Annotated in this window: 56 protein-coding genes and 1 pseudogene (2 of these 57 only partly in view); 16 read left to right on the top strand and 41 right to left on the bottom strand. The window is 49.8% G+C overall.

The window, feature by feature from the left end; all coding sequences use genetic code 11:
• The 3 genes from P2W70_RS04150 to P2W70_RS04140 form a co-directional block, all read right to left on the bottom strand.
• On the bottom strand, positions 1–503 hold the 5' end (the start) of the coding sequence (locus P2W70_RS04150) for a CehA/McbA family metallohydrolase domain-containing protein (RefSeq protein WP_276480159.1). It extends 1,573 nt beyond the left edge of the window; only the first 503 of its 2,076 coding nucleotides appear in the window; its start codon is at positions 501–503; its stop codon lies off the left edge, out of view.
• A gap of 276 nt (positions 504–779) precedes the next feature.
• A complete protein-coding gene (locus P2W70_RS04145; RefSeq protein WP_276480158.1) occupies positions 780–1,826 on the bottom strand; it encodes a nucleoid-associated protein in 1,047 nt (348 codons plus the stop codon).
• 58 nt (positions 1,827–1,884) lie between these two features.
• Positions 1,885–2,409 (bottom strand): DinB family protein, encoded by a 525-nt coding sequence (locus P2W70_RS04140; RefSeq protein WP_276480157.1) that lies wholly within the window; start codon positions 2,407–2,409, stop codon positions 1,885–1,887.
• A gap of 246 nt (positions 2,410–2,655) precedes the next feature.
• On the opposite strand from P2W70_RS04140, the gene P2W70_RS04135 reads away from it, so the two are divergent.
• Positions 2,656–5,088: an outer membrane beta-barrel protein gene (locus tag P2W70_RS04135; RefSeq protein ID WP_276480156.1), complete on the top strand. Its 2,433-nt coding sequence runs from the start codon at positions 2,656–2,658 to the stop codon at positions 5,086–5,088.
• Positions 5,089–5,147: 59 nt separating this feature from the next.
• Here P2W70_RS04135 and P2W70_RS04130 read toward each other — a convergent pair whose 3' ends face one another.
• On the bottom strand, positions 5,148–6,140 hold the full coding sequence (locus P2W70_RS04130) for an App1 family protein (RefSeq protein WP_276480155.1): 993 nt from the start codon (positions 6,138–6,140) through the stop codon (positions 5,148–5,150).
• Positions 6,141–6,188: 48 nt separating this feature from the next.
• Between P2W70_RS04130 and P2W70_RS04125 the strand changes: the two genes are divergently transcribed.
• Entirely contained in the window at positions 6,189–7,088 is a 900-nt protein-coding gene (locus P2W70_RS04125; RefSeq protein ID WP_338119799.1) for a diacylglycerol/lipid kinase family protein, read from the top strand.
• 8 nt (positions 7,089–7,096) lie between these two features.
• On the opposite strand, the gene P2W70_RS04120 is transcribed toward P2W70_RS04125, so the two are convergent.
• From P2W70_RS04120 to P2W70_RS04110, 3 genes are all read right to left on the bottom strand, one after another.
• Positions 7,097–7,651, bottom strand: coding sequence for a DUF1415 domain-containing protein (locus P2W70_RS04120; RefSeq protein ID WP_276480154.1), 555 nt, complete (start codon positions 7,649–7,651; stop codon positions 7,097–7,099).
• A 43-nt stretch (positions 7,652–7,694) separates the two neighbouring features.
• Complete coding sequence (locus P2W70_RS04115; RefSeq protein ID WP_276480153.1) at positions 7,695–7,817, bottom strand: hypothetical protein; 123 nt, start codon at positions 7,815–7,817, stop codon at positions 7,695–7,697.
• 120 nt (positions 7,818–7,937) lie between these two features.
• Complete coding sequence (locus tag P2W70_RS04110) at positions 7,938–8,828, bottom strand: DUF1349 domain-containing protein (protein WP_276480152.1); 891 nt, start codon at positions 8,826–8,828, stop codon at positions 7,938–7,940.
• A gap of 256 nt (positions 8,829–9,084) precedes the next feature.
• Here P2W70_RS04110 and P2W70_RS04105 point away from each other — a divergent pair, with 256 nt between their 5' ends.
• The gene (locus tag P2W70_RS04105) at positions 9,085–9,363 is read left to right on the top strand and encodes a DUF4884 domain-containing protein (RefSeq protein ID WP_276480151.1); all 279 of its coding nucleotides are present in this window, start codon (positions 9,085–9,087) and stop codon (positions 9,361–9,363) included.
• On the opposite strand, the gene P2W70_RS04100 is transcribed toward P2W70_RS04105, so the two are convergent.
• Positions 9,328–10,920 carry a PepSY-associated TM helix domain-containing protein gene (locus tag P2W70_RS04100; protein WP_276480150.1) on the bottom strand — a complete coding sequence of 531 codons (1,593 nt, stop codon included), beginning with the start codon at positions 10,918–10,920 and terminating at the stop codon, positions 9,328–9,330. The genes P2W70_RS04105 and P2W70_RS04100 overlap by 36 nt on opposite strands.
• Before the next feature lie 336 nt (positions 10,921–11,256).
• On the opposite strand from P2W70_RS04100, the gene P2W70_RS04095 reads away from it, so the two are divergent.
• The 5 genes from P2W70_RS04095 to P2W70_RS04075 all read left to right on the top strand — a co-directional run bounded on the left by P2W70_RS04095 (position 11,257) and on the right by P2W70_RS04075 (position 15,932).
• Positions 11,257–12,387, top strand: a complete 1,131-nt coding sequence (locus P2W70_RS04095) for a DmpA family aminopeptidase (RefSeq protein ID WP_276480149.1) — start codon at positions 11,257–11,259, stop codon at positions 12,385–12,387.
• A gap of 3 nt (positions 12,388–12,390) precedes the next feature.
• Complete coding sequence (locus P2W70_RS04090; protein WP_276480148.1) at positions 12,391–13,218, top strand: aminotransferase class IV; 828 nt, start codon at positions 12,391–12,393, stop codon at positions 13,216–13,218.
• A gap of 128 nt (positions 13,219–13,346) precedes the next feature.
• On the top strand, positions 13,347–13,949 hold the full coding sequence (locus tag P2W70_RS04085; protein WP_276480147.1) for a TetR/AcrR family transcriptional regulator: 603 nt from the start codon (positions 13,347–13,349) through the stop codon (positions 13,947–13,949).
• Positions 13,950–14,020: 71 nt separating this feature from the next.
• Positions 14,021–14,767, top strand: coding sequence for an SDR family oxidoreductase (locus P2W70_RS04080; RefSeq protein WP_276480146.1), 747 nt, complete (start codon positions 14,021–14,023; stop codon positions 14,765–14,767).
• Between the two features lie 85 nt (positions 14,768–14,852).
• Complete coding sequence (locus tag P2W70_RS04075; RefSeq protein WP_276480145.1) at positions 14,853–15,932, top strand: Gfo/Idh/MocA family protein; 1,080 nt, start codon at positions 14,853–14,855, stop codon at positions 15,930–15,932.
• 7 nt (positions 15,933–15,939) lie between these two features.
• Here P2W70_RS04075 and P2W70_RS04070 read toward each other — a convergent pair whose 3' ends face one another.
• Positions 15,940–16,929, bottom strand: a complete 990-nt coding sequence (locus P2W70_RS04070; RefSeq protein ID WP_276480144.1) for a hypothetical protein — start codon at positions 16,927–16,929, stop codon at positions 15,940–15,942.
• Between the two features lie 95 nt (positions 16,930–17,024).
• Here P2W70_RS04070 and P2W70_RS04065 point away from each other — a divergent pair, with 95 nt between their 5' ends.
• Positions 17,025–18,014 carry an ABC transporter ATP-binding protein gene (locus P2W70_RS04065; RefSeq protein ID WP_276480143.1) on the top strand — a complete coding sequence of 330 codons (990 nt, stop codon included), beginning with the start codon at positions 17,025–17,027 and terminating at the stop codon, positions 18,012–18,014.
• Positions 18,015–18,051: 37 nt separating this feature from the next.
• Here the strand turns inward: P2W70_RS04065 and P2W70_RS04060 are convergent, their stop codons facing one another.
• From P2W70_RS04060 to P2W70_RS04050, 3 genes are all read right to left on the bottom strand, one after another.
• Positions 18,052–18,876: an alpha/beta hydrolase gene (locus P2W70_RS04060; protein WP_276480142.1), complete on the bottom strand. Its 825-nt coding sequence runs from the start codon at positions 18,874–18,876 to the stop codon at positions 18,052–18,054.
• 6 nt (positions 18,877–18,882) lie between these two features.
• Positions 18,883–19,794 (bottom strand): PLP-dependent cysteine synthase family protein, encoded by a 912-nt coding sequence (locus P2W70_RS04055; RefSeq protein ID WP_276480141.1) that lies wholly within the window; start codon positions 19,792–19,794, stop codon positions 18,883–18,885.
• 76 nt (positions 19,795–19,870) lie between these two features.
• Positions 19,871–23,029: a TonB-dependent receptor gene (locus P2W70_RS04050; protein WP_276480140.1), complete on the bottom strand. Its 3,159-nt coding sequence runs from the start codon at positions 23,027–23,029 to the stop codon at positions 19,871–19,873.
• A 210-nt stretch (positions 23,030–23,239) separates the two neighbouring features.
• Here P2W70_RS04050 and P2W70_RS04045 point away from each other — a divergent pair, with 210 nt between their 5' ends.
• Positions 23,240–23,851: a peptidylprolyl isomerase gene (locus P2W70_RS04045; RefSeq protein WP_276480139.1), complete on the top strand. Its 612-nt coding sequence runs from the start codon at positions 23,240–23,242 to the stop codon at positions 23,849–23,851.
• Between the two features lie 69 nt (positions 23,852–23,920).
• Here P2W70_RS04045 and P2W70_RS04040 read toward each other — a convergent pair whose 3' ends face one another.
• Entirely contained in the window at positions 23,921–24,187 is a 267-nt protein-coding gene (locus P2W70_RS04040; protein ID WP_276480138.1) for a hypothetical protein, read from the bottom strand.
• 79 nt (positions 24,188–24,266) lie between these two features.
• Between P2W70_RS04040 and P2W70_RS04035 the strand changes: the two are divergent.
• Together P2W70_RS04035 and P2W70_RS04030 are read left to right on the top strand one after the other, a co-directional pair.
• A pseudogene (locus tag P2W70_RS04035) lies at positions 24,267–25,094 on the top strand (alpha/beta hydrolase).
• 72 nt (positions 25,095–25,166) lie between these two features.
• Positions 25,167–25,466: a hypothetical protein gene (locus P2W70_RS04030; protein WP_276480137.1), complete on the top strand. Its 300-nt coding sequence runs from the start codon at positions 25,167–25,169 to the stop codon at positions 25,464–25,466.
• Between the two features lie 108 nt (positions 25,467–25,574).
• Here P2W70_RS04030 and mnmE read toward each other — a convergent pair whose 3' ends face one another.
• From mnmE to P2W70_RS04000, 6 genes are all read right to left on the bottom strand, one after another.
• Positions 25,575–26,954: a tRNA uridine-5-carboxymethylaminomethyl(34) synthesis GTPase MnmE gene (gene mnmE, locus P2W70_RS04025; RefSeq protein ID WP_276480136.1), complete on the bottom strand. Its 1,380-nt coding sequence runs from the start codon at positions 26,952–26,954 to the stop codon at positions 25,575–25,577.
• 121 nt (positions 26,955–27,075) lie between these two features.
• Entirely contained in the window at positions 27,076–27,912 is an 837-nt protein-coding gene (locus P2W70_RS04020; protein ID WP_276480135.1) for an energy transducer TonB, read from the bottom strand.
• 505 nt (positions 27,913–28,417) lie between these two features.
• The gene (locus P2W70_RS04015; RefSeq protein WP_276480134.1) at positions 28,418–29,254 is read right to left on the bottom strand and encodes an energy transducer TonB; all 837 of its coding nucleotides are present in this window, start codon (positions 29,252–29,254) and stop codon (positions 28,418–28,420) included.
• A gap of 66 nt (positions 29,255–29,320) precedes the next feature.
• Positions 29,321–29,848, bottom strand: a complete 528-nt coding sequence (locus P2W70_RS04010; protein WP_276480133.1) for an ExbD/TolR family protein — start codon at positions 29,846–29,848, stop codon at positions 29,321–29,323.
• 43 nt (positions 29,849–29,891) lie between these two features.
• The gene (locus tag P2W70_RS04005; protein ID WP_276480132.1) at positions 29,892–30,566 is read right to left on the bottom strand and encodes an ExbD/TolR family protein; all 675 of its coding nucleotides are present in this window, start codon (positions 30,564–30,566) and stop codon (positions 29,892–29,894) included.
• 145 nt (positions 30,567–30,711) lie between these two features.
• Positions 30,712–31,572, bottom strand: a complete 861-nt coding sequence (locus tag P2W70_RS04000; protein WP_276480131.1) for a MotA/TolQ/ExbB proton channel family protein — start codon at positions 31,570–31,572, stop codon at positions 30,712–30,714.
• A 470-nt stretch (positions 31,573–32,042) separates the two neighbouring features.
• On the opposite strand from P2W70_RS04000, the gene P2W70_RS03995 reads away from it, so the two are divergent.
• On the top strand, positions 32,043–34,592 hold the full coding sequence (locus P2W70_RS03995) for a zinc-dependent metalloprotease (protein WP_276480130.1): 2,550 nt from the start codon (positions 32,043–32,045) through the stop codon (positions 34,590–34,592).
• 97 nt (positions 34,593–34,689) lie between these two features.
• Here P2W70_RS03995 and P2W70_RS03990 read toward each other — a convergent pair whose 3' ends face one another.
• From P2W70_RS03990 to P2W70_RS03885, 22 genes are all read right to left on the bottom strand, one after another.
• Entirely contained in the window at positions 34,690–34,977 is a 288-nt protein-coding gene (locus P2W70_RS03990; protein WP_276480129.1) for a hypothetical protein, read from the bottom strand.
• Positions 34,937–35,281, bottom strand: a complete 345-nt coding sequence (locus P2W70_RS03985) for a hypothetical protein (protein ID WP_276480128.1) — start codon at positions 35,279–35,281, stop codon at positions 34,937–34,939. Before P2W70_RS03985 ends, P2W70_RS03990 begins: the two co-directional genes overlap by 41 nt.
• A gap of 88 nt (positions 35,282–35,369) precedes the next feature.
• Entirely contained in the window at positions 35,370–36,647 is a 1,278-nt protein-coding gene (locus P2W70_RS03980; protein ID WP_276480127.1) for an ABC transporter permease, read from the bottom strand.
• A 90-nt stretch (positions 36,648–36,737) separates the two neighbouring features.
• A complete protein-coding gene (locus tag P2W70_RS03975) occupies positions 36,738–38,120 on the bottom strand; it encodes an NADH-quinone oxidoreductase subunit N (RefSeq protein WP_276480126.1) in 1,383 nt (460 codons plus the stop codon).
• 21 nt (positions 38,121–38,141) lie between these two features.
• Positions 38,142–39,611, bottom strand: a complete 1,470-nt coding sequence (locus tag P2W70_RS03970; protein ID WP_276480125.1) for a complex I subunit 4 family protein — start codon at positions 39,609–39,611, stop codon at positions 38,142–38,144.
• Positions 39,612–39,707: 96 nt separating this feature from the next.
• Positions 39,708–41,645: an NADH-quinone oxidoreductase subunit L gene (gene nuoL, locus P2W70_RS03965; protein WP_276480124.1), complete on the bottom strand. Its 1,938-nt coding sequence runs from the start codon at positions 41,643–41,645 to the stop codon at positions 39,708–39,710.
• Between the two features lie 76 nt (positions 41,646–41,721).
• Positions 41,722–42,051, bottom strand: a complete 330-nt coding sequence (nuoK, locus tag P2W70_RS03960) for an NADH-quinone oxidoreductase subunit NuoK (protein WP_276480123.1) — start codon at positions 42,049–42,051, stop codon at positions 41,722–41,724.
• 25 nt (positions 42,052–42,076) lie between these two features.
• Positions 42,077–42,580, bottom strand: a complete 504-nt coding sequence (locus tag P2W70_RS03955; protein WP_276480122.1) for an NADH-quinone oxidoreductase subunit J family protein — start codon at positions 42,578–42,580, stop codon at positions 42,077–42,079.
• A 17-nt stretch (positions 42,581–42,597) separates the two neighbouring features.
• On the bottom strand, positions 42,598–43,155 hold the full coding sequence (nuoI, locus tag P2W70_RS03950) for an NADH-quinone oxidoreductase subunit NuoI (RefSeq protein WP_276480121.1): 558 nt from the start codon (positions 43,153–43,155) through the stop codon (positions 42,598–42,600).
• Positions 43,156–43,237: 82 nt separating this feature from the next.
• Positions 43,238–44,299, bottom strand: coding sequence for an NADH-quinone oxidoreductase subunit NuoH (nuoH, locus tag P2W70_RS03945; RefSeq protein WP_276480120.1), 1,062 nt, complete (start codon positions 44,297–44,299; stop codon positions 43,238–43,240).
• Positions 44,300–44,382: 83 nt separating this feature from the next.
• Entirely contained in the window at positions 44,383–45,462 is a 1,080-nt protein-coding gene (locus P2W70_RS03940) for an NADH-quinone oxidoreductase subunit G (protein ID WP_276480119.1), read from the bottom strand.
• 43 nt (positions 45,463–45,505) lie between these two features.
• Positions 45,506–46,864 carry an NADH-quinone oxidoreductase subunit NuoF gene (gene nuoF, locus P2W70_RS03935; RefSeq protein ID WP_276480118.1) on the bottom strand — a complete coding sequence of 453 codons (1,359 nt, stop codon included), beginning with the start codon at positions 46,862–46,864 and terminating at the stop codon, positions 45,506–45,508.
• A gap of 13 nt (positions 46,865–46,877) precedes the next feature.
• Positions 46,878–47,342: a copper resistance protein NlpE gene (locus P2W70_RS03930; protein WP_276480117.1), complete on the bottom strand. Its 465-nt coding sequence runs from the start codon at positions 47,340–47,342 to the stop codon at positions 46,878–46,880.
• Between the two features lie 28 nt (positions 47,343–47,370).
• Positions 47,371–47,868 carry an NADH-quinone oxidoreductase subunit NuoE family protein gene (locus tag P2W70_RS03925; protein ID WP_276480116.1) on the bottom strand — a complete coding sequence of 166 codons (498 nt, stop codon included), beginning with the start codon at positions 47,866–47,868 and terminating at the stop codon, positions 47,371–47,373.
• A 23-nt stretch (positions 47,869–47,891) separates the two neighbouring features.
• Positions 47,892–49,127 (bottom strand): NADH-quinone oxidoreductase subunit D, encoded by a 1,236-nt coding sequence (locus tag P2W70_RS03920; RefSeq protein ID WP_276480115.1) that lies wholly within the window; start codon positions 49,125–49,127, stop codon positions 47,892–47,894.
• Positions 49,128–49,178: 51 nt separating this feature from the next.
• On the bottom strand, positions 49,179–49,697 hold the full coding sequence (locus P2W70_RS03915; protein WP_276480114.1) for an NADH-quinone oxidoreductase subunit C: 519 nt from the start codon (positions 49,695–49,697) through the stop codon (positions 49,179–49,181).
• Positions 49,698–49,710: 13 nt separating this feature from the next.
• The gene (locus P2W70_RS03910) at positions 49,711–50,289 is read right to left on the bottom strand and encodes an NADH-quinone oxidoreductase subunit B (protein ID WP_276480113.1); all 579 of its coding nucleotides are present in this window, start codon (positions 50,287–50,289) and stop codon (positions 49,711–49,713) included.
• Between the two features lie 155 nt (positions 50,290–50,444).
• Positions 50,445–50,849, bottom strand: a complete 405-nt coding sequence (locus P2W70_RS03905) for an NADH-quinone oxidoreductase subunit A (protein WP_276480112.1) — start codon at positions 50,847–50,849, stop codon at positions 50,445–50,447.
• 147 nt (positions 50,850–50,996) lie between these two features.
• Positions 50,997–52,706 (bottom strand): tetratricopeptide repeat protein, encoded by a 1,710-nt coding sequence (locus tag P2W70_RS03900; protein ID WP_276480111.1) that lies wholly within the window; start codon positions 52,704–52,706, stop codon positions 50,997–50,999.
• Positions 52,707–52,761: 55 nt separating this feature from the next.
• The gene (locus tag P2W70_RS03895; RefSeq protein ID WP_276480110.1) at positions 52,762–53,703 is read right to left on the bottom strand and encodes a PstS family phosphate ABC transporter substrate-binding protein; all 942 of its coding nucleotides are present in this window, start codon (positions 53,701–53,703) and stop codon (positions 52,762–52,764) included.
• Between the two features lie 180 nt (positions 53,704–53,883).
• On the bottom strand, positions 53,884–54,135 hold the full coding sequence (locus P2W70_RS03890; protein WP_276480109.1) for a hypothetical protein: 252 nt from the start codon (positions 54,133–54,135) through the stop codon (positions 53,884–53,886).
• A gap of 118 nt (positions 54,136–54,253) precedes the next feature.
• A complete protein-coding gene (locus P2W70_RS03885) occupies positions 54,254–54,487 on the bottom strand; it encodes an energy transducer TonB (RefSeq protein ID WP_276480108.1) in 234 nt (77 codons plus the stop codon).
• 485 nt (positions 54,488–54,972) lie between these two features.
• On the opposite strand from P2W70_RS03885, the gene P2W70_RS03880 reads away from it, so the two are divergent.
• From P2W70_RS03880 to P2W70_RS03870, 3 genes are all read left to right on the top strand, one after another.
• Positions 54,973–55,440: a low molecular weight protein-tyrosine-phosphatase gene (locus P2W70_RS03880; protein WP_276480107.1), complete on the top strand. Its 468-nt coding sequence runs from the start codon at positions 54,973–54,975 to the stop codon at positions 55,438–55,440.
• A 30-nt stretch (positions 55,441–55,470) separates the two neighbouring features.
• Entirely contained in the window at positions 55,471–56,859 is a 1,389-nt protein-coding gene (hisS, locus tag P2W70_RS03875; protein WP_276480106.1) for a histidine--tRNA ligase, read from the top strand.
• Positions 56,860–57,214: 355 nt separating this feature from the next.
• Positions 57,215–57,671, top strand: partial view of a DUF4836 family protein gene (locus tag P2W70_RS03870; protein ID WP_276480105.1) — the start only. The gene runs 1,175 nt beyond the window's last position; 457 of the gene's 1,632 nt are visible here — the first part of the coding sequence; it begins with the start codon at positions 57,215–57,217; its stop codon lies off the right edge, out of view.

Raw genomic sequence — 57,671 nt, 5'->3', positions numbered from 1 at the left:
GCCGATATATTGAACAGGGGACTTCCTTTGTATAAAGTAATCTCGAGGTACCCGGTGAAGGAGGCTGCCGATACCTGATCGATCAGGATGCTCGTACGCCCTGCGTGGCTGCTGGCGCGCACCGATTGCTTGGTGAATTGTACGGGGTAAGCCTGGTAAGGCTTATTGGGTACCCGGTCGAAGAAGATGTTCCAGCCATTCTGCGATACCAGGTCGCGCTTACCCACCGTGAGCACGAAGGCCGGATCGAGTCCCGCTGCCGCTTCGCGATACACGCCCTGACTGGTTAACTGTATGCTTTGGAACAAGGGCTGCCCTGTGGTAAGATCCAGCACCAACCGGGCCTTTTCATTACCGCCGGCGGGCCAGGTTACCTGCAACTGATTGTTGCGGGTAGTAATCACCGTGGAACTGTTTTTCTCCATGCCGGAGAGGTCGACGGGCAATTGAGCGTGCAGAATGCTATGGATAAGGCACAAAGCCAGTATGCTGATTCTTTTCATATGGTTGATTGCAAGTGCGGAATGAAGATAATTCATTCGCCCTTGCTGGCACAACGAAAAAGCTTGCTTGTGGAGTACAACCCTTGCCCGATGCGGGGCAACCGGTAAAAATGATACGATTCAGCGAAAGTATGAGCAGATATTGCCTGTCCGGCTGATGGATCTTGGGCAACATCAAGAGGTGATCAGGCGCCACGGTGCATCACGCACAAAAAGGGTACGTGCGATCGAAGCACGGTCAGTTAGACAGTCAGGCGCAACAGCGGCAGCTTAAGCTTAGGCTTCTTCGTCGTAATAGATCTTGTAGTATTTCTTGCCGGTCATGTCGTCGATACCTCTTTCGATGAGGTCACGGCGGCCGTGGATATAGATGTGGAAGTTCTTGTCGAGCTTCAATACTGTCTTAAACACTTTCTGTTGTTTCTTCACCGCAGAGAGGTGGATATCAAATTCGTCTTCTATTTCGAAATTCTTAGCGCTCTCAAAATTCTTCTTGAAGTCCATGAAGGAGTCGACTACTTCCTGGTGGTGGATCACTTCTTCGGCAAATTCCTGTAAATTGAACTGCTCCTTACTTTTGAAATAATCCATGGAGCGGTTGAGCAGGTCGATCTGGTCGCTTTTGCTCACATCGAATTTCTCGGCGTATTCGTTCGTGACAAAGCTTTTACAGAGACTGAGGTATTTATCGGTGTGGTGATAGCTGTCGGCGTAGGGTGTTACCTGCAGGAAGTCGGTGACCCAGTATTGGGTATCGTTCTGCTTGTTGGTACTGTCTACCACACAAACCTTGTAGCCATCTACCGTTGCGGTATTGAAGATCAGGCAGCCTTTATCGAGTTTGTTGATGTTAACGCCTTCTTCGTGGATCACTTCCCAGCTTTTGCCGTGTTGCATCACTTTGAGGAAGGTTTCCTTGGTCTCCGATTTAAAGATGCCAATGGCGCGTGTATGCTCCTGTTCAAACATCACCCGGTCGAAGAGCACGACGTACAGTTCCCCTTCTTTTACTTTGGCGTGGGTAGACTTGCTGTATAAGAACTGGGCGAGTAGTGCAGCCTGTGGCACGAAGGTGGTGGTGTCGTCGAATATTGTCCGTACATAGTTGTATACTTCATTCAATTCCACGTCACTCAGGTGCGTGAAATGAAAGAGCTCATTTTCATTGAATGCGCCCAGGAAGTATTTTGTGAGCAGCTTTTGTACGATCTCGTCGTTGAGGGTCAGGGGGTTCTCTGATAATTTCAGTTCCTCGCCACGTGAGGGATTACCCACTTTATGCACCATCACCTTCTGAAGCACTACATCGTCAAGTCCTGTCATAAACCGTTTTTTTCAGGCGGCGAAGATAAGGGGAAGGAGGGTTTTACCCACGGTTGAGTTATACACCATTTCCTGCCCGCAGTACCTGTACCGTCACCAGCAATTGTCCGGTATGGCGCATGGTGTGCTCGGCGGCGTGAAAAAGCAGGCCTAAAACGGTAGACGGCACCTGCTTGCGACCCACGCCGCGGGGTTCGGTGAGGGTGGCGGGATCGGTATGGCTGATGCGGGCCACCGCTCGTTCAATGGCTTTATCGAATTGCGCCAATAGCTGTAGCAGCGAAATACCTTCCGCGCGCTTGCCTTCTGCTGCGAGGTATTCCAGCTGCTGTGGTGACAATAACTGGCTATCTGCATAGGTAAATAACCGGTCGAGTACCCCTGCCATATGTTGCAGATGAAAAGCTGGCGACGCCACCCCGGCGGGCTGCTCCCACAGGAGCGTCTCGGGAAACCCTTGCATCAATTGGTGAATCTCTTCCCGGGCCTGCAATAAGGCATGGGCGGCAGGTTGTAACAGTGCCGGCACTCCTTCGAGGGGGCCACGCAGCCAGACTTCCGGTAATGGATGGGAGCTTGTCATGAAAGCAAGGTACGAAATACGTGGCCCCGTGGTGCCGGCAGTATGCACCCATTTGCATATGGCGCAGCGACACAAAAAAACGCCGCCGGGCCATTTATCAATCCCCTAAAGACCACGGGTCGGTGTAAAAAATATACAGTGCAGACCGTGTTCTCGACCGTTTGTCCCAAAAGGTGTTTCTACGCTCGGCAATACGGCAAAAAGGACCGACATTTAGGGTTAGCCACCATTAAAACCGACTGTTTCGTGAAGTTGAAGAATTGCTTATCGACCCTACTTATATTGCTTTTTTCTCATATCCTGTACGCCCAGTCTTCGAGCATCCGTTTGTCGGGCAAACTAACAGACAGTACCGGGACCGCCCTTCCTGCTGCGACAGTCATTTTGCAGAAAGCCGCCGATTCCTCCACCTACAAGATGACCAGTACCGACCAGACTGGTCAGTATGCCTTCGAAGACCTTATTGCCGGCAACTACCTGTTGTCTTTTACAGCTACAGGCTATACAGCTTTACGCATCGTGCTCCCTACCATATCATCCTCCCACAGTGTGGGCACTACCCGGCTCAGCCAGTCGGCCGATGTGCTGACGGGTGTCACGGTGACTGCGCGCAAGCCACTGGTAGAGTTGAGGCCCGATAAAACCGTCGTGAATGTAGACGCCGCGGTGACCAATGTCGGTGCCACTGCGCTTGAAGTACTGGAAAAATCGCCGGGGGTAACCGTCGATCGCAATGGCAGTATCAGTCTCAAGGGTAAAGCCAATGTGCTGATCCTGATGGATGGCAAACAAACTTACCTGGGCGCCGCCGAGCTGGCCAGCTTTCTGAACGGCCTGAGTGCTTCTCAACTGGATCAGATCGAGATCATGACCAACCCATCCGCCAAATACGATGCGGCTGGCAGTACGGGCATCATCAACATCAAAACCAAAAAGAACAAGGTAAAAGGGTTCAATGGTTCCCTCACCCTGGCTTATGGACAGGGCACTTATTATAAGAACAATAATAGTCTGCTGCTCAATTACCGCAATGGCAATTACAACCTGCACTTCAGCTACAGCACCAATATCAACAAGGCTTTCACCGATATTTATGCTTACCGGTGGTATTACCAGGCCGACAACAAGACCGTTACCAATCGATTTGAACAACCCACCTCCTTGCGTAGCCCGGTGGTTGCCCACAACCTGAGAACGGGTATCGACTATTACCTGGGCAAGAAAACAACGGTGGGACTTACTGTATCCGGCCTGCGTTCCAACCGGACCACGGAGGGATACAGCTATGGCGAATGGTTTAACCAGAACAACCAAACCGATTCGCTGATCACGACTACCAGCGACAATAAAAGTGTGTGGACCAATCTTGGCGCCAATATTTATGGCCGCCATGTATTTACCGATGGCAGGGAGCTCTCGGCCGACTTCGATTACCTCAGCTACGATATCGACAACAACCAGTATTACCAGAACGTATTGACCGGTAATAATCCTTATACCGATGGTTTGCGGGGCGAGCTGCCCTCCAAGCTGCACATTTTCTCGGGCAAGGTGGACTACAACCACCAATTGGGCAAGCATACCAAGCTGGAAACAGGCTGGAAAACTTCTTACGTAAAGACCGACAACCTGGCCCGCTATGAATTGCTGCACAGTGGCAACTGGAAACCTGATTACGACAAAACGAACCATTTCCTATATGATGAAACCATCCATGCTTTGTATGCGAATGCACAACAGGAAGTAGGCAAATGGAATTTGCAGGCGGGTCTCCGGTACGAACACACAGCGTATGATGCGAACCAGCTCGGCAATGTCATGCGCAAGGATTCTTCTTTCTCCCGGCAGTATGGCAGCTTCTTCCCTACTGGTTTTGCGAGCTACCAGGCTGATAGTGCCAATACCTTTTCAGTAAGTGCCGGCAGGCGGATCGATCGCCCGGCCTTCTCGAAACTGAACCCCTTCGTGTTTGTCATCAACAAGTATACTTATCAAACCGGTAATCCTTATTACCAACCGCAGTTTACGTGGAACTTCGAGTTCAGCCATATGTTCAAGCAGGCATTGATCACCACGCTCTCGTACAGTGTGACCAATGACTACTTCTCGCAGATCTTTTTCTCCGATACCAATGGATTGATCATCTATACCGAAGGCAACCTCGGCAAAGCAGAGAACTATGGGTTATCAGTGAGCTCGCAGGTAGCGTTGGCTCCCTGGTGGTCTCTATCGGCACAGGCCAACCTCAACCACAAGAAAATAAACGGTGTGGTGGTGAAGTCCTTGTCGGCCAGCATCACCCAGCTATACCTGAACATCAATAACCAGTTTCGTTTTGGCAAAGGCTGGAATGGCGAAATTTCCGGTTATTATATGACCAGGGCGCAGAATGACCTGCAGGAAGTGCTGGACCCCACGGGGCAATTATCAGCTGGTGTATCCAAACAAATACTTAAGAACAAGGGCACCCTTAAATTCAGTGTACGCGATATCCTCTATACCCAGGTAATGGCGGGGTGGACCGATTTTCAACAATCGAGAGAATATTTCAAACTGACGCGCGACAGTCGCGTGGCAACACTATCCTTCACCTGGCGCTTCGGTAAGCCGATCAAAGGCAATAGCCGTAAAACGGGCAGCTCTTCCGACGAGATCAAGGAACGGGTGGGTGGTAACTAGTGCGGCGGCCCATGCTGTTATCAGGCAGGCTCAGTTTGGGCATGTAATGACACAGTGTTCTACTGCGCAGGTTCGGGCTGCTCACTAATCAGCCCAATCGATCGGGCATGTTCGGCGGCCTCCCCACTACCAGTAAACAGAAAGGTATGGATACCGGCCTCCTTCGCCATAGCAAGTGTTTGCCGGGCATACTTCTCCTGGCCCGGTCGCACGTTGCGAATATAAATAGCAAATATCTTTTCGGGGTTCTTGGCTGCAATGGCCGTATAGATATCGGGATCGTGTTGTGAGTTATCACCGATCAATACAAATTGTTGTTTGGGAAAAGCATCCAGGATACGGGCTATCCGCAAGAGCTTACCGGTATGTTTGGTTTTACCGGTTTGGAATAACTGGAACCATTTCTTAACCTGGTTCAGCAGAAAGATCCCTTCCGGTATTTTGTTATAGGCGAAGAACTCTGTCAGGTAGTCGTACAAATTCCATTCACTGCTCGATACATAAAAAAATGGATTGGGGGTAGCGTCATTAGTTTGGGCGTACGCCAGTTGCTGGTACCAATCAGCCACTTTCTCAAACTGCTTGCGGGTACGGGGATTTCGCGTCAGCAACTCGCGCAACCTTCTGAATTTTGTCGCCGAATAGGACACCATGACCGTATCATCGATATCAGATATGAATACATATTGTGTAGAATGGGGTACATATACTTTTCCTTCACCGTATCCTTCTTCCTGCCCTTGCTCATTGATGTAAGCTACTTGCACAGGATGCCAGCCCGCCGACAATTCGCGAACCGACTCCCACTCGAATTTAAAGAAACCGTCATCTTCCGAGATCGTTTCCAATACCTGGTCATCCCATTTCAGGCGCAGCTTTACGCGGGGGATCGGTTGCACAAAAAACAGCTTCAACAAGTGGATGATATTGACCAGCATCCGTTTGGTAAATTGTTTTTGTACGGGTGGCTGCCGCCGGAATACATGGCCGTACAACACCAGGTTATGCGTGTGACCGTAGCCATGATATACTTTAACGTTTACATGTCCCATGCGCTGATATTTGTCAAGACCATTCCTGGCTTGTGGTAACATATTTGCATGATGGTTGGTATGGAATCAAATGGCATCGTAAAACTCCTATTTATTGTGAACCATCGTTCTGGCACCGGGTCGCTCGACTGGCGCCTGACTATTGAACAATATTACCGCGAATCTGTACATGCAGCGGAAGTTTATGAGTTGCCCGAACAATGCGATATCAACGAAATAAAACAAAAAATCCATGCCAGTGGCGCGCAACGGGTGATTGCCGTTGGGGGCGATGGCACCCTGAAACTGGTCGCCTCCCTGCTGGCGGGCACGGGTATTCCGATGGGCGTGATACCAGCCGGCTCGGCCAACGGCATGGCCAAAGAGCTGGGCATACCTACGGATGCCGAAGCAGCCTTGCAGGTAGCTACGGAAGGATTGGTCACCCGCATCGACGCCATACGGGTCAATGGGGAGTTGTGCATTCATCTGTCGGATATCGGGTTTAATGCCTTTATCATTAAGACCTTTGAATCGATGAACCGGCGTGGTATGTGGGGCTATATCAAGGCCGCCTGGCATGTACTGTGGCGCAACCGGAAGATGCAGGTAAAGATCGAGACCGACAACCATTTTGTGACCCGGGAAGCCGCGATGATCGTATTGGCCAATGCGAGCCGGTATGGTACCGGTGCCGTGATCAATCCCGAGGGAAAACTGAATGATGGCTTTTTCGAGATCGTGGTGTTGAAAAAGATCGCATTGGGAGAGATCTTCAAAATGATGGTATCGCACAGACCTTATGACCCTACGAAAACGGAGGTCTTTAAAACCAGGTCGGTAACGGTGCAATCGAAGCACAAAACCCATTTCCAGGTGGATGGTGAATACCTGGGCAAGGTGCATTCATTAGAGGCGGCCATCGAACCGCATGCCTTGTCCATCATTGTACCGGTAGAAAATAATTAACGGGCGTATCAATCTACATCGAGACAACTATCCCGCAGCATTTTCATATACGTATATCCCTTATCGCGGGCAAAGTGAATATTATCGGCGGGAATGCTATCGGGATCGGGATACTTTTTCAAGGCAGCTTCTATACTGGCCTCGCGCAGCAGGTGTAACATGGGATACACGGACCGATTGGTGAAATTGGCGGCATCATCTGCCGGGGCACCGGCAAACCTGTACTGGGGGTGAAAGCTGGCGACCTGGTACACGCCTTCATATCCTTTCTTTTTCAGTAATTGTTCGGCCATGGCCACGAGATCGAGGTATTCCTCAAAATCTGCGAAGGCTATTGGAAAGATCAGGAGGGTCGTTTCCGTGTCGGGCTCCATATCGAGCCGTTTGCAAGCTTCCAGCAGGATGGACAAGGAATCGTCGGTACGGGTAGCCGTCACTACTTCGTAGCGTACACTGTTGCGCTTCACTTCGCGGGCAGCAAACGGACAAAAGTTACAGCCTATGACCACATCCTTTACCCATTTACGGGTTTGTTCAATAATCTGTTCGGTAGACAGTTCCATCGGCGCAAAGGTATCGCAAAATACCTTCCAGCGGGAGGGTGGTTTAACAACCGCCCCAACCTAAGATCCAGTAAATGAGCGCAAATACGATGATGGTACCCAGGCAACCGCCGCCCCATTTGTAGGCGGCATAACCGGCGATGAGTGTTCGCAACCAATCTCTCATGTTGTGTTGTTTGGGGCAACTGGTTAAAAAACCATGCCACCTGCTATTGGCCCATCCCGCCTCCTCGCCTCCCGCTGGGCGCAGCTTTGTCTTCCTGCATCGGACATGCCCGCAGCCTGGTCAATCGCCTACCATCGCGAGGATCGTTTCATTGGAAATAGCATAGTCTGTCAGGAGATTGGCCGGTGTGTAGAAAAGCACCTGACCAAAGGCAGGTTGATAGCCCGGCACCTGGGTAAGGTCAATGCGGGGGCGCTTAAACCGGATATAGTCGACTTCCAGTTGCAAATCGGCGGGGGTATCCACCACTCTTTCGTTGAATATTTTGGGATCGGTCTTCATCGATGGCGGAATCGCATTCCAGCAGCTGTAGGCATTGAGCCCCACCTGCAATGGCCCCATCATGACGGGACGGTAAAAACGCTCCAGTATTTGCCAGCGCTGCCCCTCATAGCGGGCCATCAGTACAAACGCTGCTTCCAGTCGCACAATGCGCAATTCGACCCAGCCTGCTTTGGCTGGCCGCAATTTAAGATTGGACAAACTGTTATTGGTCGTCTTCACTTCAAATACTGGCAGGTTTGTTTGCTCGGCTACACCTGTGGTAATGAATAACCAGTTTTCCTGCCTGGGTTGCCAACTGTTTCTATCGGTCCGCTTAGGCTGCCGCACCATGAGCCCCGCCAGTGACCAGTCGATGGTGGGCAGCTCAGTGCCCTTACCACTTACCTTCAGGCGGGCACGCACATCGAAATTGCCCGTGAGGGTTTTGAACAGGAAGGGAGCCTGGTTATCGGCATACCAGCCCGAGGCTTTGGGTTGTAGTTTCAGCTTTCCTTCTTTCACGGCGAGCAATCCTATCTTATCGGGAAATCCTTCCACGTCATGAAAGCGCTTCCACTGTACGAGGGAAGCTTCATCGGAGAACTCATCGGATAGTTGTTCGATATCAGCCTGCGCCGAAGCATGTATACTGCCCAGCAGCAAGAGGAATGACCATAGTTGTTTCATATACCCTGACGGTTTAAGTACCGGTAATTTAAAAAGAGGAGGAGGACAGGAAGGTCAGGCATCGACGAAGCGCTGTACCAGCCGACGACGGCGCGGCAGGATACGATGAATTAAGCGGCTAGTATAGGTATCATGGACAGCGACACTGATGATGGTTTCCGGAAGAATAGCCGGACGATTGTCTAACAATATGTCAAAATAATTGCTTTAACGCTTTGATAAGCCAGAGGCCGGTACTTTTAAAGAAACTATCCGTATGTGGAGAATTATACCTGTGTTAGCCATCGTGGCCATCGCCTCCTGCCGGGTGCAACAGCCGTTGTATTCAAAACCTTCCGAGAATAATGGCACCTACCGCGTGCAATACCTGTTCGAGCACGAGGGATGCAAGGTGTACCGGTTTTACGATATGGGCAATTATGTCTACTTCACCAATTGCCCCGGAGAAGCGATTGCCAAAACCGATAGTACCTCGCTGATCAACCGTACACAACTGGCATCAAAAGATCTTCATTCCCGTGTTCATCAGCAGTGAATAAGCCACCAGGAAAACGAGGAAGAAGGAAAGTGACAAGGCAAAGTATTTGAGTACTGGTCTGCCATTGCGTTTAAATGGCAACAGGAAAAGTGTGTAAAATAACAGACTGATCAGGGCTACTACAAAATTGGCGGTAACAAAAATAGCCGTGAAGACAACGGTGAAAACGGCGGGCTCGATCACAATGCCGGAGAATACACCATACAAGGCGCCCATCACCGCACCGATCAATACAAACCAGCTGGCATAGACCACGCCTTTCTTCAAGTGTATCCAGAAGTATTGTCGTACGGGAATGCTTTGCAACATGGCACCTACGGTGGCATTGGGAACCGCTGCTGGGGCCGCCGCGGACGGTTCACCCACCATAGGTTGATCACCTGCGGCGGCCTGCTGGGCTGCCCGTTGGGCTTTCTTCGAATCACTCTTCCGTTGCTTCTTGTACCGGGGCCACCAGATGATAAAACCAGTGATGAAAAGGACCAGGGGCATGAGCCCCGCGAGTAAGGCAACGATCTGCGTTGGTCGACCACCAAAGCTGCCGTAGTGTATCGGCGTTACCCAACTGAGGTAACCATTGCCAACATTGGGAAAATCGGTCCGGCTGTTCAGCAATACTTTTCCGGTATACTGATCAATGATCAGCATTTCGCGTTTGCCGGATTTGGGCAAGCCAGGCGACACCAGATCGAGCCGGTAGTTGCTGCTACTATCAGTAGGCAGGGCCAACCCACCCACCCTGTTCTCAGGCATGGCGCGCTTGCCGATGGCCACGACCGAATCCAACGACAAAGGTGTTGCCCCTGGTGTGTATTCGGATTTGGCACCCAGCACCTGGGCAACGCCCTGGGGCGACCGGCCGCTGAGCAGGAACAACAGCGGTACCACCAGTAAGGAGAAAGTAATGCAAACACCTGTCAGCGACAAGAGGGCCACGACCGGCGCGCTATAAAAACCAAGCACATTGTGCCAGTCATAATTTTGTCGCTTGAAACTGGTCTTGAAATTGACGGTCAATACCGACTTGAGCAGTTTCCACTTTTGCGGTATCCACAAGCGCAGACCAGTGATCGTCAGGATCAGCAGGATCAGGGTGGAGATGCCTACGATATACCTTCCGGCAGCTGGTATCAATAAGGTGCGGTGTATCTCCGTGACAATATGCACAAAGGAACTCTCGTGAATACGCTTTCCACTCAGTGCGCCCGTATAGGGATTGATAAAGAACTCCTCTTCTGTCTTGAAATTAAAGGCCTGATAAGCTGCATTGGCGTTGGTATCGAGCGCCATGATGTAATCTATCTGCAGGTGGGGATATTGCTGTCGTACCATGGGCACGATCTTCTCCACAGGTATTTTATGTTGCTGCTCCATCACCACAAACAACTCCTTGTTGAGGGCGCGGTCGATCTCATCCTGAAATACCAGTATGCTGCCGGTAACGCCCACAATGGCCACGATAAGGCCTGCAATAATGCCAAGGTACAAATGCCATTTGCCAAACCAGCGTTGCTGGTGCCGGGCCCATTGGAGGGATTTGCGCTTTTTCGTCATACGGGAGCATAGGTATATACAAACCAAAACACACCAGGTGGGGCTGGTGCGTTCTAGGTGCTTCTTGTCAATAACAAATTATGCTTCCACAGTAAGGAAGCTAATGATCCATACGGAGACAAAAGTATCCCCTATGATTATAATAGACTTTTGAAAGCAGGAAAACCGGGTTACGAGATTGGAAACTTAGCGAGACTGCTGGAATCTGCCAGGTAGAAGTAACGAATAGCCCTCCATTGATCAATTACCAGCAGCCGCCGGCTTTGCGATAAAATACAATATTCGGCGTACATTGGCTTACAATCTTACTTACTTTTACTGCTCTCATTCGCTACTATGCACAGGATATTATTACCATTGGTTTTATTGATCGGTTGTCAGGCGCTCACCGCCCAGCAGCGGCTACGTGACTACGGTGTACGACCAGGTGTAATGGCCACCGGAACCTGGAATGCCATTACAGATGTGCCCGGCGTGAAGGTAGGGCATACCACGATCCTGCGCGGCGATTCGGTACGTACGGGGGTAACAGCCATCCTGCCTTACGATGGTAATATCTTCCAGCAAAAGGTGCCGGCAGCCATCTACACCGGCAACGGGTTTGGCAAACTCGCCGGCAGTACCCAGGTACAGGAATTGGGCAACCTGGAAACACCCATCGTATTGACGAATACCCTCAGTGTGGCCACGGCCATGCAGGCTGTCATCAATTATACGCTACAACAAAAAGGAAACGAGAACGCACAATCCGTCAATGCGGTGGTGGGCGAAACCAACGATGGCTGGCTCAACGATATCCGTGGTCAACATGTAACGCAGGCGGATGTACTGACTGCCATCCGCCAGGCAGATACAGGAGTCGTCAAGGAAGGTTGTGTAGGTGCCGGCACAGGTACCACCTGCTTCGGTTTCAAGGGGGGCATCGGTACTGCCTCACGCAAACTGCCCGCCAGCCTGGGAGGCTTCACCGTGGGCGTGCTGGTACAAACCAATTTTGGCGGCGTGCTGGAAGTCGACGGCGTACCATTGGGGAAAGAACTCAAAAAATTCAGCTTCAGCGACCAGCTGCTCAATAATGTGGATGGTTCCTGTATGATCGTGGTAGCCACCGACGCCCCCATCGACGCACGTAACCTACAGCGGTTGGCCAAACGGGCCTTTATGGGGCTCGCGCAAACCGGCGGTATTGCCTCCAATGGCAGTGGAGACTATATCATCGCTTTCTCCACTGCAGCAGGTAACCGCATTCCGCACAATGCTGCCGGCCCCTCTCAGACATATACCCTGTTAAATAATGATGCAGTAACACCGGTCTTCCTGGCAGCTATCGAAGCAACCGAAGAGGCCATTCTCAACTCCTTGTTCACGGCTACTACTACCAGTGGTTTCCGCGGACATGCGGTGGAGGCTTTGCCCGTTAAACAGGTCGTGGAATTGCTCAAAAAAAATCATCGCATTCAACGCTAAAATATGCTATACGCGATCGTCAACCATACTTTGCTCCCGGCAGAAGAAGCCACCCTCCGGGTTCAGGACCTGTCTATACAAAGGGGCTATGGCGTCTTTGATTTCTTCAAAACGATTCAGGGCAAACCAGTGTTTCTGGAAGATCACCTCGATCGATTTTACCAATCAGCCTCCCTGTTGCAGTTGCCGGTAAGTTATTCGAGGCAGGCATTGAAGCAACTCATCTTCCAACTGATGGAGCGCAATCAATTGCCCGATTCCGGTATCCGGATCACGCTGACTGGTGGCTATGCTGCGGATGGCTTCACTATCGCCACGCCCAACCTGATCATCACCCAGCAACCCGTGTCCATCGACCGACAGCTGCAGGCCACCGGTATCCACCTGGCCACGTATCCCCACCAACGCCAGCTACCAGCGGCCAAGAGCATCGACTACCTCATGGCCATCTGGCTACAGGGTTTTGTTCAGCAACAAGAGGCACAGGATGTATTGTATCACCAGGACGGCCGGGTGACCGAATGTCCGCGTTCCAATTTCTTCATCGTAACACAAGACCCAAAAGTCGTTACACCCTCCCATCGTATTCTGCAGGGCGTGATCCGCAAACAGGTACTCCAGCTGGCCGAAGAACAATACGTGGTCGAAGAAAGGGAAGTTACCCTCGATGATATCTACAAGGCCCGGGAGGCCTTTGTTACCAGTACTACCAAAAACATACTGCCGGTGGTCAGGTTCGACGGACAGGTGATCGGCACCGGCCAACCCGGCCAGGTTACAAAAGATCTCTCTGACCGGTTAGAGCAGCTCATTAGCAATCATATCGCTTGAGTATCACGTGACTAAATGCTAATGCGCAACCTGCTGCATCCCCTGGTGTCGCTGATCTTAACAATCCCTTCAGAAAATAAGCCCCGCAATATTTGGAAACACCATATACCGATCGGTATATTTGCATCATGAAGTTCACGCCACGATCAGAAGAGACCCGTCAGTTCATCATTGAATCCACCGCTGCGGTATTCAATACGAAAGGATATGCGGGTACTTCGCTGTCTGATCTTACAGAGGCTACCCAACTCACCAAGGGTAGTATTTATGGGAATTTCGAGAACAAAGAAGAAGTGGCCTTAGCCGTATTTGATTACACCATTGCACACCGCGATAAGATCATTGCGAAGGCACAGCAAAAGTCAGTTACCAATAAAGACAAACTATTGGCCTATGTGGCCATTTTCGGAAGCGAGCACAGCGGTGATTTCATCAAGGGGGGCTGCCCACTGTTGAATGCCGGAACAGAAGCTGACGATACCTTCGAGCCACTGCGCAAAAAAGTAAATAAGGCGATCATCGACTGGAAAAAAGAGATCGAATCAATTCTCCAGGCTGGTATTGCCGCTAAGGAGTTCAATAAAAACATACTTCCCGAAAAGACGGCGCTGTCCATCATGGCCCTGATAGAAGGAGGTATTCTGCTGAGCAAGACCACCAACAAACCTGCCTACCTGAATACGGTACTGGACAGTGTAAAAGATATGATCGATGCGATCAGCCGGGAATAAGGTCCTTTTTTTTGCACATTCATATACCGATTGGTATATAACATTATATAACAAGTACAAAATTTACAATCATGAAACTTAGTAAGAACACAGTATTGATCACCGGCGGTAGTGCCGGTATAGGATTTGCCATTGCCCAAAAACTGACAGCACAGGGTAACAAAGTGATTATTACCGGCCGTAACCGCGAACGCCTGGACAAAGCCCTGGCCCAATTGCCCCAGGCAACGGGTATTGTATCCGATGTAGCGGATGAGCAGGATGTACGTAGTCTGGTAACCAGGCTGGAAAAGGAATTTCCGGACCTGAATGTAGTGATCAACAATGCCGGCCGTGCTATTTTGTATTCGCTGGCCGATAGCAAAGCCAATGCCTATAGCAATGCGGCCGATGAACTGCACACCAACTACCTGTCGGTGATCAGGCTCAACGAACTGTTGCTGCCCCTGCTGCAACGACAACCCGACGCCTCTATCGTCAACGTTTCTTCGATCGTTGCTTTTGCGCCCAATGCTTCCCTCTCTTCGTATGGCGCCAGTAAGGCGGCCCTGCACTCCTATTCCCAATCGCTACGCATCGCCTTGCAAGACACCAATATCAAGGTATTTGAATTGATGCCCCCGCTCGTCGATACTGAATTCTCGCAGGAGATCGGTGGCAGCAAAGGCATTCCTGCCGCGGCCGTGGCAGACGCCCTGTTGGATGCCTTCCGGAATAACACCTTTGAAATTCATGTAGGCGGTACCGCCGATTTCTATAAACTCTACCTTTCTTCTCCTGAGTTGGCGTTACAAACGATCAACGCGCGGGTTGGATAAGGAGATCATTGTGCAGGGGACATCGATAAGAGGGCTGTTTCCCCTTCAATAAAAACGTAGGTCAAGAAAATGCTTACATTTAAGGATGAGAACACTCATCCTTTTTTTATTGATTGCCTGTACCACACAGGTCGTGGCGCAACCCTTGAAAGTGGCTGTTGCCGGCATTGCCCATGGTCACTCGGCCTGGATATTGGGATACAAAGACAAACAGGCGATTGAACTGGCGGGTGTTTGTGAAAAGGATACCGCCCTGGCGGGCAAGTCGGCCCGACGCTACAACCTGCCTACAGATATCTTCTATACCGATCTCGGAAAAATGCTGGATGCGGTTAAGCCGGAAGCGGTGCTTGCGTTTGGCTCCATTTATAGTCACCTGGAAGTGGTGGAAGCCTGTGCGCCCCGGGGCATTCATGTCATGGTAGAGAAACCACTGGCGGTGAGTGTGGCCCATGCCCGCAAGATGGATTCACTGGCCCGTAAATACAAGATCCACCTGCTGACGAATTATGAAACCAGCTGGTACCCATCTGTGGCCAAAACTTTTCAACTGGCACTCGACAGCAGCTTTACCGGTCAGGTGCGCAAGACAGTGATCCATGATGGCCACCAGGGGCCCAAAGAGATCGGCTGCGGACCCGAATTTCTCGCCTGGCTGACAGATCCGGTATTGAATGGTGCAGGGGCGCTGGTAGATTTCGGTTGTTATGGAGCCAACCTGATGACACACCTGATGCGTGGCCAACAGCCGATTGCCGTTACGGCCGTCACCCGGCAGTACAAGCCATTATTGTATCCGAAGGTAGATGATGATGCTACGATCATTGTAGACTATCCCGACGCACAGTGTATTATCCAGGCCTCCTGGAACTGGCCGTACAACCGGAAAGACATGGAGGTATATGGTGACAAGGGATACATTTTTGCACCAGATAGCAAACGGATGGTATTAAGACAAGGCAATAAAGTCACGGAACGCGTAATTACCGCACAGGATATCCCGGTATACGAAGATCCTTTTAAATACCTGGCCGCTGTAGTACACGGCAAGATACAAGTGGCTCCTGACGGCTTGTATGCTTTACCCAACAATGTAACTGTCGTGAAAATTCTGGAGGCCGCCAAGACCTCCGCCAGGACGGGTAAAAAAGTGCTGTTGAAATAAGAATAGACTAAAACTTTCCGAATAGTCCCACCATTTCACCATTGGTAAGCACGGTTGTTTCGGTACTATTTTCTTTATGGAGGGTGCAGTTGAATTGCATCTTGACCTTCAGTCCGTAAATACCCGTTGGATCACGTATCTCTTCTATGCTGACGATCTTGAAGCTACTGCCGGAGGGCTGAACTGTTGTGGCATGGAAGGAGGACCATTTTACACCACTTTTATCGACCCAGTCAATAATCACCCCGTTGCCGTTTTGATAGGCGTTAGTCGCGGGCGGGGCATAGGGATAGGTGTTGACGGCAAAGAAATCCTTGAACTGTGCTTCGGTGGCCGTGTTGTAGTTTTTAAAAATTCCCTTGTCGATGTACATTTCAGTAGAACCTGCTGGCAATGGTGAGGTCAGGTGTTCGATGGATGCATTTAAACTGACATCATTACTCCCACTCACGCCCGAAAGGGCCACATAGTCATTAGTAACTGTTACCGTTTCCGTGTAGTTTACGCCCCCAATGGTAGCCTTGTAGTAGGTGTCGCCCTGCGGATCAGTACCGGTTGTGCTCACCTGAATGTCGAAGCTGCAATCGATACCGCCTATCTTAAGGGGAAAACTGGTTGTACCCGCTGCAGCCGGTGTACCGCTTGCCACCAGGGCAATCAGCTGATCGCCCGGTGTATCGAAGATCCCTGATCCTGCAAACGAAAATCCATTCACCGGAGCTGTCTTATACGTCCACGTGCCGGGAGTCGTCACATTCACTGTGATCATCACCAGCTCGGCAATGGTCGTCGCTTTTCCAACTATATAAGTACCTGGTGTGCTGGCATCCGAACAATCGTTACCGGATGGTACGAGCGTAAAAACCGCAGTGCCGCCTAGTTCTGCATCTTTACCGGCTTCAAACGACTGCTCTTTCTTACAGCTTACTATAAAAAAAATGGATAATATGAGCAGGTATACGCTCCAGGCTTGCCTGGGCAAAGGGGTAATACGCATGCGAATGGAATTTGCGTTAAAAATAGCGATTAAAATCAATTGTGGTTGAATGCTTAATTTTGGCCTCCCGGGAGCCAATGCTCCTTGTTACCATCATGCATTTACTATCAGTATCCGGTATTACGAGAAAAGACGAAAGAGGGTTTGAACTCAAAGACATTAGTTTTACACAGGAGAAATTTGAAAAGATCGCGATAGCCGGACAAACAGGGTCGGGCAAAAGCACCTTGCTGAAGATCATTGCCGGCCTGGCAGAATCGCAAAGTGGTATTGTCCACTTTGAACAAAAAAAGATATTGGGTCCTGCCGATAAACTGATCCCTGGCCATCCGGGCATCGTGTACCTGTCCCAGCATTTTGAATTGCCCAATAACCTGCGGGTGGAGCAGGTACTTGAATATGCCAATTTACTGAGTGACGAGGCGGGGGCCACCTTGTATGAGGTTTGCCAGATCGACCACCTGCTGAAGCGTCGAACCAATCAACTCTCGGGAGGAGAAAAGCAGCGGATTGCCCTGGCCAAATTGCTCATCACTTCTCCCCGGTTATTGTTGCTAGACGAGCCGTTCTCTAATACCGATATGGTACACAAAAAGCTGCTGAAAAGGGTGATCAGTGATATCAGCAGTAAACTGAAGATCTCCTGTATCATGGTTTCGCATGATCCGCTGGACAGTCTTTCCTGGGCCGACAAGATACTGGTGATGAAAGATGGGCAAGTGATCCAGCAAGGCACGCCGCAGGCACTTTACCGCCAACCTGCCTCAGAATACACAGCCGGCCTTTTTGGCAATTACACCCTACTGAATGCCGCCGCCGGCAAAACGCTGATCGGCGATGGGGATGCCTCAACAGGTAAATCGGGTAAGAAACTACTCATCCGCCCTGAAGACATCATCATTTCCACCACATCCAATGCGGGTGCTGAAGCCACCGTGAAGGAGATATTATATTACGGAGGGTATTACGAAGTGGAGCTTGCTATGGGCAAAAGCAGGGTAACAGCCAGAACCATCGACAATACCGTGAGTAAGGGAGATAACGTATACTTATCCCTGGCATCAGCCGATCGGTGGTATTTATAAAGAAGGAGCGCTGCCGGCCGGCAGCGCTCCGGAAGAATCAATTTCCGGTTATCTTTTTGACAATTGCTTTCACTTCTGCCAACAACAACGGGAAGGCAGGCTCTGCCATACCGCCGTGGTCATAACCCTGTAATTCGTACAAACGCGTGTCTTTATGGCCAGCCAGCTTCATCATGCGGTTGAGGTAGGCATTCTCTTCATACCTGCCCAGCAACTCTTTTTCCCGATCGCCGGTGATCAGCAACATCGGGGGCGCATCGGGCCTTACATGATACAGCGGAGCGTATTGATCGATCGTTGGCTGTAATTCTTTTATCCCCTGCTCTTTGCGCACTGTAAAATGGGTAATCACCTGACCGCTGAAGGGAATGACCCCCGCGATGGTATTGGCATCGATGCTGTACTTCGCCAGGTATTTCTTGTCCAACGTGATCATCATATTGAGGTATCCACCAGCAGAGTGACCAGATAAAAAGACCAGTTTGGTACTTCCGCCATACTGCGCAATATGCTGGTACACCCAGGCTACCGCTGCCGCAGCATCTTCGATATAAGCTGGCGCATTCACTTTGGGTGATAAACGATATCCAACGGCCACTACCGCATAGCCTTTTTCCATCAGTGCTTTGGGAATGGATTTACTTCCCCCCGTAATGCCGCCGCCGTGAAACCATACAATGGTGGCAAAATTCGTCGCCCCTTTGGGATAATACACATCCAGTTTGCATTGCGAAGCAATATAGCTGTCTTTACTACTGATAGAGGAGGCATAGTAAGGCAGGTCTTTCTCGGTTACATATTGTTGCTGGGCATTGGCTCTGGCGCAAAAGAGTACGATTAAAAAAAAGAACAGTTTCTTCATGTTTTATTATTTGTGTAGATCTCCTTTCAGGTATTTGAGACCGGAATCGACGATGATGGTCACCACTTTTTTACCAGCACCCAGTTTTCTTGCCTCCTGCAAGGCGGCCCACACATTCGCACCAGACGTAATACCGCCAAATATTCCTTCCTCCTTGGCCAGGCGCCGGGCAATGGCAAAAGCATCTTCATCCGTTACCGGAATCACGCCATCTATCAGGTCGGTACGCACATTACCGGGAATGGTACAGGTTCCTATACCTTCCAGCCTGTGCGAGCCGTTCTTCGTTCCCTCCGACAATACACGCACATTCATCGGCTCCACGGCGATGCAACGAATCGCGCTATTGGCCGCTTTGAACGCTTCAGCATTTCCCGAAAAACTGCCACCGGTACCTACTCCGGTAATGAACGCATCAATATCAGTTCCCAATACCTCCATAATCTCCCTGGCCATGGCATGATAGGCGTTGCGGTTGTCTGGATTATTGAACTGGTCGGTCCAGAAGGTATTCGGTTGCTTACGCAGTTCCTGCACTTTGGCCCGCATCCATTCAAACAGGGGAGTCGTGATCTTTCCGTTTTCACTCGGTACAATATCGAGATAAGCGCCAAATGCGCGAATGGTTTGTAGTTTCTCTTCAGAGAATGCATCCGACGACACAAAATGAGCTTTGTATCCTTTCCTGGCGCAGACCATGGCCAGCGAACTCCCGGTACTACCACCGGTAAACTCCACGACCCTGCCGCCAGGTGTCAGTTCTCCCCGCTTCTCCGCTCCTTCAATCATCGATAGGGCCATCCGGTCTTTCATGCTACCCGTTGGGTTGGCTCCTTCGTATTTAACGTAAATGTCGGCACAACCTGGTTCTACCAGGTGTTCCAGTTTGATCAGTGGGGTGTTTCCAATTGCATTCATGGCTATGAATTATTAACGGTACAAAATAAAAAAGGGTGTACCTGTGGAGATACACCCTTCAATAATAAACAATTTATTAGAAACTGAGCTTACAACCAATCTGCACCTGGTAGGGATCGCCTGAAGGAGCGATTACACCTGCTGTGTTCACTGCATAGTTGAAGCGTCTGTTGGCAGCATCGAAACCTTTGCCAGCATACAGGGTTTGCGAACCCAGTGTTTTGTATGCGCCCTCGCCTTTCTTCAGGAAGTTGGCGAAGTTGAAGATATCAGCCGACAATTCCACCGCATAAGGCTTGGTTTTGGAGAGGCTGAATTTCTTGCTCAGGCGTACATCAAATACACCGTAGAAGCCATTGACACCACCATTGCGCTCGGCGAAAGTGCCCTGGTATTTAGTGATATAATCCTTGATGCTTTGGCTGGCTGCGGGATTATCCAGGATGGCCTGCAGACCTTTTGCCACATCAGCAGAGGTTTCCCCGCCCTTGATATTATAGATATAAGCCAGGTCATTGGTGCCAACAAAATCGGCGTTGCTGTTTACACCCGAAGTCAGGGTATAACGTGTACCACCGATACCAGAGTAGCGCACACCGAGGTTAAAGCCCCAGAGCGTTGGCGAAGTTGCATAGAAAACCACCTTATGACGGAACTGGTTGTCGGAGTAAGTAACCAGGCTCAGGTCACGGGGGTCATCCTTTACAGGCAGCGACAATGTTGAGGTGTTGGCTACGTTACCGTTGAAGGAGATATTATCCTTGGTATCGTTCCAGGTATAGCTGATAGACACTTCACCATCTTTGAAATAGTTCCAGTTCGCATCAGCCACTACCGCAAACTGATTTACTTTGCCGTCGCTGTTCAGTTCGAGTACACGCCCCAGCTTGTTGCTGATACGGCCGTTTAACCAGTCACCATTGCCACTGGCAGGCATCTTATCGAGCGGAATGTACACACCACGATTGCCTTCGGCAGTCATTCTGAAATAAGGATCTTTCACCATATTACGATCTACATAGTCGTAGTTGTTACGGCCTAGTGTCACATATCCGGTAACACCTACTTTCAAACGTTCGGTGATGAAACGGGAGTAAGACAGGTTGGCTTTATACACTACCGGCACTTTTACATCGGGACCGTTCATATTGATGGTAGGAACCTGGAAAGCTGCCAAAGTAGGCGCAGATCCTGGGTTGTTGCGGTATCCTACGAAATCTGCTACAGGTAGGTTCGGGGCACGCACGTCAACGGTGCCAAAATGCTTCCCGTCGAAGGTCAGGTTATTGATCACCATGTAGTTGTTCAGATCAGAAGCAAATACGCCGGCACCAAAACGGATATAGTCCGTGTGCTTTTCATTTACATCCCAGGTAAATTGTACGCGGGGCTGTACAATGAAAGAAGCCAGCTTGTTGTCGGTGCGCAGGCCGAGCTCATCAAATACCAGCTGGTTGAAAGTTGGTGTAGGATAATGTGCATAATCCAGGCGCAGACCCAATGTCATATCCATTCCTTTGGCGAGCTTGGTTTGCATCTGACCATAAGCACCCAGGTTGAGGATGTTGGAAACCACACTTGGGTCAGCCATTAAAGGTACTTCCCGGAAATAGCGGTAAGGCTTGTTGTTGAGGAAATTCTGGATACTGTCGTAGTGGAAACGACCATTCACCTCACTACCGTAGGAGGAGCGGCCATGGGTATACATGAAGTCGACCCCGAAAGTATAACGAACTGCATTGGTATTGTAATACAGGTTATTCACTAACTGGAACACGTTGTTCTTGAACCACTCTTGTGCAAATCGGTGACCACCGATCTGGATCGTAGTAGTTCTGTTAGCACCATTGATATTGGATACTACACGCTCGATTTGCGCTCTGGGGATATTGGTTGAAGGCAATGCATCACCCGGCTCGCTGCTTTGGTAAGTATACAGGTGCTGCACTTTCAGTTCGTTTGTCAAACGAGAGTTGATGGAAGAACGCAGCGTAACGAGGAAGCTGTTGTCGAGGTTGAAATCGTTACCGGCAGATTCGTACAAGTTAATCGCACTATTGTCGATCAGCCCCAGTTTATTGACATCGTTGGTAAAATTATTACGAATAGTCAACAGGTTCCTCGGGTTGAGTTGCCAGTCGAGGCGTAGGAAGGCAGCATCTGAATTACGTTTCTTATCGAAAGCGCCGTATTGGGGCTGTGATTTGGACACACCATATTTATCACGGGCAATCTTAACGATCGAGTCGAGGATCACGCGGGTAACGTTGAAGCGGTTCTCATCCACCGGTGTTTGCACGTCGGCAATCACCAGGGAACGCAGGTCCTGCTGGTGATCCCAGGCCAGGAAGAAGTGCAGTTTATCCTTGATGATGGGGCCACCCAGGGTGAATCCATACTGATAGGTTGAGTAGTTGTTGCTTCTTTTGTTACCACGAATGTCATAAGGGCTGGCCAACCAATCGGCGCGACCGTACCCGAATACGGAACCGGTCAGCGTATTGGTTCCCGACTTCGTTACCGCACTCACGGTACCACCGCCGGCGCGTCCGTAGGTAACATCATATTGATTGGTAACTACTTTGAATTCACGAACCGCTTCGATCGAGATGCTGTAAGGAGCACCGCTACGGCTGGTGGTAGCACCAGCTGAAGTCGGGTTCTTGGCATTCATACCATCGATAGAATAGTTGGTAGAAGAGCCTAATTGGCCAGACAGGTTACCGCCGCGGCTCAGGGGCGAGAGGTCCATCAGGTTGGAGAAGTTACGACCATTGATGGGCATTCGTGTCATCAGCCGAGCAGAGATGGCTGTGGCAGCACCCAGGTTTTCCACCTTCCCCTTGGAACGATTGGCAGTCGCGCTGACCGTTACGGCCGCAATCTCCTGGGCAGCATTCTTCAGGTCGAAATTCACGGTGATCACATCACCCTGGCTCAGGTTGTAGCCGGGCTTTTTTTGCTCACCATACCCTACGAAACTTACACGTACTGTATAAGGACCGCCGAGGGGTAATTCCTTGAATACGAAATCGCCTTTTGCGTTGGTAAGAGTAGTGGCATTGAATCCTGTTGATTCGTTCTTAACGATTACGCTTGCGTTGGCCAGGGGCTTCTTGTCGGCGTCGGTCACCTTTCCGATAAAAGAAGCCTGGGTTGTTTGAGCATAACTGTAAGATAAAGAAGAGATAAGAACAAATAGAAATGTAACTAAATTGAGTAGTCGTTTCGGCATTTTCCCAGTTATTAGGCGCCGAAAGTAGATGTGCAGTATTTCCTGAATGTTAAATTCCGGCCCTGGCGAATTAACATTTTGTTGCGTTTTGTGGCCAAGTGGGGCAGTCCGATATTATCAAAAAATAGTATCTTCAAAAGCAGGTCGCGCCGAACAAAAGCGGCAGCTTGCAGTTATTTTCTGGACAAACGGACTTAAACTTATTTACACATGAAACATGGACTTTGGGTGTTGGTAATGCTCTTCTCATTACCGGTTTTTGCGCAACAAACGGTTTTCCAAGATTTTCAAAAGATCAATACGCAGGCAGAGGCACAAAAGTTTATCGACTCACGCCCCGAATTGAAACCTACACTTCTTAAACTATCGGCAGGAAAAGATACGTCGCTGATCGAAAAACGCTTACTGCGGCAGAATAAAGGCGATGTATTCTCAGTGGGTTATGTAACCTATAAGGTACTGGAAGCGGCGCAGTCCGTGAAATACCGAGCGCAATATGTTTTCCTGGATGGTGGTTCCCTGTCTCCCGCCCAGGTCGACAGCATAAAAAAGATTATTGTGCAGAAAGCGAATTCCGGTGTTCCTTTCGCCAAGCTGTCTGATGAGTATACCATGGATGGTAACACGACCAAAGGTGATACAGACTGGTTCTTTGGTGAACTGATGTTCCCGAAAGAATTCCAGGATGCGGTAGCTGCCCACAAAAAAGATGAGATCTTCTTTGTAGATGTGTCAGACAAAGGCTGGCACTATATCATCAAGAAAACGTACGATGATGACCTGAAGAAGGATATCGTGGTATTGAGAGCCAACGGTAGATAAAGCAGTTTTGAAAATATGTGCAGCCCGGTATCCTCAGATACCGGGCTTTTTTTGTGATTAGAGAGCTGGCTAGTCCTTACATTTTGTCCAGTCGGGTGTATATACTTCATGAATCTCCGGCATTCCCTCCAAGGCCCTGGTGACCTTGCTTCTCTCCATCTCCGTAACCAGCGTGAGTATGAACTTGGGACCAGTACTGTAAAAATACAGTTTCCCCCTGCTGGAGTCCATGCCACTGCGGTAAGCGCTTCCGGTGTTAGTCAGTTTTTCTTCAGCGGCTGATTCGCTGATGTCCTTTTTAAATACTACGATCAGCTCAATTTTATCTTTCTTCATGATTATCTGAATGGGGTTTGGCTGAAAAATACAATTCCTGATTGGGCAACTTTTCGTCATTTGCCGTACAAAGTATGCCATGAAAACAACAAATTCTCTGAACAGGCAATCAGCCCTGCCTACCTCGTTAGCCCCTAAAACACACGCAAGAACACGAAGACTATTGGCGTTTTTGCTGTCCGTTTCGCTGCTGGCTGCCCTATTCACGTCGGCTCAGTTTCAACCTGGTGAAACGATCAGTATCGATTCCAAATACTTTAACGACAAAAGGGAGATTAAAGTCTTCCTGCCCAAAGGTTATCAGCATGCGCCCAACAGGCGCTATAAGGTGGTTTACCTGTTCGATGCACAAAGCAGCATCTTTACAGACTACGTGATCTCTTCCACCAATTATCTTTCATCGCTTTCCAACACATTTATCAGTCCCTACATCCTGGTGGGAATCAAAACTAAGAACTGACAGTTTGAATTTTTACCAAAGAACAATACGGACCAACCCTACAAGGATTATTACCCAGGTGTTAAAATGGGCGGCGCCGATACCCTCGCCGCCTACCTGCAGCAGGAGGTGATGCCAGAGATCGACAAGCGGTTCCATACCAATCGGTATAATATTGCCATTGGTCATTCGCCCGGCGCCACTTTCTCTATATACACTTTGATCCATGCGCCCGAACTGTTTCAGGCCGTCATTGCAGTAAGTCGCAATATGTATTACGACAATGAGCAAATACTCGATGCATTCAGGAAACAATGGCCCTGCCAGCAAGCGGAGTGCTGGAGTGATCGTTATCTATCAGGTATTCCACTTTACAATAGAGCGGAGCGGTATTTTTCCCTACGAGGGTTTCCAGCTTCTTACTGGCAGGATAGAACTTTTTTTTCCAACTTACCTACCTGGCCGTAGGCGACGAACAGGAATTTCTTTTTCCTGAAGAAACTACAACAATACTACCGGCAGCAATCGGAAAAGACCGGTTTGAAATTGCCAACAGAAGGAGACATCAATCACATTGCCTATAACTTGTATTACTCACAACAAATCGATCGGGCGATCCAGGTGATCGAGTGGGCACTGGAAATGTATCCCGATGATGTCAACCTGTACGATAGTATGGGAGAATTTCAACAAAGCAACAAGAACAACGAGCAAGCGAAAGCCTTTTACCAAAAAGGATTAGCGGTGATAGACCGTCAGAAAAGCCAACTTGACTCTGCCGCCTATACGTCTTTAAAGAGCGGCTTCGAGAAGCGGCTTCAAAAACTGGCCGGCCAATAAGCAATCACCATCAATCAGGTCATCGTGGCACCAACACGGTGACCTTATTGCAACCGCCTGAAGTTTCAGGTAAAAAGGAAGGAAATGCTCCAGGTCTTGAATCACGCCCTACTTCCCGATACAAAACTTACTGAAGATATAGTCCAGTTGATCTTCGTTGGATATCTCCCCAGTGATCTCGCCCAGATAATGCAGGCAACGGCGTATATCGATGGCCAGTAGGTCGCCCGGAATATTGTTTTCCATCGCAGCCCGGATATCTGCAATCGACTTGAGTACCTCCTGCAGGGCATGGTAATGACGGGCATTGGTCACCACGGTATCTTCGGTCTGTAACTGGCCCTGCAGCACCATGTCGACCAGGCGTTCTTTCAGTACCTCTATGTGCAGCTGTTGCCTGGCAGCAATGAACACGATACTGGCACGGGCATCAAAATTATTTCTGATGTCATCGCTGGCCAGGTCCGACTTATTTCCCACCAACAGGTATTTCAGCTGGCGGTTGTCGAGGTCTTGCTTCACAGCCTCTAATTCGGCAATACTCGTCTGTTGTACATCGAACAGGTATACAACCACATCGGCCTGTTGCATTTTGGCCAGACTCCTTTCCACCCCAATGCTTTCTATAATATCGCTGGTATGTTCCCGAATACCGGCCGTATCCACCAGCCGGAACAGGATGCCGTCAATGTTCAATACTTCCTCGATGGTATCCCGGGTAGTACCGGCAATTTCGCTCACGATGGCCCGATTTTCATTCAGCAAAGCATTCAGTAGGGTCGACTTACCGGCATTGGGTTTACCCACGATGGCTACCTGTACGCCGTTCTTGATCACATTGCCCAGTTTGAACGAGTGCAGTAGTTTCTCTACTACCACCCGCGCCTCGGCGATCAGGTTATACAACCGCGTTCTGTCGGCGAATTCCACATCCTCCTGGGAGAAATCCAGTTCCAGTTCGATCAGGGCAGAAAAGGACAGCAATTGATCTCTCAGCTGCTTCAGCACATCACTAAACCCTCCCCGGATATTGTGCAAGGCTGCTTTACGGGATGCTTCGGTATTGCTGGCAATCAGGTCAGCTACCGCCTCCGCCTGCGTGAGATCAAGTTTGCCATTGAGAAAGGCACGTTGGGTAAACTCACCCGGCTTGGCCAGGCGTGCGCCTGCATGTACACAGGCTTGTATCACCTGTTGTTGCACATAGGGCGAACCATGGCAGGAGATCTCAATAACGTCTTCCCCGGTATACGAGCGGGGCCCTTTAAACAAAGACACTACGACTTCATCCAAGGTGACGTCACCTTCTTTCAGGAGGCCAACATGAATGGTGTGCGAAGGCTGGACGGAAAGGTCTTTGGCCGGGAAAAGCTGGTTGACGATGGCATATGCCTGTTTGCCGCTGATCCTGATCACCCCAATAGCACCAATGCCCGGTGGAGTTGCCAGGGCCACAATCGTATCATCCCATCCCAGAAGCTTTGCCATATAGTCGTCGGATTTATAGTTCCGGGGCAAAATTAACCTATCCGGGGCAACAAAAAGCCCCACGTGGAGTGCGGGGCTTGCAAATCAGCATTCAAGAAAAAACGGATTCCAAAACAAACTATTATTGCTCTTCCAACTTGATGATGACGGGCTGACGTTTATAAGATCTTACTTTTTTTCCATTCTGTATGGCGGGTTCCCATTTACCACTTTTTCTGATGACATTGATCACCGCCTCGTGCAGCTCGGGGGGGCCATTGAGCGCCTCGATATTGCTGACGTTACCAGATGTGTCCACCACAAACTGAATCTCTACCCGACCCTGAATGCCATTGTCTAATGCGTCCTGGGGCATATTCTTCATCAGGTTTCTGTTGAGAAAACGAGCCCAGGCTGCCGGACCTCCTGGATAACTGGATTCTATCTCCACTTTCCGGAAGATGCCGTCGTCGTAGGGATCCTCTTTCTTGGGAGGCAATACTACTCCTTTACCCGCCGCGTCATCGGAAGGTGGTGCTACCACCCCATCATCCTTCAAACCGTCGACATTGGCCGTACCAATCTTGACGTCTTCTAAGTCGTCCATAGTAGGGGGTACTTCTTCGGGCTTTACCTGATCATCTTTGGTCACCAGGAACTGCGTAAACTGTTTGGTCTCGATCTGCTTCATGGGCGGTGGCTCCTTCACGGGAGGAGGCTCCACGGGCTTGTCTTCCGGCTCAATGATGGTCAGCTCGAGATCTTTGGGAACCAGCACCCCGCTGATCGTTTCCTTCTTGCTCATGTTGGCAAAGATGTATCCACCGATCAGCAAGAGCAATACAGACAACATAACGGTAATAGCTATCATTAAACGGCGGCTATACGATTTACGTAATTCGTAAGCGCCATACGATTTGTTCCGCCCCTCGAAGATGATATCGAGTACGTCGGCGGAGAGGATCTTAGTAATCTCCATGGCAATTGGTTTTACTCATAAGATGCCTCGCTAAAAACGTTTCCACAGAACTATATTTTTTTGCTACCCGTGTGAAATAGTCTGCTTGTTGCATCGCAGCGTTATTAACTGGATACCCGCTAAACGCAGTCTATAACATGCACCCACAGCTGTTTATTTGCTCCCACACATTACACCTTGTATTGAAACGATCGTAAGAGCGATGGATTAGTTATTCATGCTTCTACGGCAGCGATCGAACGCCCTTCTTACAACCTGCAAACAGGCACATTTTGTTCCTTCGCCTGACCACGCCACAATACTTACTGGTGCCGTGTGCGCATGTTCCCCACACTAGATAATGCAGCTACATGGAATGCCCTGCATCGCCCCCCATCGTCGCGGCTGATTCGGGCCAGCCGGAAGGCTGTTGCCCATAAAATAGCCGGCAGGTATCCCTGCCGGCGTAAGACAAAAAGTCCTCTCCGAAATCGGAGAGGACCTTAATGATTTGCGAAGTTTGGTCTTAGCCTTCGGTTTCCAAACGGAATACGATGGGCTGTTTTTTGTAAGACTTAACCTGACGACCGTTTTGTACGGCAGGAGTCCACTTACCACTCTTCTTGATTACCCGTACCGCTTCGGCACGCAATTCTTCGGGGCCGCTGATCGCTTCAACATCACTCACCGTACCTTCTTTGTCAACGATGAACTGGATCACTACTGTACCCTGTACTTCGTTGTCGATCGCGTCCTGAGGATAGCGGAGCGTTTTGTTGAGGTAACGCTGCCATGCACCGGAACCGCCGGGATATTCAGATTCGATTTCTACCTTGGTAAAGGTCTTGTCCCAATCTTCTTCAACTTTCTTGGGAGCTTCAACCACACCCTTACCGGCGTCTTCTACAGGAGGTGCCACGATGCCTTCATCTTTGATACCTTCCTGGTTAACTGTACCGATCTTGGTGTCTTCCAGTTTCTCCACTTCGGGTGGTTTTTCGTCCTCTTTTACTTCCTCATCCTTTACGATCTTGGGAGGAGTAAATTTGGCCATTTCCACTTTGGGAGGTTCTGGTGGTTTGGGCGGAGGAGGAGGAGGTGGCTCTTCTTTTTTCTCTTCTTGTTTGATCTCCTCCAACTGCACGTCCTGCACCACCATTTCTTTCTTGACGTCTTCCTTATTCAATAAGTTTGATAGCACATAACCACCAAACGAAAGCAATATGATAGACGCAGTCACAATAAGAGCCGTCATCAGGCGCTTATTGTAGGTTTTGCGCAGTTGATAAGCACCGTATTCCTTGTTCCTTCCCTCGAAGATGATATCAAGGACGTCGGCGCTTAATATTTTATTGATTTCCATAAATGTGCTTTGTTATAAGATGCTTTACAACTAAGATTCCATATGCCTTTGGCAAGAATATTATATTTATTGCAGAGACTTCGCAGCTAATTGAAGCTCAACATCAAATATATCTACCAGGGCATAACGCTTAACCTCGTTGATGGTCATTTCATCCAAAATATCAACCGTGTTCTTATAAGTAGCATCGGGGGTGGGCTTGATCACCACTACGAAGTCGTCCGGTGCAGTGGTACGCTTCTTATTGATGATAAGGTCCCGAACTTCTTTAAAACCAGTCGATTTGAAGTTGCTGCCATCGGGTAACAGCTCACCTTCGTAATAGAAGATGGTATTGTCCTTGGCCAGGATAAGGGTCAAAGCGCCAGAGGCCTTTACCTTATTCTGATCCTCAGGCTTTTCCGTGTCTTTCGGCAGGAAAAGCTTCATAGCTGTAGGCTGGCTCATCGTCGTGGTGAAGATGAAGAACGTGATCAGAAGGAATCCGAGGTCCACCATCGGCGTCAGGTCGACGCGCGTGGACAGCTTTTTCCCCTTCTTTACACCAGGTCCTTTCTTATGTCCCCCACCCGACGAGGTATCCATTTCTGCCATATCGCAATTTTTTTAGAATTAGGAAACTTGATTACTCGTCGCTTTAATCGTCCGTTGCAGGCTTGTTAGCCGGTGCATTTTGGTTGGTCTTCCACAGGTCTGTACCTGCAGGAACACCTTCCGGATCGGTGATCATAGCAAACTTGAAGATCTCATTCTTTTTCAGGGCATCGATAATGCCTTTGAAAGAAGGATACTTCGCGTCATTATCACCTTTCACCAACAGGTTCATCTTCTTACCGGTGAATGCTGTATTGGCAGCTCCGATCCATGTAATCAGTTCATTATTTGAACTGTCTACAGGAATTCCATCGGCTTTGTAGTTCTTAACCTGGTCGGCGGTTAGAGCAAGATACGATTTTAGCTTCGAAAAAGGTACGCCGATAAAGGCTCCCCCACGTGCGAAACCAGCTTTCTCCTGGGCGGTCAGGGTAATACCCTTGGCTTGCGCTACCGCGTCCAGAATTTCTGCCTTTTCGTCAGGATTTTCGTCTGCAACCTGGAAATATACCTTGCCTTCCTTATCCATCGTGATCAACACCACATTTTTTTGTTCTGCCGCCTTGGTAGACACCGACTTAGGTGTCGTTACCGCCAGTACGTCGGGCGCCTTGAACTTAGTGGTGAGGATGAAGAAAGACAACAACAGGAACGCCACGTCGCACATCGCCGTCATGTCGATTGTTGTACTTTTCCTCGGTACTTTAACTTTTGGCATGATTTAAAATTTTGTTTTCCTCAATAAGATGCAAACATTGCCAAATTCCATATTTACCTGTCGCAACCGGCCGGATTTGCCTTTTTAGTGCTCACCAGGCAATAATGCCACCTGGTCATGACGGATAAACCGGAACTCCCCTCCACTATTTGTACAGTGAAGCGAAGCTTTGTGTTAAAGTGAAACCAGACTCGTCGATACCATAAGTGATATGGTCGATCTTGGTAGTAAAGATGTTGTAGAAGATGATCGCGAACGCTGAAGTACCGATACCAAGGGCTGTGTTATACAGGGCCTCAGAGATACCACGAGACAGTTCAGCAGCAGCACCACCACCACCTTCAGCACCGAGGGCAGAGAACGAAGAGATCATACCTAATACAGTACCCAACAGACCCAACAGGGTAGCTACTGAAGCGATAGTAGACAGGAATACCAGGTTCTTTTCGAGCATGGGCAGTTCCAGTGCAGTGGCTTCTTCTACTTCTTTCTGGATAGACAGTACTTTTTGTTCTGTGTCCAGTTCAGTGTTGGAAATCATTTCCTTGTACTTGCGCAGACCAGCTTTCATTACGTTACCTACGCTACCCTTTTGCTTGTCGCACTCAGAGATAGCCTGATCTACGTTCTTATTAGCGAGGTGATATTGTACTTTGCGGATGAACTCAGCAATGTTACCGGAACCAGAAGCCTTGCTGATGGTCAACAAACGCTCGATGATAAAAGTAACAGCAGTCAGGAAAGTAGCGATCAATAAAGGCACGATGATACCACCTTCATACATCTTAATCAATCCTCCTTTAGGACCTTCATGGTGTGGCCAGAATCCACCTTCCAAGTCGGGTTTAGTAAAATTACCTGCAGCGCCCAGACCAAACCTCCAGATCAAATAACCTGCAAGAATACATACTACTGGTGCAATCCATGAGATAGCATTGCTACTTTTCTTCGGTTGAACAGAAGTACTACTCTTCGCGGCGGGCGCAGTTGGTTTTGTTTCAGCCATGATTGTGTTTTTTTAGTGTTTGAAAAAATTAGTCTATCTGTAGTTAAAAAATTAGCTCACAATGCTAAGGAAAAATGCTTTTACACAGGCGATTTTGATCAAGAAAAATTTTCGATAAGGTTCACAAGATAAGGAATTATGAAGATGGGGCCGCTAAAAATAGGCGTTTTGGTTGAATAAAACCGGGGCGAATGTAGAATTAATTTAAAAACAAATCACTTACGCTCAACGCTTTTTAATGACCTGCTAATCTGCCTGCAAAATGCTTTTTGCTACCACCCATCCTTTACCATAAAACCTACACCATATTATCCCAAAAAGCCTTTTCAACCTACCGATCAGCCTTAACAGCCTACCGGTAGCAGATAGGTCAAAAGTCTACCAATCTACTGTTTTTCGACCATTGGTACAATCCTACCATACCCTTTGAACCCCTTTTGCTTATCTTCAGCCATTAAATAACATTTAACATGGAGAAAACCCCCAAGCTGAGAAAAAGTATTTTATTGCTTGTGGCTGCCGGCTGTTTAGCCTCGTCTGTTTCCGCACAAAGCCGGAGACAAGGAACTACACCCGCTGCTGACACAGCCAAACCCCGTCCCGTCGTTGTCCCACCTGCGCCCCCCAAGCCAGGTCCCAAACCTTTCAAAGATGTTGTTACCGATAAAGCCACTTCCCGCAAGGGTCTCTTTGGCGTTCACAAGGTAGAAGACAAATGGTATCTTGAGGTGAATGATAGCCTGCTCGGAAGAGATGTACTCGTCGTCAACCGCATTTCCAAAGCGCCCATCGATACCCGCGCCGGATTTTTCGGCTACGCAGGCGATGAGATCAACGAAAACGTGATCCGCTTCGAAAAAGGACCTAATAATAAGGTGTTCCTCCGCAACATCTCCTTCTCCGTTTATGCCAAGGACTCTACCAAGCCCATGTACAAAACGGTACAGAACTCCAACATTCAACCCATCAGCGCTGCCTTTGATATCAAGGCCTTCTCCAAAGACAGCACCGGGTCACTCATCGATATCACCGATTTTATCAGCGGTGACAACGATATCTTCTTCTTTGCTTCTTATTTCAAAACGGCCCTCCGCATCGGTGGCATGCAGCCCGATAAGTCGTATATCGTAGATATCAAGACCTATCCCATTAATACTGAGATCAAAACCGTAAAGACGTACAGTAAAATGGCGGCCCCCTCCCCCATCCCGGGAATGATGCCTTCCGGACCTACCGGCAACGCCACTTTCGAACTCAATACCTCCATCGTATTGTTGCCCAAGGTCGCCATGCGCCCTCGCTTCTATGATGACAGAGTTGCGTATTTTACCACAGAGTATACAGATTTTGATGCCGATCCACAGGGTGTGAAGGATATCAGCATGATCACCCGCTGGAAACTGGAAGTAAAACCAGGTGACATCGAAAAATTCAAACGCGGTGAACTGGTAGAGCCCGTTAAGCCCATCATCTACTACATCGATCCCGCTACACCCGCCAAATGGGTACCTTACCTGATCCAGGGCGTTAACGATTGGCAGAAAGCCTTCGAGAAAGCCGGTTTCAAAAACGCCATCATGGCAAAGACTGCACCTACCAAGGCAGAAGACAGTACCTGGAGCCTGGAAGATGCCCGCTACTCGGCCATCGTATACAAACCTTCCGATATCCCCAATGCCAGCGGACCGCACGTACACGATCCTCGCAGCGGCGAGATCATCGAATCACACATCAACTGGTACCACAACGTCATGCGCCTGCTGCGCAACTGGTACCTGATCCAGGCGTCGCCCAGCGATCCCAATGCCCGCAAGGCTGAGTTCTCCGATGAACTGATGGGACAGCTGATCCGCTTTGTATCTTCTCACGAAGTAGGACATACCCTCGGTCTGCCGCACAACATGGGTTCTTCTGCCGGCACACCCGTTGAAAAACTGCGTGACAAAACATGGGTAGAAGCCAACGGCCATACCTCCTCCATCATGGACTATGCCCGCTTCAACTACGTAGCACAGCCAGAAGACAAGATCGGCCCTGCAGGCATGTATCCCCGCATTGGTGATTATGACCTGTACTCCATCGAGTGGGGTTACCGTCCGATCCTCGATAAAGACGAAGACGGTGAAAAAGCGGTACTCAACGATTGGGTAAAAGCTAAATACAACGATCCCCGTTTCCGCTTCATCCACCAGAATGGTATCGACCCCCGTGCGCAAACGGAAGCATTGGGCGACAATATGATGAAAGCCAACGAATATGGCATCAAGAACCTGAAATGGATGTTGCCCAAGCTTGCCAGCTGGCTCAATGAGCCCGGAGAGAACTACCAAAATCTGGATGAAGTGTATTCCGAATTACTGGGTCAGTTCAACCGCTATTATGGTCACGTGGCCACTTATATCGGTGGTATCTATACCGACTACAAAACCACCGAACAAACTGGTGAAGTATATACCGTAGTTCCCAAAGCGCTTCAGAAAGAAGCCATGGCCTTCATTACGAAGAACTACCTGGAAACTCCCACCTGGCTGCTGGGCAAGAACATCCTCAACAAGATCTCTTCGCCCACAACCGATCGCATCAGCACCATGCAGGACAGCTACCTGGGTGTATTGATCAATGCAAGTCGCATGCAGCGCCTCGTTTCTTCTTCCAACCGTGATGCTTCGGCGTACCGCCTCGATGAGTACATGGAAGACCTGAAGAAAGCGGTATGGAGCGAACTCGCTACCCGAAAGCCGATCGACAACTACCGTCGCAACTTGCAAAAGTCTTATGTTGAAAGACTCGGCGCCATTGTCAATCCTCCTGCACAAGGTGGTTCACTGGGCGGTTTTGTGATCAGCTTCGGACCTGTAGCCGATCCTAAAAAATCGGATGTCATGTCAGTGGCTAAAGGCATCCTCCGTCAACTGAAAGCAGAGATCGCTGCCGCAGCTCCTGCTTATGGCGACAAGATGAGCCGTTATCACCTGCAGGATCTGAATGATCGCATCAGCAAGATCCTCGATCCAAAATAAGTTGTCAACAACAACGATAGTAAAGGGCTGCCCACAAGGCGGCCCTTTATATTTTGGAGAAACATAGCCCCAACACACATCAGCGCTCCACGCACTGTTAATGCTTCCCCTTCTTCGATTCGTAGTTCATCATTTTGTTGCTTTTCTGGTATACCTTCTTATCCGTCTCCCGCATCGATTTTACCTTAATGATCTCTTTGCCGTACGCGGCCACCGCCTGTTCCTGCTTCTTCAATTTGGAGGAGGGCAGGCTTTGCTGCCTTGACTGCAACCTGGTCACCACTGAATCAGCCAGTGTCCGGGCCTGGTCATATTGTCCCGCGTCCACCTTGGCCATCACCTCGTCAACCGACTCCGTAACCAGCCATAGAGCCGCTACGGTCAAGGACCAGTGATATATTGAGCGGTACCCGCTTTTTGTCCAACTGCTGGTCGTTGCCTTTCAGTTGCACGTATACGTACACGTCACGGTCCATCGGCCCGGAATAATAATACTTACTATCCGCCTGCGCCAACCAGCTCACTGCGCCTATGGAATCCATTGCATGATGAGGGGATGTGGTACCGGTTTGACTGGTGGCACCGCCTTGCCTGGACGACCGTCCGTCTGTATCGCGGGAAGCCGAGAAACCACAGGCATGCAGGGCCAGGCCCATCAACAGCCAGGAGTGCTGAAGGAATTGTTTCATGAAAGGTGTTTTGATGAAGGATAGGCAAAGGATGCACCTTCCTGGCTTCTGCATAAGCCGGCACGCCTAAAACTTTGTTAAGGTGAATTTACTCGTACCGCAGGGCCTCGATGGGATTGAGGCGGGAAGCTTTGATGGCGGGATAGAGACCGGCTCCCAGACCAACCAGTGAACAGATCACCACACCCAGGATCACCCAGTTCCAGGGGATCACGAAGCTGGTAGAAAGCAACAAACCAGCGATATTACCCACTCCGATCCCCAATACGATCCCAATCAGCGCACCCAGGAGGCTGATGATCACGGACTCGAGCAGGAATTGCGTTTGTATATTGCCGCGTTTGCCACCGATGGCCTTGACCAGGCCGATTTCCTTGGTACGCTCGGTAACCGCCACCAGCATGATGTTCATCAGGCCGATCGCCGCCCCTGCAAGGGTAATCACCCCGATCAGTACGGCCGCAATGGTGATAAAGCTGAGGTTACGCATCAGCATCTCCACGATGCTGTCACTTTTATCGATCACGAAGTTGTCTTCTTCTGTTATAGTCAACCGCCGGATGGGCCGGAAAATACCCGTCGCCTCACCGATCGCCCCGTCCATCAGTTTGATATCAGGCACCTTCACCTGGATGGAGAAGCTGGCATTGGCGTTGGAATTGAAATAACTACGCACATTGCTATACGTAGTGATGATGGTATTATCCAGGCTACGCCCCATGGTAGACCCTTTGGCCGCCAAGGCGCCGACTATGAGAAAAGGAATATTGTTTATCTTGATCGTTTGGCCGACGGGCGCTTCGATATTGTCACCGAAAAAGCGCTTGGCAACATCCCGGCCAATGAGGCATACATTACGGGCAGATTGAATATCCAGGGCGTTGAGGTTGCGGCCATAAGAGATGGTAAAGCCGTTCAGGTCGGCATAGTTCTCGTCGCCCCCCAATACCCATACATTGGGATTGCTCTTTTTACTGCCGGTAGACACGATGGCATTACGCGAACCGAAAATATTCATGCTCACCTGGGAGGGAAACTGAAAACTTGATTTGAAGGTTTCCGCCTGCAGTTCGGTGATCGGCTTACCCTGGTTCGATTTCTTCTCCCTTTTCTTACCCTTTTGCTCCTTCTTCAGTTGAGAACCGCCTCCAAAGAAATTGCGGGGCTCCCGGAAACGGATGGTAAATCCGGTGGCTCCCATGGAGGAAAAGCTCTCCAGGAACTTCTGCTGCATGGCGGCAATAGCGGTATTGATACCAATCAGCGCGGTGATACCCAGCGCAATAATGGCTACTGTGATGCCGGTACGCAACCTGTTGCCGCGTACAGTCCTGAAAGCTAAGGAGAAGGTATCCCGGAATGTCATATACTATCTGTCTCACTAAAGTAAGAAATATTACCCTCAACAAAAAAACTCCCTCTGGAGGAGGGAGTTTTCGTATTCAATAAGAATATATTAAATCAGGAAAAAGTAGAGCTTATCCAGCAGCCATTGCGGGAAGATCCCCAGCAATACCACGATAGCAGCCATCACCACCAGCAGGAACTTGAAGGTTCCGGACACTTCTGCCACCTGGGCCTCTCCATCTTTGAAGTACATGGCCTGTATCACCCGGAAATAGTAGTATACACTGATAGCCGCACACAGGATACCAACGATCACCAGCCACAATACATGACCGTTGCTCACAGCCGCCGTCAGCATGTAAAACTTGGCCATGAAACCAGCCGTACCGGGAATGCCTGCCAGCGACAGTAAAAACACCGCCGTGGTAGCCGCCAACACAGGCTGACGTTTGGCCAGGCCGTTGAAACCTTCAAACGTATAATCCTTCATTTTGATCAGTACGGCAAAAACACCAATGGTGGCCACGCTGTACGCAGCAGTATAGAACAACAGCCCTTGCTTCCCGGTTTCATTGAGTGCTACCAGGGCAAACATCATGAACCCTGCCTGGGCGATACTGGAGTAGGCCAGCATACGCTTTACGCTCTGCTGGAAAACCGCTGTGATATTACCAATGACCAGGGTAGCCGCTGTTACGACCGCCACGATCAGTTGCCATTTGGGATGCAGGTCGCCAAACGCGTCATCGAACAACCGGAGGAAGGCGATGAAACCAGCAGCCTTGATCACCGTAGCCATAAAAGAAGTGAACACCGTAGGTGCACCATCATATACGTCGGGCGTCCAGAAGTGGAAGGGCGCCGCAGATACTTTAAAAGACATCGACACCAGCAACAGCAGCAAACCAGCACTGATCATAGGGGTCAGCTCGGTCGTTCCGAAGCGGATCACATCCAGGCCAAAACCACCTTTCGCACCATAGATGAGGGCAATACCCATTAGCATCAAGCCCGTAGAGAAAGACCCCATCAGGAAGTACTTCAGGGAAGCTTCGTTGCTCTTCAGGTTCCGCTTATCAGTACCGGTCAGGATGTACAGCGGAATCGACATGATCTCGATACCCAGGAACAGCATCAGCAGGCTGTTGAAAGAGGAAGAGATGCTGACACCACACAGGATGAAGAAGATCAGGGCAAAATAATCGGGCGTACTACGACCTACCCGTTCCATATCGCGACCCGACAGCAGGGTGAACAGTAAGGTGCTGCCGAAAGCAATGGTGTTGAAAAGCAGGCTAAAGCTGTTGAAGTAGAGCAAGCCGTGTACGTTGACCTTGAAAAGGCTCGTACCATCCAATTCCAAACAGTTGACGACTATCAATAAAGCCAGTCCGGTAACGGCTGTACCGCGTATCACAGCATTGTTCTTGCTGAAGATGCCGCTAAACATCATCACCACACCCCAGATAGCCGATATTACAATTGCATTCATAATTAAATTCTATGCTTTCGCTTATGATGGCTGTTTAATGATCATTCTCGATAAGATCGTATCTACAGTTTCCTGTGTGAGCGCCAGGAAAGGCCTGGGGTACACACCGATCACCACGATCACGATCACCAATATACCCAACACCAACCGCTCGTTGAACCGGATGTCCTTGAAGGAAGCGGTCAGCGAAGAGGTATTGCCGTAAAACACCTTTTGGATCATATTGAGGGTATACACCGCAGACAGGATGATGGTAATACCACCTGCTGCTGCGAACCAATGACTGTTCTTGGAAACGGTCGAGTTGAACACACCCGTAAACAGGAGGAACTCTCCGATAAAGGCGTTGGTAAGCGGCAGGGCCACATTGGCCAGGGCTACAATCACCAGCATGATCGTCAGGCCGGGTGCCTTCTGTGCCAGGCCACCCAGTTCGGAGATCTTGCGGGTTCCCGTTTGACGCTCGATCAGTTCTACCACGATCCACATACCTATGATGTTGACACCGTGGTTGAACATCTGGATCATCACCCCTTGCATACCCTGTTCGGAAGTAACGAAGATCGCCATACACATCAGGCCCATGTGGGCGATGGAAGAGTAAGCGATCAGTCGCTTCAGGTCATCCTGTTGCATGGCGATCAGTGAAGCATAGATCATCCCGATCACGGAAAGCAATGCCACAGTATCACCATTCAGCCAGGTAGCCATGGGTAGTACTGGTGCCAGCCAGCGGATCACGCCAAACAGGCCCATTTTCACCATCACACCACTCAACACCATCGTCACCGCAGTAGGTGACTGCTCGTAAGCATCCGGCTGCCAGGTATGGAAAGGAAACACCGGCATCTTGATCGCAAAAGCGATGAAGAACAACCAGAAGATCCAACCCTGTTCCTTATTGGTCAGCGTTGCTTTGTAAAATGCATCGAGGGCAAAAGATTGGTCGGGCGTGTGCAGGTAGATGTAAATGATACCTACCAGCATCAGCAGCGAACCAATAAATGTATACACGAAGAATTTGAAAGTAACCGGTATTCTCTTCTCACCACCCCAGATCGAACAGAGGAAATAAGCAGGGATCAGCGCAAGCTCCCAGAAGAAGTAGAACAGCAGCGCATCATAAGCCAGGAACACCCCCATCAAACCTGCTTGTGACAGCAGCATGAAGGCGTAAAAATTATGCGCCTGCTTGTAGGTAGAATTCCAGGTAGCTACCAGGATGATCGGGAAAGCAACCGCCGTCAGCAGGCAAAGTACCTGCCCCATCCCATCCAGACCAACCGTGAACCGGCTACCCAGCAAGGGCAACCATTCAGCGTCGGCATGCAGGTTAGCAGCTTTGTTCAGTACCGTCAGGCCCAGCAGGGAAACAACGAGCGTAATCACCGTAGACAGCAATGCCCATGTCTTGACGCCTTTCTCCTGTTTGATGAAGAAAGCTGCCAAACCACTCAGCAACGGGACAACGATTAGTAAAACAGGTATCATTTCTGATTTCTAAATTTCTGATTTGAAAATTCTGATCGCCTCATTATCATTTGGGGGAGCTTCACACGAACCACACCACACACCCCGGTCGTCACATTATTTCTTCACAAAGAACTGTATCACGAAGAAGGCCAGGATACCGAGCACCATCAGCAACACATAGCTGCCTACCTGACCGCTTTGCAGCAAGCGGACCTGGCGGCTGCTGTAGCTGATCATTTTGCCAACACCGTTTACCGTCCAGTCGATCACATCTCTTTCCACGAAGTTGTTGAGGAACTTACCGAGCCAGTTGAGCGGCTTCACGATGATCGCATTGTACAGTTCGTCCACATACCATTTGTTGGCGAGTACCTTGCCGAAACCGGTAGGTTCGCCCAGTTCGGGGCGTTTGCTGAAGCGGGCCACGGCATAGAAGATCGCGATCACCGCGACACCTACCGATACACCCATCAATATATACTCGGTGGTATGATCCGGATGATCATGCGTGTGCAAATGCAGTTGTGTTGCTACCTCCGCCGATCTTTTAAAGATCGGATCGAGGAAATGCTCCAGCGAATGCGCATTCGGCATGAGCACTTCAGGAATACCGACCCAACCACCGATCACACTCAGAATAGCCAGTACAATGAGCGGAATGGTCATCGCGGCAGGGCTTTCATGGGGATGATGACCGTGCAGGTGTTCACCACCACGGAACTGGCCCAGGAAGGTCGTTGCGTAGAGGCGGAACATATAGAAGGCCGTCATACCAGCGGTGATCACACCAATAATCCAGTATATCTTGTTGGCGCCGTAAGCGGCTGCCAGAATTTCGTCTTTGGAGAAGAAGCCGGAAAAAGGAGGAATACCGGCGATCGCGATACAACCCAACAGGAAGGTGAGATGGGTGATCGGCATGTATTTCTTCAGGCCACCCATGTGGCGGATATCCTGCTCATGGTGCATACCATGGATCACGGAACCGGCACCGAGGAATAACAAAGCTTTGAAGAAGGCGTGCGTCATTACGTGGAATACAGCACCGGTATAGGCACCTACGCCAAGACCCAGGAACATATAACCCAACTGGCTCACCGTAGAGTAGGCCAGCACTTTCTTGATATCGTTTTGCTTGAGGGCGATGGTCGCTGCAAAGGCTGCAGTTGCCAGGCCGACGATTGCTACCACGGTATTGGTGGAAGGCGCCAGCGTATAAAGAATATTGCTACGCGCGATCATATAGATACCTGCCGTTACCATCGTAGCCGCGTGGATCAGGGCCGATACTGGCGTAGGACCCGCCATCGCATCCGGCAGCCAGGTGTATAAAGGGATCTGAGCACTTTTACCGGTAGCACCTACAAAAAGTAACAGGGTGATGCCGATGATCGCTGCACTACCGTGTAACGTCTTGGCATTGGCGGCCACCTGCTCAAATACATTGCTATAAGTAACAGATCCAAATTGGTTGATGATCCAGAAGATCGCCAGCAGGAAGCCCAGGTCACCGATGCGGTTCATCACAAAGGCTTTCTTGGCAGCATTGGTATAATCGACATTCTTGAACCAGTATCCAATGAGGAGGTAAGAACAAAGACCTACACCTTCCCAACCGATAAACATGATCACGTAGTTGGAGCCGAGTACCAGCAGCAACATGGAGAACACGAAGAGGTTCAGGTAAGCGAAATAACGGGCGTAGTGCTGTCCTTCTTCTTCGTGCATGTAAGCGGCCGAGTACACGTGGATCAGGAAACCTACTCCCGTGATCACCAGCAGAAAGATGGAAGAGAGCTGGTCGACCTGAAACGAGAACGGAATAGACAGCTTACCGACGCTGATAAAGTTAAAGAGATCAACGACACCGGTATGCCCTTGCTTTACCTGCAGGAAGATCAGCAGGCTCACCACAAAGGAACCCAAGATCACACCACTGCCGATGATGCTGGTCAGCGACTTCGAAAGTTGTTTGCGGAACACACCATTGATCAGGAAACCGATCAACGGCAGCAAGGGAATTAACCACACTAATTGTATAACATTCTTCATAAAGCCTAATTGGTAGTCAGAAATTGTGGTAGCTCAACCGGCGCTTCGACCTGGCCGCTTCCACCAATTGCTGATATCAGTGTTTCAACCGGTTAAGGAAATTAACGTCTACTGAATGCGTATTCCGGTACATCATTACGATGATCGCCAGGCCCACGCTCACTTCCGCTGCCGCTACCACCATGATGAAGAATACAAACAGCTGTCCTTCGATGCCTGCGTTGGGGTTGGCCGCCACACCTTTCAGGTGGTGCATCTTCGAGAATGCCACGAGCAACAGGTTCACGGCATTCAGCATCAGCTCAATGCACATAAAGATGATAATGGCATTACGACGGGTCAGCACACCGGCAATACCGATGCAGAACAGCGCAATGGACAAAACGATGTAATATTCTATATTCATATACTACTAGAAATCAAGTTGTGTACTAATCACCTTTTTTACCGATCACTACCGCACCGACCATCGCGCTCAAAAACAATACGCTGCTGATCTCGAAGGGTACTACATAGTCTGTAAACAATACAGAGCCCAGTTGCTTGATCAGGCCGATGTCACCATCCACCAACTGAACCGCCGATGTTCTTACCTCGGCATCTTTCAGGGCAGCTACCAGAACCAGCAGCAAACAGCCACCGGCCACGATACCCGCCATCCGCAGCCACTTGTTCTTCTTGGGTTCGGTTTCGGCATTCAGGTTCATCAACATGATCACGAACAGGAACAGTACCATGATGGCACCCGCATAAACGATCAGGTTCACAATACCCAGAAACTGGGCATTCATCATGATATAGTGTCCGGAAATAGCGAAGAAGGTCACGATCAGCCACAACACACTATGTACTGGATTACGACTGATGATCACCATCAAGGCACTACCAAGTGCCATTACACTAAGAAAGTAGAATAATATTTCTGAAATGCTCATTTGAAATGTGCAGTTGTTTAGTTCTCCTGTTGTTGCTTGTTAGCCCGGTTACCCAGCGCTTGTTGATACTCTTCGGGATTGTCGATCGGGTGAGGGATCAACAGGTCCGGTTTGCCATATATCAATCCTTTACGCTGGTAGTTGGCCGGCGCAAATGTTTCACTCAGGTAGATAGCATCTTTCGGACAGGCTTCTTCACACAAACCACAGAAGATACAACGCAGCATATTGATCTCGTACTTCGCAGCATACTTCTCTTCGCGGAACAGGTTCTCTTCTCCTTGTTTACGCTCGGCCGCTTCCATCGTGATGGCTTCGGCAGGGCAGGCTACGGCACAAAGACCGCAGGCCGTACAACGCTCACGTCCCTGCTCATCGCGGTTCAGCACATGCAATCCACGGAATACCGGGCTGAAGGGGCGCGTTTGTTCGGGGTAATTGATGGTCGCTTTCTTCTTAAAGAGATGCTTGAAGGTGATCATCATCCCCTTGGCAATATTCCAGAGGTACAACCGCTCCACGAAAGTCATGGGCTTACGATCAACCGGTTTCGCTCTGTTTGTTAATGCTTGCATACAAATTAATTACGTGTTTGGACCGACTGCAAAGAAATCGAATTATATCCTATTTACAGCATGGCCAATTATTCGATCATTGTTATTTCTTCAGCCACAGGATCACAGCAGCCGTGATGATCATATTGGCCAGTGCCAACGGTACCATCTTCTTCCAGCCCAGGTTCATCAGCTGGTCATAACGGAAGCGCGGGATCGTCCAGCGCACCCACATGAAGAAGAAGATAAAGCCGCCTGTCTTGATAAACAGGGTCAGTGCCTGCAATCCAGCCGTCAGGTTCACCCCGATGCTTTCCGCCAGCGCTGCATCGTTCACAAACGGTATATCATAACCACCAAAATACAGGGTAGACATGATGACACTGCTGATGAACATATTGATGTACTCTGCAAACAGATAAAATCCAAGTTTCATGGAGCTGTACTCCTGGTGATATCCAAAGTTCAGCTCATTTTCAGCCTCGGGTAAGTCGAAAGGCGTACGGTTACACTCGGCAAAAGCACATATCAGGAAGATGAGGAAGCCCAGTGGCTGATATACGACGTTCCAGACACCATCCAGCTGTTGACCAACGATCACACTCAGCTTTAAAGAGCCGGTCAGCATCAGCAGGGCGATCAGCGACAGGCCCATCGGCAACTCGTAAGAGATTGCCTGCGAAGCACCGCGCAATGCCGCCATCAGCGAGAACTTGTTGTTGGATGCCCAGCCACCGATCATGATACCGAATACCCCCATGCTCACCACGGCAAACACATACAGGATACCAATATTGATGTCAGCGATCTGCAGGCTCACTGCACGGCCAAAGAAATCGATGTTGCCACCCCAGGGAATAACCGCGGAGGTCATCATCGCTGCCAGCATCGCCAGGCAGGGGCCCAGGATAAACAGCAACCGGTTGGAGGTATTGGGAATGATCTCTTCTTTCATGAACAGTTTCAGACCGTCGGCCAATGGCTGCAACAACCCGATGGGACCCGCTCTGCTGGGACCACGACGGTCCTGCATCCAGGCTGCCACCTTACGCTCGAGCCAGGTTTCGTACATCGCTATTACCAGCGAGATGGAAACGATCCCGACGATCAGTACCAGCTTCTCGATCATGAACAACCAGTCGAATGCTAACAAGGTAAAATACATATCTTAAGCGTCTGCTTTTTTCAGTTCTTAACTTATCAAATGCGCAATCATAAAGGCTATTGAACTGCCTCCACTCCTCCTCACTATTTAAAATCATCCGAATGGGCCGGACCGGCAATCTTCGACAGATCGACCGTTGGCTTATTCACCTCACTGACATCATGGATGTCCATCAACAACCTCGGCTTTTGTCCATCCAGTACTTCTACAAGCGTTTCCTTGGGTTTGTGCAGGCCCACATAATGGCCTTGTGAGATCACAGACTGGCGGCTTACCTGCGTAGGTCCTTCGATCACCCAATCGCTGGTCGCCTTCTTTTCGAAACGACATTCATTACAGATCCAGTCATTCACCTCTCCCCACTGATCTTTGCGGGCCGTTACCCGGAACACTTCATCACCGCGGTTCCAAAGGGTTACCTTACCGGAACATTTGGGACAATCGCGGTGCGCATCAACCGGCTTCAGGAACCATACACGGTTCTTGAACCGGAAGGTCTTATCGGTAAGGGCTCCTACCGGACACACGTCGATGACGTTGCCGATAAAGTCGTTATCCAGTGATTTCTCGATATAGGTAGCGATCTCGGCATGGTCGCCGCGATCCAGTACGCCATGTACACGTTTGTTGGTGAGCTGATCGGCGGTAAACACGCAACGGTAGCAAAGAATGCAACGCGTCATGTGCAGCTGGATATAGGGACCCAGATCATGTTTCTCGAAAGTACGGCGGCCAAATTCGTACCGGGTACCTTCTTTACCGTGATCGTAGCTGAGGTCTTGCAGGTGGCACTCACCGGCCTGGTCACAGATGGGGCAATCGAGCGGGTGATTGAGCAGCAGAAATTCTACTACCCCATTGCGCGCATCGATCACACGTTCGCTGGTAATGTTCTTGACGATCATGCCGTCCATGACATTGGTACGGCAGCTGGCTACCAGCTTGGGCATCGGACGGGGGTCGGCGGTAGAGCCGGCGGCTACTTCCACCAGGCAGGTACGGCATTTACCACCACTGCCTTTCAGTTTACTATAATAACACATTGCCGGGGGGGCAACATCACCGCCAATCATACGCGCTGCATTCAGGATAGATGTTCCTGGCTCCACATCAATGGTGATGTTATCAATAGTAACCTTGAATAATTTCTTTTCTTCGGCCATAATATTATTTCTTAACCGCTATATAGTTCTGTTCTGTTATCGCTTACGCTGTAGCAGGTACGGGTCTCGGATCGGCGTAATGTGCCAGTCCGAAATTGCGCTGCTGACTTTCTACCGGGTTCAGTACATGCCATTCGAATTCGTCCCGGAAATGGCGGAGGGCAGCAGCCACGGGCCATGCAGCAGCATCACCCAGCGGACAGATGGTATTGCCTTCGATCTTGCGCTGGATATCCCAGAGCAGGTCGATATCGCTCATCTTTCCTTTGCCCGTTTCGATGTTCTTCAGGATTTTTTCCATCCAACCGGTACCTTCCCGGCAGGGCGAACACTGTCCGCAGCTTTCGTGACGGTAGAATCGGGCCAGCGTGAGGGTATGACGTACTACGCACTGGTCTTCGTCGAGCACGATGAAACCACCACTACCCATCATGGTGCCGGTCGCAAAACCACCGTCCGACAGGCTTTCGTAGTTCATGATCCGCGTGTCGCCCTTGGCTGTTTTGAACAGCAGGTTGGCAGGCAGAATGGGTACAGAAGATCCGCCGGGGATACAGGCTTTCAGCCTTTTGCCATTGGGGATACCTCCGCAGTATTCGTCACTGTAGATGAATTCTTCTACAGAAATGGTCATGTCGATCTCATACACGCCGGGCTTGTTGATGTTGCCACAGGCAGAGATCAGTTTGGTACCGGTCGATTTGCCAACGCCGATCTTCGCGTATTCTTCGCCACCCAGGTTGATGATGGGTACTACCGCAGCGAGCGTTTCTACGTTGTTCACCACCGTAGGGCAGTCCCACACCCCTTTAACCGCGGGGAATGGTGGTTTGATGCGGGGATTACCACGCTTGCCTTCCAGCGACTCGATCAGGGCTGTTTCTTCACCGCAGATATAAGCCCCGGCACCACGCTGTACATAGATCTGTAAGTCGAAACCGGAACCGAATATATTCTTGCCGAGCCAGCCGTTGGCGTTTGCTTCGGCAATGGCCGTTTCGAGTATGTCGACGATCCAGGCGTATTCACCACGGATGTAGATGTAAGTTCTGTTGGAACCGAGGGCATAAGATGCCACGATCAGCCCTTCGATCAGCAAGTGGGGGATGAACTCCATGAGGTACCGGTCTTTGAATGTACCGGGCTCCGATTCATCGGCATTGCACACGAGGTAACGGGGCACACCTTCGGGTTTGGCAAGAAAGCTCCACTTCATACCGGCTGGGAAACCGGCGCCACCACGACCCCTCAGGCCGCTCTTCTTCACTTCTTCCGTCACCTGGTCGGGGCTCATGGTCTTCAGCGCTTTTTCAACACTGGCATAACCTCCCTCACGACGGTAAACCTCGTAGGTACGTATCCCTTCAACGTGTGCTTTCTCTAATAATAATTTTCTGCCCATTGCTTGATTTGAATTAGTGTGTTTTTTTCAACACGTACTTATCTGCCAGCTTCCCGGTGATACGTTGGCCCTTTTGATCGAGCTGTATCAGGCTTTCGGGCTCTTTCACATAACGGCCGGGAGCATTTTTTATATCCAGTACCAGGGTATCGCCCTGCATCACCCATTTGCCGGTATCGGTAAACTCGTTGCTGCCGGGACCACTGGCTTTCTTACCCGCATATAAAGTTCGTTTCCGGTACGATGAATCGCTCATCAGGGTGAGGATCACCTCCTGCCCTTCACAATCTGCACAAGGCAATACGCCCGAATAGACAGCGCTGATCAATGGAGGTGCGGCCGTAGCCAGGGAATCCGGATTTTGGACTTTGGCAGCCGTATCGAATCCTTTGGCGTCCTCATTGGTCTTGCCAGCGTTTTCATCGGCACAGGAAACAGCGAGTAATGCGACAATAGATAAAGAACTAAGTATTTTCATAACGTAGAATTGAGTGCAAAGCAGGCGATCAATTCATCGACGATGCCTTGGCACGGCATTCAGCAATGATCTGATCTACTTTGTCCCTGGTCAGGTGCTCGCGATAATGTTTGCCCAATTGCATCATCGGCGCGTAGCCACAGGCTCCAAGGCATTCTACGGTTTTGAGGGTAAACAGCCCATCGGCAGTAGTTTCACCTACACCAATGTTCAGTTTTTCTTTGATATAGTCAATGATCTGGTCACTGCCATTCAACATACAGGGGCCCGTCTGGCACACTTCAAAAAGATAGCGACCGACAGGTTTCAGGTTGTACATACTATAGAAAGTAGCCACCTCATACACTTCGATCGGCTCGATCTTCAGCAACGAGGCAACATAGTCCATCGTTTCTGAGCTCAGCCAACCACCATGCTCTTCCTGCGCCAGGTGCAATACAGGTATCAACGCACTTTTCTGCTTGCCGTCGGGGTAGCGGGCAATGATCTCCTGTACTTTCTGTAGTTTGTCTGCTGTAAAAGCCATATTACAATTCGAAAATTTGATAGTTATGCGTCTAATTCTCCGGCGATCAGGTTCAGACTACTCATCACGATGATCGCATCGCTGAGCATCGCTCCTTTCGTCAGCTCTTCATAAGCCTGGTAATAGATGAAGCAGGGGCGACGGAAGTGCAGGCGGTAAGGCGTGCGGCCACCATCGCTGATCAGGTAAAAGCCCAGCTCTCCATTACCACCTTCTACCGGGAAGTATAATTCCCCTTTGGGAATATCGATCTCTCCCATCACGATCTTGAAGTGCCAGATCAGCGCTTCCATCTTCGTGTATACGTCCTTCTTCTCGGGCAAATAATATTCGGGTACATCAGCATGGAATATCTCCGATTCCTTGCCTTTGAATTCCTGTATCTTCTTGTAAGCCTGTTCGATGATGCTAAGCGATTGCCACATCTCCTGGTTACGTACCAGGAAGCGGTCATAACAGTCACCGGTAGATCCTACCGGGATCTCGAAGTTGAAATCCTCATAGCTGCTGTAGGGGCTATGAACACGTACATCGTAATCCACACCGGCGGCACGCAGGTTGGGACCTGTGAAGCCATAGTTCAGGGCTCTTTCGGCACTGATAGGACCCGCCCCAATGAGACGCTCCATGAAAATGCGGTTACGGTTGAAAAGGTTCTCAAACTCCTTCAACACGGCGGGATACTCACGCATGAATTTCTCCAGCTTCTCCCAGGCGGTAGCGGTAAAGTTTCTTTCGAAACCGCCGATACGGCCCATATTGGTAGTAAGACGTGATCCACAGATCTCTTCATAGATCTCATAGATCAGCTCACGGTATTGCATCACGTACAGGAACCCGGTGAAGGCGCCACTGTCCACACCCACGATAGAGTTACAGATCAGGTGGTCCGAAATACGGGCCAGCTCCATCACGATCACCCGCATGTAATCGACACGCTTGGGGGTCGAAACGCCCAGGAGCTTTTCGCAGGTCAGGTGCCAACCCATGTTGTTGATCGGAGAAGAGCAATAGTTCAACCGGTCGGTGAGGGTAGTGATCTGGTAGAGGGGGCGGCGCTCGGCGAGCTTTTCAAACGCGCGGTGGATATACCCCACGGTCTGCTCGGCAGAGATAATGCGTTCACCATCCAGTTCGAGAATGTTTTGAAATACACCATGCGTAGCGGGGTGTGTAGGCCCCAGGTTCAACGTGGTGGTTTGCTTCTCGATAGAGCCTTCCGGCAGTCGGATATTTGAATGTTGTATTACGTCAGACATTACTGTCCTGTTTATTTTATCGTGAACCGGCAAACGATGCCGGCAAATGCTTTATTGGATCGAACCACCTCTGCCAAACATTTCATCATCTTTGTCGATACGCGTCTGGTCTTCCAGCGGGAACTCCTTCCGCATGGGGAAGTAGTCCATTTCATCGACATTGAGTACGCGCTTCAGGTTGGGGTGACCAACGAAGTTGACCCCAAAGAAGTCGTAGGTTTCTCTTTCCATCCAGTTGGCCGATGCGTACAAGGCAGTAGCGCTGTATACATCGGGACGGGTAATGTCGGTGAATATCTTGAAACGGAGGCGGACGTTGTCGGTGAGGTTGTGCAGGTGGTAGACAACAGCCAGTTCACGGCCGGCATCATCGGGATAGTGTACAGCCTGCAGGTCGGTCAGGAAGCGGAATTGCAGTGTCGCGTCGTCGTACAGGAACTGCAGCACTTTCAGGTTCAGCTCTTTCGGCGCTTCAAAGGTCAGCATACCATAGGGTTCGTTAAAACCTGTAACCTGTTCGCCAAATTTTTCTACCAGTCTTTGCTTGATATGTTCGTAGGTCAGTGCCATGGGTGTTGCTATTCTATTGGATACCATAACTTTCCATCAACTGCTTATAACGCGGACTGTTACGTCTGCGCAGCTCTTCCTTGCCTACCAGGTCCTGCACGCGCATGAAACCATCTAGGACAGCTTCGGGGCGGGGCGGGCAACCGGGTACATATACATCGACAGGGATGATCTGGTCGATACCCTGTAAAACGCTGTAAGTGTCAAAAATACCGCCACTGGAGGCACAGGCGCCCATTGCCAGCACCCAACGGGGCTCGGCCATTTGCAGGTACACCTGTTTTACCACGGGGGCCATTTTCTTGGCAATGGTGCCCATTACCATGAGCAGGTCACACTGACGGGGGGAGAACCCTACCCTTTCAGCGCCAAACCGGGCCAGGTCATAGTGAGCAGCCATAGTAGCCATGAACTCAATACCGCAGCAGGAGGTAGCGAAAGGTAATGGCCAGAGGGAGTTCTTTCTTGCCAAACCAACGACCTGTTCGAGGCTGGTGGCAAAAAATCCTTCACCGCCATAGCCTTCAGGCCCTTCTTTGACCAACTTGACGTCGGTCTTACCGTAAATGTTATATTGAACTGGACGTGGCATACGATCTCTTTTTTGAGTGAATAACCGGGTTTTGTTCTTATCTGTTGCTAATGATTGCAGCAATAACACTGCCTGGCTTTCGCCTTCACTGTCACCCGATAATAACAAAAGTCAAAGTAACTATATTGATCCCGCCTGGCAGGATTAATATGCTTTTAATCTTCCCAGGTTAACGCTCCTTTCTTAATAATATATATGAACCCGCAAAGGAAAAATCCGATAAACATGAGTACTGCCATGAATCCATTCCAACCCAGATCCCTGAAGTTGACGGCGTACGGATAGAAGAAGATCACTTCTACATCGAACAGAACGAAGAGGATAGCTACCAGGAAGTACTTGATGGCCATTGGTTGACGTGCATCACCATGGCTCTTGATACCGCTGGCAAAGTTGGCCAGCTTGTCGGAAGTGTTACGTTTGGGACCGAGCCAGTGCGTTACGCCCATCATGGCGCCCACGAATACGACAGCGAATAGGAGTTGTAGGCCGATAGCAAAATACCAGAAAGAGTTGTCCGGATTCTGGGCAACGGCTGAAACTTGCAACAGGTACATCATCAAAAACCCGTTTTTGTTTATCGGCAAAAGTAATACAGCATCCGCAATTTCCAATTTTGAAACTTCAAATTCAATAAAATAAAAAAATCCCTGTTATCACAATAACAGGGATTTATCTATGGAAATACGTTTTATGTTACCGTTTCGTTATTTGCCGCTTGCCTTATTACCACCGCCTGAACCAGCAGCGTTACCGCCGGGTTTGGGTTTGGTAGCTGGCTGCGCAGGAGCCGATCCTTGCTTCAGCGACTTCTCCATGATGGGCTTCATTTGCAGAGCAGAAGCGTTGGCAGGGTCGATGGACAGCACATGATTTACATAATCAAGCGCTGTTTGCTTTTCCTTCTTCACGTCATGGTACCAGATAGCCAGCCAGATATCGGCATTGACGATTTGTGACTTGAACTTAACAGAATCAAGCTGGGTTGCTTTGTCCCGTAACAGTTTATAAGCGTCAACCGCCAGTCCTTGTGAATTGGTCGAATCATCCATGGCTTGCTTGGTCTTGGCGCACCAGAGGTAGCCATAGATCTGGTCGGGATACTTTGTTTGATACACACCACAAAAGAGACTGTCGGCTTTGGGATACAGCTTTGCCTGGTAGTTGGCCATGGCATAGTTGTACAGGTCGGTCTGCGAAGGATTGGGATCCAGTGCATAAGCACGGCCCAGCCAGTTGGCTTCCTGGGCACGGTCGCCTTTGGCTTTTGCCAGGGCAGCGGCCTTATTGATAAACTTGATCTTGTTCTCTACCACAGTATCCAGTGCTACAGCTTTTTCCAGGTTGGCAAACACCTCAGCTTCCTGTCCGGGGATCTTGGAGTTGATCTTGGCCAGCTCTTCGTAGTCGGTGCCGAGTACTGGAGTTTCGTCATTGGCTTTCGTGAAGAAGGTTTCCATCGCTTTTTTGGCAGCAGGTGCATCACCCAGCGTATCTGCCGCAAAAGCTATCAGGCGATACATACGGGGAGATACTTTGTCGCTATACTGAGCGATAAGGCTCTCCGCCTTGGTACGCGCTTCGGCAGTTTTACCAGAGGCATACAGGAAATCTGTCTTCAGATATTCCATTTCAGGCCCCTGATCAGCATTGGCAATATACTTGTCCAGGTAAGGCGATGCTTTGTTTACATCCCTGAAATACCAATAGTAAAACAGTTCATAGTAAGCGGGCGTATAAGCTGGATCAATAGCTACCGCTTCTTCAAAATTAGGCAGGAACACCTCTTTATTACCTTGCGTGAGGTATACTTTACCAGTTTTGTACTTGGCAGCCGCCAGCTTTGCGTCGAGGCCAAATGCCTTGTTGTAAGACTGTACCGCATTACCACCGTCGATGAGCTTGCGGTAAGCGTCACCCATCAGCAGGTAGGTTTCGGGATCTTTAAAATTCTTCACCTGCGTAGCCAGGTTCAGCTTCTCGATGGCGTAGTTGGCATCCCCGGTTCTTGCTTCCACATTGGCGCGGCCCACAGCATTCAGCGCTTCTATATCCTTTCCTTTGGTAAGGCTGATCGCCGTTTCAAAGCGCTGCCGTGCATCATTGGGTTTACCTTGCATCAGCTCGATCTGTCCGATACCAGCCAGCAGCAGGGGCGCATTGCCATTCTGTTGCAGGGCCTTCTCATACAGGTTCTTAGCACCTATGGAGTCTTTCTGCTCCAGCAGGGTTTGCCCTAACCAGTAAACAGCATCGATGTTGTTGGGATTGGCGGCAAGCACTTTTTCAAATTGTTCCTGCGCACTTTTCCACCGCTCATAATAGAAAAACTTTCTGCCCTGCTCCACGTTCTGGGCAAAAAGGATGTTGCCTCCCGTGACAACCATTGCTACTAATAAAATGAATGATCTTTTCATCTTCTCGATTGCTGATTTTAGAGTTGTTAAATGTACGGAATCCTTTAAGGTTGTTTTATTCTGAGATTTGCATTGGTCTTAGATCATACGTCACTCTCGATGGCAACAGATAAGAACGGTAAAATATCTTCTGTCCCTTATCCGGATTGACGAGAAAATTCTTAAATCCGCTGCCAAGCCCTTCATAATTTTCTTTTAAAATATAATACAGCGGGCGGATCATCGGGTAACGGTTCATTGCAATATTGGCCTGTACCGGCTTGACATACTGTCCATTACATCCTTTACATTCTATATCAGCAATTTTTACCTTTTTCAGGAAATTCTGCTGCGTAGAATCATCTTTATCGCCAATCCAGCTCACCCCGATCAAACCGATCGCATCTGTATTATTCGAAATATAGTCAATCACTCCTTCGCTGCTGTTGGCCGCTACTACATTGGCGCCCATCGGCTGCCCCCTGAGTAACGAATCGACTACAAATCGTACTGTACTGGTGGCCGTGGTACCATCGAGCAATACCTTGTATTTGTACCCGCTGATGCCTTTTACCATGCCGCGTATGTCCTGCATCGTAAAAAGGGTATCGCGTACCTGGTTGTTCACGATCACCGCGATGGCATCGTAGGCCATCATTCCCCAGGTAGGTGTATAAGACAATTTTGTTGCCAGTGTCTTTGCTTCCTCATCCGTCAACGGACGGGTCACGATCACCATCCGTGTACTATCATTGTTGAGGTCACGCAGGCACTCTGCTTCCGGTTTGTACTCGACAATGATCTTAGCATCAGGCCGCTGTGATTCAAAGACCTTGATCTGTGAATCGATCACCGGTTTAAAGGCTTCATCGGCACTGATGTGGATCGTACCACTGGTCAGTGTATCGCTGTACGTACGGGTAGCGTTGTCACCACAACCGATCATGGCCAGTACAGCCACTACGATCACTCCTGCAAAGAACTTATTGAGACTCTTAATCATCCACTTGCGTTTCATTTCCCAGATTATTTTTCTTTTCCCTTCAGGTGTGAAAGATTGCTCAACGGCCCGTTTCAAAGCCCGATTTCCAATTTGGAAAAAGATCGGCTGATAACCGGTGTAGAATCTTTCAAATACCTTACCGAAAATGGTATTTACAGAATTAAGGTGATTGGATTTAATGATTGGATCTCCGGATCAACGGAAATAGTTTTTCTTATAGCCCCTATAAATTCTGAACCCACCATACAACAAACACAATCCTCCGAATACGTAGTTGAATGGCTTGGGGGGAAACTCCAGCTCTACACCCATTTTATCCGAGAACATAAAAAATGCGCCCATCGCGGTATAAATTAATCCCATACCATAGTCTGCTACTGTTCTCCTCGAACTGATGGCTTTACGCCTGTTCTCTTCCTGTCTTCTTTCTTCTGATTCTGTTGCCATCCGATTATTTAAAATGGGTTCGGGCAAGATAAGAAATAACCGCCAATTGAAAATCGCGGGTATTATTTTACCCAAAAATTAATGTCATCACCTGATCAAAAACATATATCTAAATCCGCTATTCTTCCACCTGAAAAATGATGGGTATCGAAAAATAAACGGATACATTTTTTCCTCCCTGCCATCCCGGAATAAAGCGGGGTATTTTTGCCAGCACCCGCAATACTTCCTTTTTGAAAGCTTCATCGGCTGCTGCTAAAAACTCCACGTGCGACACCTGACCATCCCTGCCGACCACAAAGCGTACCGGAACCTTTACACGTTGGCCGATTTCCAGCTTTTCCTCCGGCACCCGCAGGTGCTTGCCCAGGAATTAGTAATCGGTTGGTTACGAGTGTTTCAGCATGACTTGCGCAAGTCTGTCTATAAGATGCTTCCCCTGGATAAAATCCATAAAACATTCCCCGGTAGAAGGACCGACTTTAACAAATCGGTAAAGCCAATCCCCCATCCGCTTGACACGGCTACGGGGTGGGTTCCGCCAGGCAGCGGCGGGAAAGCACGGTTCATACTGCCCCGTAGCCATCTCCCTGCTCGTGCCAGCCCCAGCAGCAACCCACGCAAAAACAGCCTCTTCTTGTTCTTTTCTTCGGGAATTCTTCGTGTTTTCATTGGTAATTGCCCGGTATTTCCCGAAGAAGTCCCGAACAAGGGGCGAAGAAGGCTCGAAGCAAACCCAGCCCTGGGCCGTGCCATGAACAAGCCAATCATCCCCAGCCCGCCCACCTATTCCGGCCCCCTGCCCCAAACCTGCCCCGGCCTGATTATCTTTGCCCTATGAAGATCTTAATGGTCTGCCTGGGGAATATCTGCCGAAGCCCCCTGGCAGAAGGAATTTTACAGCACAAAGCCCAGCAGGCTGGGCTCGATTGGACGGTCGACAGCGCCGGTACCAATGGGTACCACGTGGGAGAAGCACCGCATCGACTGTCGCAGAAAGTAGCCCTGCTCAATGGGGTGGACATCAGCCAGCAGCGCGCACGTCGCTTTAGCGGGGCAGATTTTGCCCAATACGACAAGATCTACGCCATGGCTGTAGACGTAGTGGATGAAATGAAAGGGCTCGCCAAACAGCATTTCCAGGCCGGCAAGGTCGACCTGCTGATGAACGAACTGCACCCCGGCCGCGACCTCGACGTACCCGATCCCTGGTACGGTACGGAACCAGGCTACCATGAGGTGTACAAGATGATCGACGAAGCCTGCGACCGTATAATCGCCCAATACACCAGCAATAACCAGTAATCATCATACCAGAGACTTTTTAAGCACAATATGAGCAAGCCATCATTGCCGCAAGGCACCAGAGACTTTGGACCGGAAGTAGTTCGCAAACGTCAGTATATCCTCAATACCATCCGCAGCACCTTCGAGCTGTACGGCTTTCAGCCCCTCGAAACACCTGCCATGGAAAACCTCGACACCCTCATGGGCAAGTATGGAGAGGAGGGAGATAAGTTGATCTTCAAGATCCTCAACAACGGTCTTAGCGACGCCAAGAATAGTGAAAAAGCGAAAGCCGCTTTCGAAAAGGTATTGTCTGGCAAAAACGACAAGGACCTTACCGAGCGCGCCCTGAAATATGACCTGACGATTCCCTTTGCCCGCTATGTAGCCATGAACCACCAAACCCTCACCTTGCCCTTCAAGCGTTACCAGATACAACCGGTATGGCGGGCAGATCGTCCGCAAAAAGGTCGCTACCGCGAGTTCTACCAGTGCGACGCCGATGTGGTCGGCAGCAATGGCCTGCTCAATGAAGTAGAGTTATCCGCCATTTACTGGCAGGTATTCAGCAAGCTGGGAGTCAATGTAGAAATCAAGATCAACAGCCGTAAGATACTCGCAGCCCTGGCCGAAGCTTGCGGCGGCAGCGATAAGATGGTCGATATTACCGTGGCCATCGACAAGCTCGACAAGATCGGACTGGAGAAAGTGAAGGAAGAGTTGCAGACACGCGGCCTCGATGAACACCAGATCGCCATCATCGCCCAATACCTCGCCATCGACGGCACCAATACCGAAAAGCTCAACAAGCTGAAGGAACTGGTAGGCAGCCTGCCCACCGGCGCCATAGGCATCGAAGAGTTGGAATTTGTCATCAGCCAGTTTGCCGAGTTGGTGCAGGGTGATCAAACGGCCCCTTCTCCCCTCGTAGTCGACTTTACCCTGGCGCGGGGTCTGAACTATTACACGGGCATCATCTTCGAAGTAAAGGCCCTCGGCGTGCAAATGGGCAGCATTGGCGGCGGCGGTCGTTATGATGACCTCACCGGCCTCTTTGGCGTTCCTAACATTCCGGGCGTAGGTATATCCTTTGGGGTAGATCGCATTTACGATGTGCTGGAAGAACTGCAACTGTTCCCACAGGAGGTGCAAACCGGCACGCAGGTATTGTTCTTCAACCTGGGGACGGCCGAAAGCAAAGCGGCCTTTAGCCTGATGCAGCAACTGCGCAACAACGGCATCTGCTGCGAGCTGTACCATGAGCAGGCCAAATTCGACAAACAGTTCAAATACGCTGATAAAAAGCACATTCCCTTTGCCGTGATCCTGGGTACCAAAGAGCTGGAAAACCGTACCTGCATGGTCAAGCACCTGGGCAAGGGCGAGCAGCAGGAAGTGAGCTGGGAAAGCCTCCAGGAAGCCGTTTCAGGACTTTAGGTAGCCTTTTACGTCAGCACCGACTATACTTTGGCGGGACGTTATCCGACGGGCAGGTAACCTGCCTGCAGATGGCGCCCCGCTCTCTTTATCCGTACGTTACAGGTTACCCGGATCGTCGAAATCCGGAAAAACTGGCCTGCCAGGGCCAAAGCCACCCGGTCACCCCTGTACGAGCTGCTAAAGCACTGAAACGGCCACCAGCGACGCCCCTGGCGCTACCCGTTACCGTCCAGGCCCCTGGCAATCCATCAGGACTTTGCCTCACCTGACTGGTTATTTTGGACCATTGGTTTATTTCCGCTGGCAAATACGGGCAATATGTTGTTTATTTGAGGTTGATAAAAAACCCTTTATGCAACGTACTTCCTTCCTTAGCCTGCTCGCAGTAGCTTTTGTGTTGATCAGCTCCTGTAGCAGCAGCGATAAATCGGCGGTCGCTATTCCTAAAGACGCCGGGTTCGTATTTCATATCAATACAGCCTCGCTGAGCTCGAAACTGAGCTGGCAGGAAATCCAGTCAACGCAATGGTTCAAGAAAGTGAGTGCCCAATCGGAAGACTCCCTGGCCAAGCAACTGCTGGACAATCCCGATAAAACAGGCATCAACATGCAGGCCGACCTGGTATTCTTTGTCAAGAAGCAGGGACGTACCATGTACACTGTATTTGAAGGCGAGATCAAGGATGTAGCTGCCTTCGAAGGCCTCAACAAACAGATCAAGCCTGAAGGTAAAAAGACTACCGTAGGTGATATCTCGGTGTTTCAAAGCGACGAAAAATCGATCACGACCTGGAAGGGCAACCGCTTCA

The sequence above is a fragment of the Paraflavitalea pollutisoli genome (genome assembly GCF_029360705.1).
GTDB lineage: Bacteria > Bacteroidota > Bacteroidia > Chitinophagales > Chitinophagaceae > Paraflavitalea > Paraflavitalea pollutisoli.
The sequence above is the reverse complement of the archived record's forward strand: the minus strand, read 5'-3'. Positions and strand labels throughout refer to the sequence as shown.

Coding starts and splice junctions, on each gene's coding strand:
- P2W70_RS04110 (WP_276480152.1), bottom strand. CDS start 8,828: ATGAAACAACTATGGTCATTCCTCTTGCTGCTGGGCAGTATACATGCT.
- P2W70_RS04000 (WP_276480131.1), bottom strand. CDS start 31,572: ATGGCTGAAACAAAACCAACTGCGCCCGCCGCGAAGAGTAGTACTTCT.
- nuoL (WP_276480124.1), bottom strand. CDS start 41,645: ATGAAGAATGTTATACAATTAGTGTGGTTAATTCCCTTGCTGCCGTTG.
- P2W70_RS04005 (WP_276480132.1), bottom strand. CDS start 30,566: ATGCCAAAAGTTAAAGTACCGAGGAAAAGTACAACAATCGACATGACG.
- P2W70_RS04045 (WP_276480139.1), top strand. CDS start 23,240: ATGAAACATGGACTTTGGGTGTTGGTAATGCTCTTCTCATTACCGGTT.
- P2W70_RS03920 (WP_276480115.1), bottom strand. CDS start 49,127: ATGTCTGACGTAATACAACATTCAAATATCCGACTGCCGGAAGGCTCT.
- P2W70_RS04100 (WP_276480150.1), bottom strand. CDS start 10,920: ATGACGAAAAAGCGCAAATCCCTCCAATGGGCCCGGCACCAGCAACGC.
- P2W70_RS04120 (WP_276480154.1), bottom strand. CDS start 7,651: ATGGAACTGTCTACCGAACAGATTATTGAACAAACCCGTAAATGGGTA.
- P2W70_RS04130 (WP_276480155.1), bottom strand. CDS start 6,140: ATGGGACATGTAAACGTTAAAGTATATCATGGCTACGGTCACACGCAT.
- P2W70_RS04075 (WP_276480145.1), top strand. CDS start 14,853: ATGAGAACACTCATCCTTTTTTTATTGATTGCCTGTACCACACAGGTC.
- P2W70_RS03985 (WP_276480128.1), bottom strand. CDS start 35,281: ATGAAACAATTCCTTCAGCACTCCTGGCTGTTGATGGGCCTGGCCCTG.
- P2W70_RS03980 (WP_276480127.1), bottom strand. CDS start 36,647: ATGACATTCCGGGATACCTTCTCCTTAGCTTTCAGGACTGTACGCGGC.
- P2W70_RS03930 (WP_276480117.1), bottom strand. CDS start 47,342: ATGAAAATACTTAGTTCTTTATCTATTGTCGCATTACTCGCTGTTTCC.
- mnmE (WP_276480136.1), bottom strand. CDS start 26,954: ATGGCAAAGCTTCTGGGATGGGATGATACGATTGTGGCCCTGGCAACT.
- P2W70_RS03925 (WP_276480116.1), bottom strand. CDS start 47,868: ATGGCTTTTACAGCAGACAAACTACAGAAAGTACAGGAGATCATTGCC.
- P2W70_RS03910 (WP_276480113.1), bottom strand. CDS start 50,289: ATGCCACGTCCAGTTCAATATAACATTTACGGTAAGACCGACGTCAAG.
- P2W70_RS03975 (WP_276480126.1), bottom strand. CDS start 38,120: ATGAATGCAATTGTAATATCGGCTATCTGGGGTGTGGTGATGATGTTT.
- P2W70_RS04090 (WP_276480148.1), top strand. CDS start 12,391: ATGCTATACGCGATCGTCAACCATACTTTGCTCCCGGCAGAAGAAGCC.
- P2W70_RS04080 (WP_276480146.1), top strand. CDS start 14,021: ATGAAACTTAGTAAGAACACAGTATTGATCACCGGCGGTAGTGCCGGT.
- P2W70_RS03940 (WP_276480119.1), bottom strand. CDS start 45,462: ATGGCCGAAGAAAAGAAATTATTCAAGGTTACTATTGATAACATCACC.
- P2W70_RS03880 (WP_276480107.1), top strand. CDS start 54,973: ATGAAGATCTTAATGGTCTGCCTGGGGAATATCTGCCGAAGCCCCCTG.
- P2W70_RS04055 (WP_276480141.1), bottom strand. CDS start 19,794: ATGAATGCAATTGGAAACACCCCACTGATCAAACTGGAACACCTGGTA.
- nuoK (WP_276480123.1), bottom strand. CDS start 42,051: ATGAATATAGAATATTACATCGTTTTGTCCATTGCGCTGTTCTGCATC.
- P2W70_RS04050 (WP_276480140.1), bottom strand. CDS start 23,029: ATGCCGAAACGACTACTCAATTTAGTTACATTTCTATTTGTTCTTATC.
- P2W70_RS04010 (WP_276480133.1), bottom strand. CDS start 29,848: ATGGCAGAAATGGATACCTCGTCGGGTGGGGGACATAAGAAAGGACCT.
- P2W70_RS04140 (WP_276480157.1), bottom strand. CDS start 2,409: ATGACAAGCTCCCATCCATTACCGGAAGTCTGGCTGCGTGGCCCCCTC.
- P2W70_RS04125 (WP_338119799.1), top strand. CDS start 6,189: ATGATGGTTGGTATGGAATCAAATGGCATCGTAAAACTCCTATTTATT.
- P2W70_RS03970 (WP_276480125.1), bottom strand. CDS start 39,611: ATGATACCTGTTTTACTAATCGTTGTCCCGTTGCTGAGTGGTTTGGCA.
- nuoI (WP_276480121.1), bottom strand. CDS start 43,155: ATGCAAGCATTAACAAACAGAGCGAAACCGGTTGATCGTAAGCCCATG.
- P2W70_RS04095 (WP_276480149.1), top strand. CDS start 11,257: ATGCACAGGATATTATTACCATTGGTTTTATTGATCGGTTGTCAGGCG.
- P2W70_RS04070 (WP_276480144.1), bottom strand. CDS start 16,929: ATGCGTATTACCCCTTTGCCCAGGCAAGCCTGGAGCGTATACCTGCTC.
- hisS (WP_276480106.1), top strand. CDS start 55,471: ATGAGCAAGCCATCATTGCCGCAAGGCACCAGAGACTTTGGACCGGAA.
- P2W70_RS03890 (WP_276480109.1), bottom strand. CDS start 54,135: ATGGCAACAGAATCAGAAGAAAGAAGACAGGAAGAGAACAGGCGTAAA.
- P2W70_RS04085 (WP_276480147.1), top strand. CDS start 13,347: ATGAAGTTCACGCCACGATCAGAAGAGACCCGTCAGTTCATCATTGAA.
- P2W70_RS04105 (WP_276480151.1), top strand. CDS start 9,085: ATGTGGAGAATTATACCTGTGTTAGCCATCGTGGCCATCGCCTCCTGC.
- P2W70_RS03915 (WP_276480114.1), bottom strand. CDS start 49,697: ATGGCACTGACCTACGAACATATCAAGCAAAGACTGGTAGAAAAATTT.
- nuoH (WP_276480120.1), bottom strand. CDS start 44,299: ATGTATTTTACCTTGTTAGCATTCGACTGGTTGTTCATGATCGAGAAG.
- P2W70_RS03900 (WP_276480111.1), bottom strand. CDS start 52,706: ATGAAAAGATCATTCATTTTATTAGTAGCAATGGTTGTCACGGGAGGC.
- nuoF (WP_276480118.1), bottom strand. CDS start 46,864: ATGGGCAGAAAATTATTATTAGAGAAAGCACACGTTGAAGGGATACGT.
- P2W70_RS04065 (WP_276480143.1), top strand. CDS start 17,025: ATGCATTTACTATCAGTATCCGGTATTACGAGAAAAGACGAAAGAGGG.
- P2W70_RS03955 (WP_276480122.1), bottom strand. CDS start 42,580: ATGAGCATTTCAGAAATATTATTCTACTTTCTTAGTGTAATGGCACTT.
- P2W70_RS03995 (WP_276480130.1), top strand. CDS start 32,043: ATGGAGAAAACCCCCAAGCTGAGAAAAAGTATTTTATTGCTTGTGGCT.
- P2W70_RS04145 (WP_276480158.1), bottom strand. CDS start 1,826: ATGACAGGACTTGACGATGTAGTGCTTCAGAAGGTGATGGTGCATAAA.
- P2W70_RS04115 (WP_276480153.1), bottom strand. CDS start 7,817: ATGAGAGATTGGTTGCGAACACTCATCGCCGGTTATGCCGCCTACAAA.
- P2W70_RS04020 (WP_276480135.1), bottom strand. CDS start 27,912: ATGGAGATTACTAAGATCCTCTCCGCCGACGTACTCGATATCATCTTC.
- P2W70_RS03905 (WP_276480112.1), bottom strand. CDS start 50,849: ATGATGTACCTGTTGCAAGTTTCAGCCGTTGCCCAGAATCCGGACAAC.
- P2W70_RS04015 (WP_276480134.1), bottom strand. CDS start 29,254: ATGGAAATCAATAAAATATTAAGCGCCGACGTCCTTGATATCATCTTC.
- P2W70_RS03895 (WP_276480110.1), bottom strand. CDS start 53,703: ATGAAACGCAAGTGGATGATTAAGAGTCTCAATAAGTTCTTTGCAGGA.
- P2W70_RS04040 (WP_276480138.1), bottom strand. CDS start 24,187: ATGAAGAAAGATAAAATTGAGCTGATCGTAGTATTTAAAAAGGACATC.
- P2W70_RS04060 (WP_276480142.1), bottom strand. CDS start 18,876: ATGAAGAAACTGTTCTTTTTTTTAATCGTACTCTTTTGCGCCAGAGCC.